Below are 54,221 nucleotides of genomic sequence, written 5' to 3'. Positions count from 1 at the left end.
GCTGCTCGCCTCGCCGACGGACACGGCCTTCGACCTCATCGCGAGCCGCATCTTCGAACTGCCCGGAGTCGACAAGGTCACGGTGCTGCTGACCGACGAGGACTCGGGCCGACTGCGCATCGTGGCGGCACGCGGCGACGACGAGGCGCAGCTTCGCGGGCTCGTCGTCGACGCCGAGGACGTGTGCGCGGGCACCGTGCTCGAAGACGCCGAGGCGCGCATCATCTCGCATCGGGCGGATGCCGAGCCAGATGTGCTCCTGATCGCCGACGAGACCGGCATCGGTCCCGCCCTCGTCGCTCCGATGCGCACGCACGCTCGGCTGTGGGGCATCGTGTGCATCGCGCGCGAGCCCTCCGGCCGTCGTCTGACGCAGTCCGAGATCGCGAGCGCCGCCGATTTCGTCTCACGCGCCGGCATCGCCCTCGAGCTGGCCGTCGCCCGCGAGGAGTCGCAGCGCGCGATGCTCGCCGACGACCGCAGCCGCATCGCGCGCGACCTGCACGACCACGTGATCCAGCAGCTGTTCGGCACGGGACTCTCGCTGCAGGCGGTCGCCGCGTCACTGCCGCCGGGCCCCGAGGCGCAGCGACTGAGTGAGTCCGTCGAGCAGCTCGACGACGCGATCGCGCAGATCCGCACCGTGGTCTTCGCACTCTCACGACGCGACGAGACCGCGATCCGCCACCGCATCCTCGACGTCGTCGCCGAGATGTCGGGATCGATGCGGCGACCCGCTGCGATCCGCTTCTCCGGTCCCGTCGACCACCTCGTCGTCGGCGACCTCTTCGACGACGTCGTGGGGGTCACACGCGAGCTGCTCAGCAACGCGATCCGCCATGCGCACGCCGACAGGATCTCGATCGAGGTCGCTGTCGATCAGGGCGATGTCGTCGTGACCGTGGACGACGACGGAGTCGGCATCGGCGACACGCATCGCCGCAGCGGGCTGGACAACCTCACCCATAAGGCGCAGCGGCGCGGCGGGACCTTCACGCTCGAATCCTCGGGCGAAGGAACCCGGGCGATCTGGCGCGTACCGCTGCCGAGCACCACCACCGCGCGAAAGGACCGCCCCGAGTGATCGACGTCTTCCTCGTAGACGACCACGAGATCGTGCGTCGCGGACTGGCCGACCTGATCGGCTCGCAAGCCGACCTCGAGGTCGTCGGCGAAGCCGGCACGGCACGACAGGCGATCGGGCGCATCGAGGCGACGCGGCCCGATGTCGCCGTGCTCGACGTGCGGCTGCCGGACGGCAGCGGCATCGACCTCTGCCGCGACATCCGCTCCCGCGTGCCCGACGTGAAGTGCCTCATGCTGACGGCGTACGACGACGACACCGCCGTGAGCGCGTCGGTCATGGCCGGCGCCGCGGGCTATGTGCTCAAGACGATCGGCGGAGACCGCCTGGTCGAATCGATCCGCGCGGTCGCCGCGGGCAGGTCGCTCATGGACGAGAGCGTCGTCCGGCGTGCGACGCAGCAGATCCGCGATCGCGCCGACGACGAAGACCCTCGCCTCGGATCGCTCGGGCTGCGCGAGCGGCAGATCCTGCACCTCATCGCGGAGGGGCTCACCAACCGCCAGATCGGCGAGCGGATCGGCATCGCCGAGAAGACGGTCAAGAACTACGTGTCGTCGCTGCTGACGAAGCTCGGCCTCGAGCGACGCACGCAGGCCGCGGTGTTCGAGCTCGAGCACCGCGACCCGTCGCGACCGTCCGGTTCGCGCGCGCCGTAGCGCGGCATCCGATTCAGACGATGTCTTCGTAGCGCTCCACGCCGGCTTCGTTCGGAACGACGACGACCGGGCACTCGGCGTGCCACAGGATCTCCTGCGCGACCGAGCCGAGGATGCTGCCCGCGAGCAGGCCGCGGTGGTGGGTGCCGATGACGACCATCGACGAACGCCCCGAGTAGCGCAACAGCGCAGCCGAGCGGCTGTCGCGGACGAGCTCGGTCTGGATCGACATCGTCGAGCTGCGCTCGAGCACCCACGTGAGCGCCTCGTCGAGCACGGCGCGGTGCGCCGCCATGACGGCCTCGGGCGTCTCGACCAGAGCCGTGCTGCCGTAGAACGCGGGCGTCGGCATGAGCCACGCGTGCACGAGGCGCAGCGGCACGCCGGTGCGGCGGGCCTCCCGCGTCGCGAACGCGAGCGCGGCGTCAGAGGAGTCGTCGTCGGCGATGCCGACCGTGATCGGCTCGTCCCCATCGACCCAGCCGGCGGGCACGAGCGCGACCGGAACGCGCGCGCGTGTGCTCAGACGCAACGGGATCGCCCCCGCGACCGCGGCGCGGATCGGACGACCCGGGGTCACTCCCACCACGAGCAGGTCCGCCTCGTCGGCGAACTCGGTCAGCTCGTCGGCAATGCCGCCCTCGAGCCGATGCAGCTCGACCTCGAGGCCGGGCACACGCTCGCGCAGGTACTCCTCGGCGTCGCCCAGCACGTCCAGGGCCGCCGCTCGATCCTTGTCCGATCGCGACACGACGTTGACGACATCGACGGCGGCGTTCTCCCGCGCCGCGCGCGCGGCGACCCACGCCAGAGCCGATACGGACGCCGGGCTGCCGTCGTAGCCGATGACGATGCGTTCCATCAGTGGCCTCCCTCGCTGCTTCCATCGCGAGGCTACGTCCGACGCACCCCCGTGAAGTGGGCCGTTGGTCCCGTCGCACCGCGATGCCGACGGGACCATCGGCCCGGCATCCGTCCCCTTCCGACGGTGGAATTGCCTCGAGACGAAGGAGTGACATGAACAACATCGCACCTCGCTTCACCGGCAAGACCGTCATCGTCACCGGCGCGGGCTCGGGAATCGGCCGGGCCACCGTGGAGCGGCTCGCGGCCGAGGAGTGCCGCGTCGTCGCGGTCGACGTATCGGAGGAGCGCCTCGCGAACCTCGCGGAGGAGGTCGACGGCGACATCGTCACCGTCACCGCCGACATCGCCGATCCCGCGGCGATCGCACCGATCGTGGAGGCCGCCGGCGACCGCATCGACGGGCTGGCCAATGTGGCCGGCATCATGGACGGCTTCGAACCGACGGCAGACATCTCGGATGCCACGTGGGACCGCGTCATGGCCGTCAACGTGACCGGCATGATGAGGCTCATCCGCGCCGTGCTCCCCGCGATGATCGCGCAGGGTCACGGAGGCATCGTCAACGTCGGGTCGGAGGCGGGCCAACGCGGATCCGCCGCCGGCACGCCGTACACCACCTCGAAGCACGCCGTGAACGGCCTCACGGTCAGCACGGCGTTCTACTACACCCCGAAGGGCGTGCGCTGCAACGCCGTCGCGCCCGGGCCGGTCGCCACGAACATCGAGGCGCCCTTCCACTCCGAGTGGGGAGCCACCCGCATCGGACCCTTCCTGCAGACGAACGTTCCCGCCGTCGCGCAGCCTGAGCAACTCGCCGCTGCGATCACGTGGCTGCTGAGCGACGAGGCGTCGAACGTGTCGGGCGCCATCATCCCCGTCGACGGCGGATGGGCGGCGATCTGACGACTGCCCGCCAAAGGAGCACACCATGAACAAGACACCCGCCGACACGGTCCTGATCGTGTACGAGTCGATGTTCGGCGGAACCCGGCGCATCGCCGAGGCGATCGCCGACGGCATCCGCGCGACGCATGACGTGACGGTCACACCGGTCACCGAAGCGGGGCCCGTCCCCGACGACGTCGCCCTGCTCATCGTCGGCGGCCCGACCCACGCGCACAGCCTCAGTCGCGCGGCGACGCGCGCCGAGGCGGTGCAGTGGGTGCTGCGGGATCAGCTCGAGCTCGAGCTCGAGACCCGGCTCGGGGATCCCGGCATCCGCGACTGGCTCAAGAAGCACGAGCCGCGTGTCGCGCGCCACGTCGCATTCGACACGCGCGCGGACATGCCGCGGATCTTCACCGGCTCCGCCGCCGCCGTGATCGACAAGCGCCTGACGAGGCTCGGGTCGGAGCGGTTCGCCGAGCCGATGAGCTTCCTCGTCGACCGCAAGAGCCACCTGCTGTCGGGTGAAGTCGAGCGTGCATGGGGGTGGGGCATCCAGCTCGCCGCTCTCCTCGAGCCCGCGGCAGCCCGATGACATATCGCTCGATACGTCGATGCCCGGCACCGTCAGGTGCCGGGCATCGTTGCGAGACCGCGTGACTCACGCGGCCGGAACGCGAGCGCCCAGCTCCGCGAGTCGCATCCACGTCTCGACGACCGTGTCGGGGTTCAACGAGATGGACCGGATGCCGCGCGCCACGAGCCACTCGGCGAAGTCGGGGTGGTCTGACGGACCCTGACCGCAGATGCCGATGTACTTGTCGCGGCGGTTGCACGCCTCGATCGCCAGCTCGAGAACCGCGATTACGGCGGGATCGCGCTCGTCGAACGATCCGGCGACGAGGTCCGAGTCACGGTCGACGCCGAGCACGAGCTGCGTCATGTCGTTCGACCCGATCGAGAAGCCGTCGAAGTGGTCGAGGAACCGGTCGGCGAGCAGCGCGTTCGACGGGATCTCGCACATCATGATGACCTTCAGCCCGTTCTCACCCCGCCGCAGGCCGTTGGCGGCGAGCACGCGCTCCACGGCCTCGGCTTCAGTCAGGGTCCGCACGAAGGGGATCATGATCTGCAGGTTGTCGAGCCCCATGTCGTCGCGCACATACTTGAGGGCTTCGCACTCCATCGCGAACGCGTCCGCGAAAGCATCGGTCACATAGCGCGATGCGCCGCGCCAGCCGAGCATCGGGTTCTCCTCGTTCGGCTCGTAGCGGTCTCCGCCCAGCAGGTGCGCGTACTCGTTCGTCTTGAAGTCGCTCGTGCGCACGATGACCGGCTTGGGCGCGAAGGCCGCCGCGATCGTCGAGACGCCCTCCGCGAGCCGCTTGACGAAGTACTCGCGCGGCGAGCCGTAGGCCTTCGTCCGCTTCGCGATCACCGCGAGCAACTGCTCGTCGAGGGCCCGCTCTCCCGCCGACTCGGCGTCGAGCAGCGCCTGCGGGTGGATGCCGACGTACTCGTTGATGATGAACTCGAGGCGCGCGAGCCCGACTCCCTCGTTGGGGAGCACGGAGAACGCGAATGCCTGATCGGGCGTGCCGACGTTCATCATGAGGTCGACGTCGATCGGGGGCATCCGGTCCACACGCGTCTTCTCGTGGGTGAACTCGGCGCGGCCCGCGTACACGTGCCCCACATCGCCTTCTGCGCAGCTCACGGTGACGAGGTCGCCGTCGACGAGGTCTGTCGTCGCGGTGGCCGTGCCCACGACGGCGGGGATCCCGAGCTCGCGCGCGACGATCGCCGCGTGGCACGTGCGCCCGCCGCGATCGGTCACGATGGCTGCCGCCTTCTTCATGACGGGCTCCCAGTCGGGGTCGGTCATGTCGGCGACGAGCACGTCACCTTTCTCGACGCGATCCATGTGCTCGATCGACGACAGCACGCGCACGCGGCCGACGCCGATGCGCTGCCCGATCGCGCGTCCGGAGGCGAGCACCTCACCGTGGTCGTGCATGACGAACCGGTCGAGCACGGCACCGTCCTCGCGCGAGACGACCGTCTCGGGCCGCGCCTGCAGGATGTACAGACGGCCGTCGATGCCGTCGCGCGCCCACTCGATGTCCATCGGACGCCCGTAGTGCTCCTCGATCACGAGCGCGTGCCGGGCGAGCTCGGTCACCTCGGCGTCGGTGATGCTGAAGCGCTCGCGGTCGGCATCCGGCACGTCCTCGAACACCGTGCTGTGCTCGACGGTGTGCTCGCCCGCGAACCGCAGGGCGGTGGCCTTCTGCCCGACGCGCCGGCGAAGGATCGCAGGGCGTCCCGCACGCAGTCCGGGCTTGTAGACGAGGAACTCATCGGGGTTGACCGCGCCCTGCACGACCGCTTCACCGAGGCCGTACGCGCTGGTCACGAGGACCGCGTCGCGGAAGCCCGACTCGGTGTCGACGGTGAAGATGACGCCGGATGCCCCGATGTCGGAGCGCACCATGCGCTGGACCGACGCCGAGAGGGCGACATCCGAATGCGCGAACCCCTGGTGCACGCGATATGCGATGGCACGGTCGTTGTAGAGCGACGCGAACACCTTCTTGATCGCCTCGAGGATGTTCTCGATGCCGGCGATGTGCAGGTACGTCTCCTGCTGGCCGGCGAACGAGGCATCCGGCAGATCCTCGGCCGTCGCCGACGAGCGGACCGCCCACGTCACCGCGTCGGCATCGCTCTCGCGTGCGATGAGATCGGCGTAGGCCGCGCGGATGTCGCGTTCGAGGTCTTCGGTGAGCGGCTGCTCCAGGATCCACCCGCGGATCGCCGCGCCGACCTCGGCGAGACGTGCGACGTCCGCGACGTCGAGGTCCGCGAGCGTCTGCTCGATCCGGTCGGCGAGCCCGTTCGCCGCGAGGAAGCCGCGGTAGGCCGACGCCGTCGTGGCGAAGCCTCCCGGAACGACCACACCGGTTCCCTCGAGCTGGGAGATCATCTCGCCCAGAGACGCGTTCTTCCCACCCACCTGCGGCAGATCGGCCATCGTGATGGCAGACAGCGAGAGCACGTTTCCCATGCGATCCTCCTCGGTCCGGTACACCTCCACGCTCGCGGAATCGCGCGAGCGAAGGTGGGCCGTTGGTCCCGGCGGATCCGGGGTCGAGGCGGGGGCCGTCTACTCGGCGTCGCCCGCGGCGGCCGCATCCGTCGACTGCTCGCCATGCGAGCGGGCGAACTCGGCCATCGCCTCGTGCGTCGGCACGTCGACGCGAAGGCGGATGCTTCCGCCGCCGGCGCCCGCGCCGTTCACAACGGCCGCTCCCCCGAGCAGATCGAGGAGCGGCGCCATCGCCTTCGCGATCCTCTCGGGGAGGTACCCGACCCGGCGCCCGTTCGAGAAAACCGCGATGGTCGACCTGCGCCGAGCCGCCTCGTGACGCAAGACGTAGAGCCGGCTCCGGAGGTGTCGGCGCTCCGGGTCGTTGACGACGAAGTGGGTCCGCTCGAGCGCGACGCGTCGCGACGGAAGGTGCCGCAGATCGGGCAGCGTCTCGTGCCGGCGAACGCGGCCGACGACGAGATGGAGGAAGTGCTCCCACGATTCGGGCATGTGTCGAACGCTACGCGGTCGACATGTGCGGGCCTCACAGGTTCGACCCGCGGGCGCCGGTAACAGATGCCCTGCCACGGTGCAAGGGCCACACGCATCCGCGAGATCGCCTGTTAGGCACGAAGCATGAAGCTCTTGATCTACGCGGGAGGCGAGTACCTCACCGGGGACGACATCGCTCTCGCGCTCGTCGATTACAGCCAAGCGCTGGCGTCGGTGGGAACGGCCGAGAGCGTCGAGATCCCGATCCGCGAGAGGGATGGATCTGCCGGAAGCGCCGTGTTCCTCGTCGGGCCGTCGAGTCAGATCGTCGCCAAGAGCACGCACGAGGACGGCCAGGAGGAGCTCGTCGACGATGCGGTGGTCGACCGCCTCCGCGCGCGCATGCGCCGCCTGCGCCCGCCGCCCGCCGAACCGGGACGCATGATCGACTGGGACATGGACGCGCTGTGATTGCGAGGGGGCGCCTCGCGGGCTGAGCCGCCCACCCCGGGCGGTATCCCTTCCCAGGGGACGTGTCAACGGTCTGCCCTCCGCCGGCGATCAGTCACAGGATCGAGACGGTCGCCCCGCAGCCGTGCGGGGCGCGCGTCGAAAGGCGGCATCATGGCCCACTTCACTCCGGAAGAAGAAGGAGCGCGGATCGGCGAGGCCGCCGTGTTCTGGTCGTGGATCGCGGTGCTCGCGGTCGGGTTGGCGTACATGATCATCGTTCCGCTCACGGGACGATGACGCGTGCGCCCGCTCAGAGACAACGGTCTCAGTCTGCTCTTCGGCGCGCTCTTCCTCGTGACTCTCGCGGGTCAGTCCATCGCGGGCTACTTCGAGTACAGCGAGCGGATGCAGGAGCACGGGCAGGCCGCCGAGACCTTCGGCGCGTTCGTGCTGTCGTCCGACTTCGTCGTGGACGTCGCCGAGAACTGGCAGTCCGAGTTCCTCCAGTTCTTCCTCTTCATCGCCGCCACGATCTGGCTCGTTCAGCGCGGCTCACCCGAATCGAAGAAGCCCGGCGACGAAGGCGCCGGCAGCGACGAGGAGCAGATGGTCGGCGAGCACGCACGCGAGGACTCGCCGTCGTGGGCCCGCGCCCGCGGATTCCGGCAGGTCGTGTTCTCGAACTCGCTCCTGCTGGTCATGGGGACGGTCTTCGTGCTGTCGTGGCTCGCGCAGTCGCTCGCGGGCACCGTCGTGATGAACTCCGAGAACGCGCAGCACGGGCAGCCGCAGATCACGTGGCCTGAGTATCTCGCCACGCCGGACTTCTGGTCTCGCACCCTCCAGAACTGGCAGTCCGAGTTCCTCGCGGTCGGTGCGATGATCGCGCTGTCGATCTACCTGCGACAGCGGGGGTCGAGCGAGTCGAAGCCGGTCGGCCTGCCGCACCACACGACTTCGGTCGAGTCCGACTGACGACACGAACGGGCCCGGTGCGGTCAGCACCGGGCCGGCCGCATCCGTCTCACTTCTCGGTGAGCTTGTCCTTGATCGCGCCCTCGGCCTTGTCGACGATGTTCGGCTTGCCGTCCGTGCCGTAGAAGCGCGGGTCGGGCGTCGTCGGCGGCGGCATGGGCACCGCCGTCTCGGGGCCGTCGAGATAGGTGAACTCGCCCTTGCCGTCGGGCGTCGACCCCGAGGCCCACGAACCCTCGGCCGCGGCGACGCCGTCCGAGAAGTTGATGTACTCGTATGCGACGTCGCGACGCTCGCGAGCGAGCGGGAAGTTGCTCGGCACCGGGAGGTCTTCGACGCCCTCTTCGCGCAGCTCCTGCGCCGCGCGGATCCACTGGTTCTGGTGCATCGTGTCCCTCGCGAGCAGGAACGACAGCAGGTCGCGCACACCGTCGTCGTCGGTCATGTTGTAGATGCGGGCGACCTGCACGCGGCCCTGCATCTCGGCGTTCGCATTCGCGGTGAAGTCGGCGAGCAGGTTGCCGCTCGCGGTGATGTACGAGCCCTGCCACGGGTTGCCGTTGCTGTCGACGGGCCGCACACCCGCGCCCAAGACGGGGTCGGCCGCCGCGGCCGCCTCGGACTGCTCGACCGGCGCCTTCTCGAGCAGCTGGGCGATCATGATCGCGAGCATCTCGACGTGCCCGAACTCCTCCGCCCCTATCCCGTACAGCAGATCGCGGTACTTGCCGGGGATGTGGCAACTCCACGCCTGGAACCCGTACTGCATCGCGACCGTGATCTCGCCGTACTGACCGCCGAGCACCTCCTGCAAGCGCCGCGCGAAGATCGCGTCGGGCTTGGCGGGGCTCGCCTTGTACTGGAGTTCCTGCTTGTGGAAGAACATGTGGTCTCCTTCGTCCCTGAAGGCACCACTGTGCGCGCGCGTCCACGCGTCGCGCGCCGGGGTTCCGCGCATCCGGCCTCTCGCGTACCCTGCGCCGCGTGCGGCGACCGCGGCGTGGGATCGTCGCTACGATCCGAAGAACGCCACGCCGAGGTCAGGGTGGTCGACGAACACGCCGTCGAGGGCCGCCTCGCGGATGACGCGCCACTCCCCCTCGTAGTCGCCGAACGCGGCCTTGCCGCCCGAGCCGCGGAACTGCGGGATGAGGAACGCGTTCTCGGGACGCGCCGTCCACGTGAAGACACGCAGCCCACGCTCACGAGCGTCGCGCACGAGTGGCGCCGGCCCCGACGTGCGCCCCCAGCGGTCGGGCGCGAGGATCAGCCGCTTGTCGACGCTGATCCCGTCCACGCGACCGACGAGCGCGTCGAGGCCCGCCGGGCTCACATCGCGCCGGTACGTCGGCGCGTGCCGGCCGAGTCGTGCGACGAGGTCGTAGGGCTTGCCGCTCGCCTCGATGAGGTAGATGTACGAACCGCGGATGCCGCGCTCCCGCAGCCGGTCGAGGATGGTCGCCTCGAACGCCTCGATCACGAGCGGATGCCGCCCGTCCGCCCACCCCGCGTCGCGCAGCTCCGTCTCGATGAGCTCCGCGAGGTCCCACCCGAGCGCCTCCATGTAGGTCGCGTGCTTGATCTCGAGCACGACCCCGATCTCGCGTCCCTGCTCGAGCGACGCGGCGCGGACGAGGTCGAGCACATCGCGCAGTCGCAGCACGGGCTGCCGGTCGTCGAACGACGCGCTCACCGTGCGCAGCACCGGCAGCCGCTCGCGGCAGCGCAGCGACGCGAGCTCATCCCACGTGAAGTCCTCGGCGAACCATCCCGTGAGCGAGACGCCGTCGACCGGCTTCGTGGTGCGCCGGTCCGCGAACTCGGGACGGGTCGCGACATCCGTCGTGCCGGAGATCTCGTTCTCGTGCCGCACGACGAGCACACCGTCCTTCGACACGACGATGTCGGGCTCCACGGCGTCCACGCCCATCGCGAGCGCGAGGTCGTACGACGAGCGTGAGTGCTCCGGACGATAACCGGGCGCGCCGCGATGTCCGATCACGAGCGGACGCCGACGTGGCACGGTCCCAGGCTACAAGCGGCCCGTCGCGGGGCGGCGGGCGCGGCATCCGGTCTTGGCCTTCTCACAGCCACGCCGGGACTCGGGCCGCCCCGCGTCCGATATCGTTGATCAACAGCGCTCAGCTGTCCTATCCCGACTTTGGAGTGTGAGAGCAGTGGCCCTCAACAACCCCGCATTCAACAACCCGGCGTTCCAGGACCAGCGCGCCGTGAAGTCCTACCCCGGCGGATCACAGGCGGCGACCATCGGCGGTCAGAGCCAGTTCGCCTCGGCGCAGCACGCAGCGACGGATGCCGCCGCCAACGCCCAGCTCGAAGGCGCATTCGCGGCTCCTCCCGCGGGCGCCATCGAGACGGGTCGCATGACGGTCGAAGACACCGTCTGGAAGACCCTCGGTCTGTTCGCGATCCTCCTCGTGACCGCGTTCGCGGGCTGGATCTGGACGATGGCCGGCGTCACCCCGGCGAACCCGAGCCCCAACATCGCGCCGTGGCTCATCGGCGCGTTCGGCGGGTTCATCCTCGCGATGGTCGTGATCTTCTCGTCGCGCAAGAAGGTGCGCCCCGCACTGATCTTCTCGTACGCGGCCTTCGAGGGACTCTTCGTCGGCGGCATCTCGGCGTTCTTCGAGATGATCTGGCCCGGCATCGTCTTCCAGGCGACGCTCGCGACCCTCACCGTCGTCGGCGTCACCCTCGCGCTGTTCGCGAGCGGCAAGATCCGCGCGTCGGCTCGGGCGACGAAGATCTTCATGATCGCGATGATCGGCTACCTCGTGTTCTCGCTGATCAACGTCGGCCTCATGATCTTCAACGTGCCGATCGCAGGCGGTGCCTTCGGCCTGCTGAGCGAGCGCATCATGGGCATCCCGCTCGGCCTCATCATCGGCGTGCTCGTCGTGATCATGGCGGCGTACTCGCTCGTGCTCGACTTCGACTCGATCCAGCAGGGCGTGCGCAACGGCGCCCCCCGTCAGTACGGCTGGCTGGGCGGCTTCGGCATCATGGTCACGGTCGTCTGGCTGTACATCGAGATCCTGCGCATCCTCGCCATCGCCCGCGGCGACGGCTGACGCACGGTTCGCACGGTTCTTCACGAGGGGTCGCCCGGTTCGGGCGGCCCCTCGTTCCGTTCTGCCCCGCCCCGCCCCCGCTCTTGCCCTCGCCCCTGCGCCGAGTGCACGACTTACCGTCGAGTGCACGGGTTGCGGGCGCAGCGAAGTCGTGCCCTCGGCGCGACGTCGTGCACTCGACGCCGGGGAGCGTGGGGTGGGTGGGGTGGGTGGGCTGGCGGGCCGCGCGCAACCCCTGGCCGCAGCATCCGGGCATCGCTAGCGTGACGAGGGTGGCAGGCAGAGCGGAGACCTTCGTCGAGGCGAACGGACACGAGGTGCGGGTATCGCACCCCGACAAGATCGTCTTCCCCGAGCCCGGACTCACGAAGCTCGACCTCGTCGAGTACTACCTCGCCGTCGCCGACGGCGCGCTTCGCGGCGCGGGCGGACGCCCCATGGTGCTCAAGCGCTTCGTGAAGGGCATCGACAAGGAGGCGTTCTTCCAGAAGCGCGTGCCCGAGAACCACCCCGACTTCATCGACACCGTCACGCTGCACTATCGGCGCGGCACGTCGGCCGAGGAGGCGGTCGTGCGCGACGCCGCGGGGCTCGCCTGGATCGTGAATCTCGGATGCCTCGACCTGAATCCGCACGCCGTGCGCGCGGAGGACCTCGACCATCCCGACGAGCTCCGTGTCGACCTCGACCCCATGCCGGGCGTCGGCTGGTCGCAGATCGTCGATGTCGCGTACGTCGCGCAGGAGGTGCTCCAGGAGCGCGGGCTCGCGGGCTGGCCGAAGACCAGCGGATCGCGCGGACTGCACATCCTCGTGCGCATCGAGCCGCGGTGGGAGTTCAAGGACGTGCGGCTCGCCGCCGAAGCGCTCGCGCGCGAGGTCGAGAACCGTGCACCGGGCCTCGCGACGGCGCGCTGGTGGAAGGAGGAGCGCGGAGAGAGCGTGTTCGTGGACTTCAACCAGAACGCGAAGGACCGGACCGTGGCATCCGCATATTCCGTTCGACCCCTGCCGGATGCGCGGGTCTCGACTCCGCTCACGTGGAGCGAGGTGCGCACCGCCCGCCCAGAGGAGTTCACGGTGGCGACGGTGCTCGAGAGGTACGCGGCGATCGGCGACCCGCACGAGGGGCTCGACGACGAGGTCGGCGTGCTCGACGGACTGCTCGACCTGGCGGCCGAGTTGGGCCCGGCGGAGCGGGCGCCGCGTGGATCCGGCTCTGGCTCCGGCGACGGGCGTCGCGTGTCGACCATGCCCCTCATCGAGATCGCGCGCACCGAGACGAAGCCTGAGGCGATGGCCGCGCTCGAGGAGTGGAAGGCGAAGCATCCGGATGCGGCCGACAAGCTGAGCCCCGCCGACGTGCTCGTCGACGGCATGCGCGGGTCGAGTTCGATCTGGTACCGCGTGCGCGTGAACCTGCAGCACGTGCCCGAGGATGAGCGTCCGCCGCAGGAGGAGCTCCTCGTCGACTACGACCCGTGGGCTGGCAAGACGTGGCCGGGGGCGCCCGCCTCCTGAAGGTCGAGGCTCGACACGATCCGCCCCAGGCCCCACTCGAACGCGTCGTCCACGCTGCCGCCGAGCCGGAAGGCGCCGAGCAGCTCCATCATGGCGAACCCCGTCACCCACGCCGTGAGCAGCCGCGCGGCATCGAGCGCGCACTCATCGCCGATCGCGGCCCCCGTGGCGCGCAGCACGGGGGCGCTGACACGGGCCAGCACCTCGGGGTCGCCGGGTCCGCCGAGGATGAGACGGAACCCCTCCGGCTGCTCGTGCGCGAATCGGCGGTACGCGCGTGCGAGCGATTCGAGTTCGTCGCCGGCCTCTGCGAGGCGGGCGCCCAGGTCGAGGGCGATCTGCGTCGACACGAGCGTGAGCAGCGCTTCGCGGTCGCGTACGCGCTTGTACAGCGACGGCGCGCGCACGCCTACCCGCTGGGCGACCGCCTGCATCGTGACGTTCGCGGGGCCGCCGTCGTCCAGCAGGTCCCGCGCGGCGGCGACGATCTCTTCGAGGGTGGTGCGTTCCGGAGTCGGCATTCGATCATCTCCCCATGGCTACGGTTATAAGCTATCATGGCTACATCGAATAGCCATCAGAACGATCGGAACACGCTCATGCGACTCGGCCCGCACCTCTCCCGCATCGGCAACGACATCGTGGCCGCGCACCTCATCGACACGCCCGACGGCATCACCCTCATCGACGCCGGCCTCCCCGGGCACTGGTCCGACCTGCGCGCCGAGCTGCGTGCGCTGGGCCGCGACATCCGCGACATCCGGGGCGTGATCCTCACCCATGGCGACAGCGACCACATCGGATTCGCCGAGAGACTCCGCCGCGAGACCGGCATTCCCGTATACGTGCACGCCGCCGACGCCGACCGCGCGCGCGGCGGCGACAAGCCCAAGCTCTCGATGGGCCCCGCCCGGCTCTGGCCGACGCTCGGCTTCTTCGCGTACGGCCTCCGCAAGGGCGGCGTGCGCACGACGTACCTGACGGAGGTCGTCGAGGTGGCCGACGGCGACATGCTCGACCTGCCCGGCGCCCCGCGGATCGTGAGCCTTCCGGGCCACTCGCCGGGCAGCATCGCCGTGCATTCCGAGCTCGCGGAGGCCGTCTTCGTGGGCGATGCGCTCACGACGCGGCACGTGCTCACGGGACGCGAGGGCCTGCAACCCGCACCGTTCACCGACGACCCTGATGAGGCCCTCGCCTCCCTCGACCGCCTCGCGGGCCTCGACGCCGCATGGGTCATCCCGGGGCACGGCGCGCCGTTCCGGGGATCCCCGGCGGATGCCGCGGCGGCCGTGCGCGCTGCCGCGCAGCCCGCGTGACACGGGTCTTGGGGCGGATCTCGTGAAATCCGCCCCAACCCGTCAGGACGGAGAGGACGGGGACGGCGGGGAGCCGGCCACTCGCCGCGACGGTCGCGCAAGAACATCGCGCACGGCCGAGGCGAGCGACTCGACGACGTGCTCGGAGTCGACCCGTCGCCCCGCGCACACCGCCTCGCGCGCGAGCTGCGCGTGCAGCTCTGGGTCGCTCAGCACGCGCACGATCGCGTCGGCGAGCGCCTCCTCGTCGGCATCCGGCACGAGCACTCCCCCGCCTTCGGCGAGCAGCTCGCGGGGGCCGTACCGCACGTCGTACGACACGACCGGACACCCCTCGACGAGCGCCTCGGCGAGCGAGAGGCCCTGCCCCTCGTAGGCCGACGTCGACACGAACACGAGCGCCTCGCGCAGCACGCGCGACGGGTCATCCGTCGTTCCGCGCAGCGCGACGTGCGCCCCCATCCCGAGCTCGTCGATGAGGTCCTGCAGCCTGTCGCGCTCGGGTCCGTCGCCGTAGATGTCGAGCGTCGCGCCGGGCACGCGCGCGACGACCTCGCGGAACGCCCGGATCGCGTGGTCGACGCGCTTCCCCGGCGCGAGGCGGTTGAGCATGACGACGCGGCCGGGCACACGCTCGGATGACGGAACGACGGATGCCGCGGCCGGCACGCCATGCGGAACCACGACGTGCACGTCCGACGCTCCGAAGCGCTCCTCGACGTCGGCCCGCTGCGCGGCCGTCGGCCACAGCACGGCATCGAACCGCTCCGCGAGCGAGAACCACCGTGACCACAGCTTGTTCATGGGACCTGACGGGTCGTACGGCGGCTCGAGGTGGACCGTGTGGATCGCGTGCATGAGGCGCACGTCGGGGTCGTCCCATCCCGCGAGCAGCTCGCCCAGCTGACGCGACTCGCAGATGACGACGACCGGCCGGTCGGGCCTCTCGCCGCGGACCTCGCGCACGACGTGGTCGAGCCACACGCGGTAGAGCTCGCCGAACCCGTCGAGCACGCCGGCTACGGCGCCGTCGGGGTCGTGCACGACCACCGGAGCGGCACTGATGTGCCAGTCCGGATCGCCGGCGATGACCGGCAGCGACACGGCAGGCGTTTCGGCCGGTACAGGTCGATACTCCAGGGCCGGATCCGGCGCTCCCGCGTGCGCGGCCGCGAGCAGCCAGGGCGCGGCGCCGCCATGGGCACCGGACGCCTCGTCGAAGAGGTTCCGCATGCGCGACGGGTCGATCACGAGGTCGCGCCCCGCGAACGTCGCCCGGTGCCGGGCGTGCTCGGCCGGCGTGCCCGGATCGACCGTCAGCAGGAGCGGTCCGAGCCCGTCGTGGACGCCCGCGGCCGCCATCTGGCGCGCCCGTGCGAGCGTGGCGAGCGTGTAGCCGCCGTCCATGTCGGGGATGAGGCGGCTCGAGAGCACGAGGTATTCGGCGTCGGGGAAGTCCGTCACGATCCCATCAAACACCGCGCGCGTCGCCCGCGCAGGCGGGTCAGGCCGACTCGACGCGGAACACCGGGACGCGCGTCACTCCCACTCGATCGTCCCCGGAGGCTTCGAGGTCACGTCGAGCACGACGCGGTTGACCTCGCGCACCTCGTTCGTGATGCGGTTCGAGATGCGCGCGAGCACGTCGTACGGCAGGCGCGTCCAGTCGGCGGTCATCGCGTCTTCGCTCGAGACCGGACGGAGGACGATCGGATGCCCGTATGTGCGCCCGTCGCCCTGAACGCCGACCGACCGCACGTCGGCGAGGAGCACGACCGGGCACTGCCAGATCTCGCCGTCGAGCCCCGCGCGCGTGAGCTCCTCGCGCGCGATCGCGTCGGCGTCGCGCAGGATCTCGAGGCGGTCGGCCGTGACCTCGCCCACGATGCGGATGCCCAGACCCGGACCCGGGAACGGCTGTCGCGACACGATGACCTCCGGAAGCCCGAGCTCACGGCCGATCGCGCGCACCTCGTCCTTGAAGAGCGTGCGCAGCGGCTCGACGAGCTCGAACTGCAGGTCTTCGGGCAGGCCGCCCACGTTGTGGTGCGACTTGATGTTCGCGGTGCCCGTGCCGCCGCCGGACTCGACGACGTCGGGGTACAGAGTTCCCTGCACGAGGAAGCGGATGGGCTCGCCCTCTTCAGCCGCCTCCGCGACGAGCTCGCGTTCGGCCTGCTCGAAGGTGCGGATGAACTCGCGTCCGATGATCTTGCGCTTCTCCTCGGGGTCGCTCACTCCCGCGAGCGCCGAGAGGAACCGCTCGCGCGCGTCGACCGTCACGAGCCGCACACCCGTCGCGGCGACGTAGTCCGTCTCGACCTGCTCGCGCTCGCCCTTGCGCAGCAGTCCGTGATCCACGAACACGCACACGAGCTGGTCGCCGACGGCCTTGTGCACGAGCGCCGCCGCGACGGCGGAGTCGACGCCGCCCGACAGCGCGCACAGCACGCGACCCGAGCCGACCTGCTCGCGGATGCGCTCGACCTGCTCGGCGATGACGTTGCCGCTGTTCCAGTCCGAGGGCAGGCCGGCCGCGCGGTGCAGGAAGTTCTCGATGACGCGCTGCCCGTAGTCGGTGTGCTTGACCTCGGGGTGCCACTGCACGCCGTAGAGCTTGCGATCGTCGTCGCCGAACGCCGCAACCGGCGTCGCCGCGGTCGAGGCGAGCACCTGGAAGCCCTCGGGCGCGCGCGCCACCTGGTCGCCGTGGCTCATCCACACGTTCTGCTGCGGCGGCTGGTCGGCCAGCAGCACTCCGCCGTCACCGGTCAGCGAGGCATCCGTCGCGCCGTACTCGCGCAGGCCGGTGTTGGCGACCTCGCCGCCGAGGGCCTGCGCCATGACCTGGAACCCGTAGCAGATGCCGAGCGTCGGCACGCCGAGCTGGAACACGCCGGCGTCGAGTTGCGGAGCACCCGGCTCGTACACCGACGAGGGGCCGCCCGACAGGATGATGCCCACGGGGTTCTTCGCCGCGATCGCCTCGGCGGATGCCGTGTGCGGCACGATCTCGCTGTAGACGCCCGCTTCGCGCACGCGACGCGCGATGAGCTGCGCGTACTGGGCGCCGAAGTCGACGACGAGGACGGGGCGCTGGGAGGTCTCGGTCTGCTCGGTCACTTGCCGCCTTCGGTGGGGATCTTCGCCGTGAGCGTGGAGTGCTCGGCGAGCTGATGGGTCTGATCGGCTCCGGATGCCGCGGCCGCCTCGCGCTCCGAGAGGTAGGCCTTCACGTCACGCGCGACGCGCACCTCGAGGAAGAACGACAGCAGCGGCACGACACCGCCGGACGCGAGGAGCAGGAAGCGCCAGAAGGGCCAGCGCATGAGGCTCCACACGCGGAAGCACGAGAAGAGGTAGACGACGTAGAACCAGCCGTGCGCGACGAGGATGCCGAGCGACAGGTTGAAGCCGTCGCCCGTCGACTCGAGGCCGTCGGGGCCCTCGACGACGGGAGCGAACCACAGGAACCCGCCCGACCCGCCGAGGAACAGCTCGTACCCGAACGCGGGCACGTACTTGAGGATCATCTCGGCGACCAGGAGCAGCAGCATCGTGCCCGTGATGACCGAGCAGATCTGGTAGAACTTCAGGGCTCCGCGGATCGCCGGAAATGAGGCGAGCTTGGGGGCGGCGGGCATGATCCAAGTCTAGTCTCGCGGGCTGGGAGCATCCGCCGGGCGGGGAGGGCCGTCAGCTCAGGCCGCTGTAGACGTGCAGGCCCTTGAAGAACATGTTCACGATCGTGAAGTTGAAGATCACCGCGACGAAGCCGATGATCGACAGCCACGCCGAGCGCGCCCCGCGCCAGCCGCGCGTCGCGCGTGCGTGGATGTAGCCCGCGTAGAGCACCCAGATCACGAAGGTCCACACTTCCTTCGTGTCGAAGCCCCAATAGCGGCCCCACGCGTCGTTGGCCCAGATGGAGCCGGCGATGAGCGTGAAGGTCCAGAAGATGAAGCCGATGATCGCGAAGCGGTACGCGAGCGACTCGAGCGCGTCGGCGCTCGGGAGGGTGCGGAGGAACCCCGGTCCGGTCTTCGCGGGGGCGTCGGCTGCCTCGGTCGCCGCGACCTTCGCCTCGCGGCGCGCCTGCATGAGCTGGAGCACCGAGAGGCCGAACGCGAGCGCGAACAGCGCCGTCGCGAGCGACGCGACGAAGACGTGGATGACGAGCCAGATGCTCTTGAGCGGGTCGGCGAGCGGCACGATCTCGACGTAGAACGCGAGCGTCGCACCGCCGAGCAGCAGCACCGTGAGGCCCGTGATGAGCACACCGAGGAAGCGCAGGTCGTACTTGAACAGCGTCACGAGGTACACCGCGACGATGAGCAGCGTGCCGGTCAGGGCGAACTCGTACATGTTCGACCACGGCACGCGGCCCGCCGCGATGCCGCGCGTGACATCGCCCGCGAGGTGGAAGAGGAACCCGAGCACCGTCAGCGACGTGCCGATGCGCGCCCAGACCATGCGACGGCGGTTCGTGATCGGCGCCTCGAGGTCGGCCTTCGCGGCGGCCTCCTGCGCCCGCACGGAGCCGATCGTCTCGCGGGTGGCCGATGGGACGGATGCCCCGGCCGACGCCGCGCCGACGCCGACGAGCTCGCGCTCGCGCGTCGCGGCGTCCTTCGCCTCGACCGCGAGCGCGGAGCGCCGGGCGAGGTCGATCGCGTACGCGATGAAGGCGAGCGAGTAGATCGCGATCGCCGTCCAGACCAGGAGCACCGACACCGAGTCGAGCGAGAGCGTTTCGGTTGCGGGCATGGCTGCCATTCTACGTGGCCCCTTCCGAGCGACGTGAGGCGGATGCCGGCCCCCGCAGGGCCGCCTCCAGGGCGTCGCCGTGCTTCTGGGCGACCTGGTCAACGGCATCCGCGAGTGTCGGGTCCTCGCCGCGCGCGAGGCCCGCGTACTCGATGCGGAGGGTGTGGCCCTCGGGCGTGACCTTCACCCACATGCGGCGGCGCGGCACGAACAGCGCGGCGAGCAGTCCGAGCACCGCGAGCGTCGCGAACGCGAGCACCCACGGCGCACCGACGTCGCGGTGGATCGACAGTGAGACGAAGCGCTTGACGGACTCCGAGAGGTCGGTCGAGCCTGCGGGCGACTCGTTCTCGAACGTGATCGTTCCGAGGTCGTCGGGCAGCTCGGCGGTCTGCCCCGGAAGGAGCACGATCGAGTCGACGCCCACGGCGCGTCCCGTGAGCTGCTCCATGCCGGTCGGGTCGAGTGTGTAGACCGAGCGCGGGGTGCCGTCGTCGATGCCGAGATCACCCGCGTAGACATCGAGCGTCAGCGTCGGGTACACGAGGTCGGGGTAGGTCGAGGTGAAGGCGCCGGTGCTGAGCTCCTGCCCCGTCGGGTAGAAGAAGCCGACCAGTCCGAGCTGCTCGGGCATCCCGTCGGGCACCTTGATCACGCCGAGAGAGGTCATGTTGGCGTCCTGCGGAAGGAACGGCACCGACTCCGAGTACACGACCTCGCCGGCCGCGTTGCGGATCGTGATCGTCGGGGCGTAGCCGTTGCCCATGAGGTAGACGCGGTCGCCCTCGATGTCGAGCGGATGGTTGACGCGCACCTCGCCGTCACGCGCCTGTCGGCCGGCGACCTGGGTGGTGAGATGGGCGACGAAATCGCCCGCCTGTCCGGAGCCCTTCAGGCCCGGTGCGACGTACTCGACGGAGAACTCGTCGAGCGTGAGCGCGTAGGGAGCGAGACGCTCCTCGTCGACGAACCGGCCGGGGTTGAACGACGAATAGTCGAGCATCGTGTTGACGAATGTGCGGCCCTCGATGATGACGCTCTGCCCCGTGTAGGTGAAGCCGCCGCCGACGGCCACCGAGATGAGCACGCCGACGAGCGCCGCATGGAACACGAGGTTGCCCGTCTCGCGCGCGTAGCCGCGTTCCGCCGACACCGAGAACGAGCCGCGCCCGTCATACCTCTCGACGCGGTATCCGGCCTTGCGCAGCTGCTCGCCGGCGATCCCGACGGCCGTCTCGGCGGATGCCGCGGGGTCGGCGCCCGGCGCGAGCTCGACGATCGTCGAGCGGTGGTCGTCGAGACGCTCGAGGCGCGCGGGCGTACGCGGCGGGCGCGAGCGCAGAGCCTTCCAGTGGTGCTTCGTGCGCGGGATGACGCATCCGATGAGCGAGATGAAGAGCAGGATGTAGATCGCCGAGAACCACGGCGATGTGTACACGTCGAACAGGCTCAGGCTGTCGAGGATCGGCGCGAGGTCGGGGTTGTCGGCGTAGTACTGCGTGACGCCGTTGGGGTCGGCGCCGCGCTGCGGCACGATCGAACCCGGGATCGCGGCGATCGCGAGCAGCAGCAGGAGCACGAGGGCCGTGCGCATCGACGTGAGCTGGCGCCAGCCCCAGCGCAGCCACCCGACGACGCCGAGCGCGGGCTGCGCGACCTCGGGCGCGGCATCCGCGTGATCGGAAGGACGCAGCGGATCGGCGCCGACGCGGCCCGTCGACGCCTCGCCGTCAGAGCGGGAGCGGGACATCGAGGAACACCCCCTGCAGAGCCGCCATGAGCATCGTCCAGACGCCCGTGAGCATGAGGACGCCGAGCAGCACGAGCAGCGCCCCTCCGATCAGGTTGACGGCGCGGATGTGTCGGCGCAGGAACGCGACCGACCGCGTCGCCCATCCGAATCCGAGCGCGAGGAGCACGAAGGGGATGCCGAGCCCGAGCGAGTACGCGAGGCCGAGGAGCGCGGCGCGCCACGGGTCGCCGAGGTTCCACGACACGGAGAAGATCGCGGTGAGGGTCGGGCCGATGCACGGGGTCCAGCCGATGCCCAGCGCCACGCCGAGCAGCGGTGCACCGATGAGGCCGAGGTTGCCGCGCAGCTGCGGGCGCGCCGTGCGCTGCGCGAGCCCGAACACGCCGATGAAGACGAGGCCCATCACGATCACGACCGCGCCCATCACGCGCGTGATGATGTCGGCGTACTCGATGAAGAAGCGTCCGGCCGCACCGCCCAGGATGTTGACGGCCATGAAGACGAGCGTGAAGCCGGCGATGAAGAGGACGACACCCAGGAGCAGGCGACCGCGGGTCGGCGCATCCGTGATCGTCGTGGTCTGCGTCTGCGCCTCGTCTTGCTGCGCTTCGCCTCGCTGCGCTCGCTCAGCGGCCGGTGTGGAACGCGACGACGCGGTGACCGCTCCCCCGATGAAGCCGAGGTAGCCCGGCACGAGCGGCAGCACGCACGGCGACAGGAACGACACGAGCCCGGCGAGCATCGCGACCGGCAGCGCGAGCCACAGCACGCCGTCCGAGACGAGGGCTCCGACGCTCACGACTCCTCCAATGCGGTGCGCACGAGCGCGGTGAGGATCGAGGCGTCGGGAAGCTGCCCGATCACGCGCGCGGCGACGCGCCCCTGCCTGTCGAGCACGAGGGTCGTCGGCGTCGCCTGGATCGGCGTCTTGTCGGCGAACGCGAGCTTGACGGCGCCGTCGTCCGCCGCGATGACGCTCGGATAGGTGACCCCCCACGTCTCGGCGAACGCCGCCGCCGCCTCGGGCGAGTCGCTCGTGTTGATGCCGAGGAACGCGACGTCGTCGCCCTCGAACGTCGTGTGCGCCTTCTCGAGGTCGCCCGCCTCGGCGCGGCACGGGCCGCACGCCGCGTACCAGAAGTTCACGACGAGCACCTTGCCCGCGAAGTCGTCGCTCGACACGCGGTCGCCGGTCTCGAGGGTGCCCTCGAACTCGACCGGGTCGGTGCGCTGGTCGGCGGGGATCTCCTGCACGCGGAAGTCGCCCGCGATGTAGCCCTTGTTGTCGCCCGCGCGGTACTGCTCGGCCAGCGGGTCGTTCGCACACGCCGCGAGCCCTCCCGCGAGCGCAAGAGAGAGGAATGCGGATGCGATCACCCGCGCGCGACGGCCCATCACACCGCTCCCACATCGACCGCACCGGCCGTCGCCGCCGGCTCGGCGTACGCGACCTCGGTCCACTTGTTCTCGACCATCTCGAAGCTCGTGATGCTCGACAGCGCGCAGCGCCGTCGCCGCGGATCGTGCTGCGTCGGAAGGCCTGCCACAGCGAGGTGCGTGACCCAGATCGGGAGCTGGTGCGACACCATGACGACATCGCCGGAATCCACGGATTCCCACCCCTCGGTCATCGCGGAGTTCATGCGCGCGACGACGTCTGCGTACGGCTCGCCCCAGGTCGGGATCGCGGGCTTGCGCAGGTGGCGCCAGTTCCACGGGTTGAGCAGCGCGCGCACCATGCGCCGGCCCTCGAAGACGTTTGTGGGCTCGATGATGCGGTCGTCGATGCGCGGCTCGAGGCCGAAGATCTCGGTGAACGGCTCCGCCGACTCGCGCGTGCGCTGCAGCGGCGACGCCCACAGCGCGCTCACCGGGCGGTCCATGGTGTGCACCCACTCGGCGGCCTGACGCGCCATGCTGCGACCCGCTTCGCTGAGCCCGTACCCCGGGAGTCGCCCGTAGAGCACACGGCGAGGATTGTGGACCTCCCCGTGGCGCACGAGATGGAGGCGGTCGGCGGGCACCCGTCAAGTCTACGTGCGCGCGTTCTGTGGACGCGCTGAGCGCCCATTGCCCGCGATCACCCCGTGGGAACGCCCGCGGACGCGATGAACGCCCCGGCGAACCACGAGCCGATCACGAGCGGGACCGCGACGATCGGGATCCAGAACGCGATGCGGCGCTTCAGCATCATCACGATCGCGACGGCCACGGCGGCGAGCAGCACGACCCACGGCAAGCCGACGGCCGTGAGCATGCCGAGCCCGATCAACTCGGTGCTGCAGTCGCGCACTCCGCACGGGTCGCTCGCCATCGCGAGGAAGAATCCGAAGAACGACACGATCAGGGCGAGCACGCCCAGCAGCACGAGCAGCACCGACGTGAGCACGACGTCCCATACGCGCACGGGCGGCTTGGCGGGCGGTGCCGGATACGCGGGGTAGGAGGGCGCGATCGGCGAACCGGCGGGCGGGCCGTACGGCGGCGGCTGCGTCATGCCCGCATCGTAGTGGCGATCCCCGTCGGCGCGCCGCATCCGCCCACGTAGACTTGTCGCTCGTGACTGAACGCGTCCTCGTCAACCAGCTGCAGGCCCGCGAAGACGGCCCGGTGTCCGTCTCCGGATGGGTCGAGACCGTCCGCGACCAGAAGAAGGTGCAGTTCGTCATCCTTCGCGACGAGACGGGCGCGGTGCAGCTCGTCAATCCGGCGACGCGCGACAGCGGCGAAGAGCTGGATCTGACGGATGCTGAGCGAGCGCAGCGAGACGAAGCCCTCGCGCTCACCACCGCGATCTCCGAGCTCACCCACGGCACGTTCCTCACGGTGCACGGCGAGCTCAAGCACGACGAGCGCGTCAAGCTCGGCGGTGTCGAGATCAAGATCGGCACCCTCGACATCGCCGCTGCGGCACTCCCCGAGACGCCCATCGCGGCCGACAGCGGTCTCGACAAGCGCATGGACTGGCGCTTCCTCGACCTGCGCCAGCGTCGCAACAACCTCATCTTCCGGGTGCAGACGACGCTCGAGCACGCGATGCGCACGTACTGGATCGAGCGCGACTACATCGAGATCCACTCTCCCAAGCTCATGGCGTCGGCATCCGAGTCGAACGCCGAGCTGTTCTCGCTCGAGTACTTCGGCGACCAGACCGCGTACCTCGCGCAGAGCCCCCAGTTCTACAAGCAGATGGCGCAGGTCGCCGGCTTCGGCAAGATCTTCGAGATCGCGCCCGCCTTCCGCGCCGACCCCTCGTTCACGAGCCGGCACGCGACCGAGTTCACATCGATAGACGCCGAGATCAGCTGGATCGAGTCGCACGAGGACGTCGCGCGGATGCAGGAGGAGCTCCTGCAGTTCGCGTTCCAGGCGGTCAAGGACAAGCACGGCGACGAGATCCAGGAGCTCTTCGGCATCGAGGTGCAGGTTCCGCAGATCCCGTTCCCACGCATCCCGCTCGCCGAGGCGCGCCGCATCGTCGCCGAGCGCGGCTACGAGATCCCCCGCACCGACGGCGACCTCGACCCCGAAGGCGAGCGCCAGATCTCGGCGTACGTCGAGGAGACGTACGGACACCAGTTCGTGTTCATCACCGACTACCACCCCGAGATCCGGGCGTTCTACCACATGCGCGACCCCGAGACCGGGCTCACGAAGTCGTACGACCTGCTCTTCAAGGGCGTGGAGATCACGACGGGGGCACAGCGCGAGCACCGCGTCGACATCCTCATCGAGCAGGCGAAGGAGAAAGGTCTCGACCCCGAGCACCTCGACTTCTACTTCGACTTCTTCCGCTACGGCGCCCCGCCGCACGGCGGCTTCGGCATGGGTCTCGCGCGCGTGCTGATGCTGCTGCTCGGCGAGTCGTCGATCCGCGAAGTCACCTATCTGTTCAGGGGCCCCACGCGCCTCGCCCCCTGACCCCTCTTCCGAGGGCCGGCGAGCCCTCGGACCCTCATGACACGGCATCCGTCCCTACCGCTGAGGGCCGCAACGCCGATAGGTTTCGAACGACGGCGCCGTCGTGCGGGCGGCGCGCATCCGACGATCGAAGGAGATCAACGATGGCGGGCAAGTTCGACCTGTGGATCGACAAGGGCGGTCAGTACCGGTTCAACCTCAAGGCGTCGAACGGGCAGGTGATCGCGACGAGCGAGGGCTACTCGTCGAAGGCGAGTGCGCTCAACGGCATCGAGTCGGTCAGGAAGAACGCGCCCGACGCACCGGTCGTCGAGAGGGAGAAGTAACGCTCAGCGACCGGTCAGCGCTGCGCGCAGCCGGTCGGGCGACACGCGCCAGTGCGCGTGCAGTTCACCGTCGACGAGCACGACCGGGATCTTCTCCCACCACTGCTCGTACAGCGCGGGGTCGTCGAGGATCGACCGCTCCTCGACGACGACCGAGTCGTCCGGAAGGTCGGCGACGACCGTCTCGACGACCTCGCGTGCGACGTCGCACAGATGGCAGTCGGGCTTGCTGATGAGCGTGAGCGTCGTCACGTCGGTCATCGCTCGATGGGATAGCCCTGGGCGATCCACTCGCCCGTGCCGCCCTCGACGTTCGTCGCGTCGTAGCCGCGCGCCTCGAGCGCCTGGACGACGCGAGCCGAACGGCCGCCCACCTGGCAGATGACGTCGAACGCGGCATCCGGCAGTTCATGAAGACGCTCGCCGAGCGTCGACATCGGCAGGTTGACGGCTCCGGGCACGTGGCCGGCGGCGAACTCGTCGGGCTCGCGCACGTCGATGAGCGGAACGCCCTGACGCTCGCGCAGCTGCTGGACGGTGATCGACTTCACGCTGGAACCTCCCGCGGCGTACACGAAGCGCCCGTCCTGCCGGACAGGCGCTTGTGTCTCTGCCGCCTACTTCTTGTTGCGGCGCTGGTGGCGAGTCTTGCGAAGCAGCTTGCGGTGCTTCTTCTTCGCCATGCGCTTGCGGCGCTTCTTGATGACAGAACCCACGAAAAACCTCACAATGTTGGGGTCTGGACGCGAACGGACCGCGCCCGGCAACGGGCAATGCGAAAAATGCCTCGGAACAGTCTAGCCGACGTCGGACACCGGCCGTTGCAGAGCTTCGCTCACGGCCGACTCGGGCACTCGATAGCTCCGCCCGAACCGCACCGCGGGCAGCTCGCCGGAGTGCACGAGCCGATAGACGGTCATCTTCGAGACACGCATGATCTCGGCCACCTCTGCGACCGTCAGGAATCGCACATCCGGCAACTCCGCCATCTCAGTTCCCCTCAGAAAGCCCCAGTTTTCTGCCGACCACTCTAGGGGTCCGCGAGACTCCTGTAAACCGGCGTGACGGCTGTGAACGCTGTGACGGATGCGGCGTCACTCCGCCTTGCGAGCGGCGGCAGCGGCGCGCTCGCGCGCTTCACGGGCCACCTGCCTCTCCTGGCGGCGCGCGGCGCGCAGCGCCTTCTCCGCCTCACGCACCGCTTTGCGCGCCTCACGATAGCGCTTGTCGTCGGCGATGTCGGCGTCGTCGAGGCCCATCCACGGCAGCCTCTCGGGCCGACGCCCTTCGGCGACGCGGTCCATGTAGGCCTGTACCCCGTCGAGGCTGCGCTCGAGTCCGAACGTGAACGGATCCGAATCGTCGAGGAACACACCCGCGTCGATCGCGGCGCGCAGGTGGGGGTACTCGTCCTCGGTGATGAGCGCGCGGTACAGCGAGTCCTCGCTCTGCGTGATCTCATCGGGCGCCTCGCCGCTCGACCGCTGCCGCCGCGCGTAACCGGCGAGGATGATCCCAGCCCATCGCGCAGCGCCCGTCACGAGAAGCAGCACCGACAGCCGTTCGTCGTGGGTCAGCGGCGTGCCGTCGAGGGCCGCGAGCCCCGCATCCATCCAGGCCGCGCTGTTCGGCGTCGCTGGTGAGCCGGTGATCGGGACCTCGAGGACCCACGGATGCTGCAGGTACAGCTGCAGCTGCTCGCGGTACAGCGCGGTGAGCGTCTCGCGCCAGCCGCCCGCGGTGCGCACGGCCTCCGACGGCAGCCCCGTCGCCTCCTCCTGCATGAGCAGGATCAGGTCGTCCTTCGCGGTGACGTAGCGGTAGAGCGACATCGGCGTGTAGCCGAGCCGTGCGGCGACCGCAGCCATCGAGACGGCGCCGAGGCCCTCGGCATCCGCGATCTCGACAGCCGCCTCGACGATCTGCTCGACGCTCATCTCGCGTTTGGGCCCGCGCTGCGGGTTCGCCGCAACTCCCCACGCGAGAGCGATGCCCCGCGGCAGCTCAAGGTCTTCGCGTTCGGCCATGCTCCAACCCTAGCCTTGTGTACCGCATAAACAGTATGTTAGCGTCATACACAGTTTCTGCCGTACACAGAAAGGACGCCGCACATGTCACCCACGACGGCAGCGATCGAGGTCCGCGGGCTCCACAAGTCCTTCGGTCGCCAGACAGTGCTCGACGGCATCGATCTCACCGTGGCCGCGGGCGAGGTGTTCGCCCTCCTCGGACCGAACGGAGCGGGCAAGACGACGGCGATCACGATCCTCACGACGCTCGTCCGACCCGACGCCGGAACCGCCGTCGTCGCGGGCTGCGACATCACGGCCGATCCGCTCGGCGTCAAGCAGCGCATCGCGCTCACGGGCCAGAGCGCGGCGGTCGACGACATGCTCTCGGGCTACGAGAACCTCGTCATGCTCGGTCGGTTGTCCGGCCTCGGCGCACGGGGATCGCGACGCCGGGCGAGCGAACTGCTCGAGCGCTTCGATCTGACGGATGCCGCGGCCAAACGCGTCAGCGCCTATTCCGGCGGCATGCGCCGTCGCCTCGACCTCGCGCTGAGCTTCGTCGTCACTCCCGAGATCCTCTTCCTCGACGAGCCGACGACCGGCCTCGACACCCGCAGTCGCCGCGAGCTGTGGGACGTCATCCGCTCGCTCGCCGACGCCGGCACGACGGTGTTCCTCACGACGCAGTACCTCGAAGAGGCCGACCAGCTCGCCGACCGCATCGCGGTGCTCGACGGCGGGCGCATCGTCGCGGTCGGCACGCCGGCCGAACTCAAGTCGCGCATCGGCGGCGACACCGTCGAGCTGCACGACGAGCACGGGGCGCTCGTGACGGAGATCCCCACCGACGGCTCGGTCGCCGGCCTCCGACGCGCCCTCGACGAGCTCGACGAGGCGGGCACCGAAGGCGTCGTGACCCTGCGTCGCCCGACGATGGACGACGTCTTCCTCTCGCTCACCTCCGCAAGCCGGTCGGCCGGCGCCCCGGACGACACCACGATCAAGGAGTACGCATGACCGCCCTCGCCCCCTCCGCCCCCTCGCTCCGCCCCCGCATCTCCGGGCTCACCGCCGAGGCGACCTTCGTCGGACGGAGCCTGCGCCACTCGCTGCGCGACGGGGAGTCGCTGCTCATGGCGATCCTCCTGCCGGTCATGCTCATGCTGCTGTTCACGTTCGTGTTCGGCGGCGCGATCGATCCGTCGGGCGGTTACGTCGACTACGTCGTGCCGGGCATCATCCTGCTGTGCGCGGGGTTCGGCGCGTCGTCCACCGCGGTGTATGTCGCGGGCGACATGAAGACGGGCATCATCGACCGGTTCCGCACGATGCCGCTGCGCGCGAGCGCCGTGCTGACGGGTCACGTCGTCGCGAGCCTGCTGCGCAATCTGCTGGCGACCGCCGTCGTGATCGTCGTCGCGGTGCTCGTCGGCTTCCGGCCGACGGCCGGCCCCCTCGAGTGGGTCGGCGCGATCGCGATGGTCGCGCTCTACATCCTCGCGATCACGTACCTGTTCGCCGCGATCGGCCTCGCCGCATCGAGCCCCGAAGGAGCGAACGGCTACGGATTCATCATCCTCTTCGTGCCCTACCTGTCGAGCGCCTTCGTGCCCGTCGCGTCCATGCCGACGTGGCTGCAGTGGATCGCCGAGAACCAGCCCGTCACACCCATCATCGAGACGATCCGCGGGCTCCTCATGGGCACTCCGCTCGGCGCCGAGCCGTGGTGGGCCGTCGGATGGTGCGCGCTCATCCTCGTGGTCGCATTCGTGTGGGGTTCGTGGCTCTTCCGCCGAAAGGCCGGGCGCCGCTGAGCCTCACAAGCCGACGCCTATCCTCACAGCCGACGCATAGAACGCTCACAGCACGCGCATCGACCGCGCAAAAGGTTCTGTCACGCGAGCGCGGGACTCTTGATGACGTGCGGTCGACGACCGCGAAGCCGGGCGGCGAAGACGCCGGGCAGCCGCGACCGGTCGCGACGCTGGGGGCGACCGGTCGCGGCTCAGCGTCCGGGAAGCTTCTTGAGCGCGTTCTCGAGGGCGTGCTTGGCGGATGCCGCGGCACGACCCACGACTTCGGCGGCGTGCGCCGCGGAGTCGGGCAGCGCCGGGGTGGTGCCGGCGGGCGCATCCGTCTGTCCTGCGTCGAGGAAGGGAACGAGCCAGTCGTCGACCTCGTCGAGCGGGGCGGGCGACAGGCTGTAGTACCGGTGCTGGCCCTCTTCGCGCACGGAGACCAGACGCGCCTCGCGCAGCACCTTGAGGTGCTTCGAGACGGTCGGCTGACTCACCCCGAGCGCGTGCACGATGTGCGACACGCTCGTCCCGTTCTCCCCGGCGGACGATCGGTCCAGCAGCAGCTTCAGGATGTCGCGTCGCGTTCCGTCCGCGATGACGTCGAAGATGTCCGCCATGTCCTCAGACTAGCCGCGCGCTCCGCGGAGTACCATGACATACCGTCCAAGCGAGGGCGGTGCCCTGAGCGAGCCGAGCGAGTCGAAGGGGGCATCGACGATGGCGACAGGCCCGGTGGCCTCGCGGGTCGGTCGAATCCTCGTCCGAAGCGCCGTCACGATCTACGACGAGCTCCGATCGCTCACGACCTCCTCCCCCGCCCGCTTCGCGGTGCTCGTCTTCGTGACGCTCATCGGCCTGTTCACCGTCCTGTACTCGCTGCCCATCGCGGCCGCCGACGGCAGGCGGACGCCCTTCGCCGACGCCCTGTTCACGGCCGTGTCGACGATCTGCGTCACGGGCCTGTCCACCGTCGACATGAACGCGCACTGGTCGCCGTTCGGCCACGTCGTCACCTACATCGGCGTCAACGTCGGCGCGCTCGGCGTGCTGACTCTCGCGTCGATCCTCGGCCTGGTCATCTCGAAGCGTCTCGGGCTGCGCGCGAAGCTCATCGCGGCGGGCGAGACGAACCCGCTGCGCGTGCACGGCGGACCGGTCAACGAAGGACAGACCGTGCGGCTCGGCGAGGTCGGCCAGCTGCTCGCGACCGTCGCACTGTCGACGCTCACGATCGAGGCGATCCTCACCGTCCTGCTCTACCCTTCCCTCATCTGGGCGGGCGTCGACCCGCTCGTCGCGCTGTGGGAGGCGCCGTACTACGCGGCGATGGCGTTCACGAACACGGGCTTCGTGCCGAACGACGGCGGCCTCGTCCCGTTCGCCGACGACTACTTCCTGCTGTCGGTGCTCATGGTCGGCGTGTTCCTCGGCTCGATCGGCTTCCCGGTGATCTTCACGCTGTGGCGCCAGCGCTGGCACGTGAAGCGGTGGTCGCTGCACGCGAAGCTCACGATCATCACCACCACCCTGCTGTTCGTCGCCGGTGCGGGCATCTTCGTGCTCCTCGAGTTCGACAACCCCGCAACCTTCGGGGGCATGGACGCGTGGGACACGACGTTCCAGTCGTTCTTCCTGTCGGCGATGACGCGTTCGGGCGGGTTCGCGGTCGTCGACATGGACGATTTCCACGGATCGTCGCTCGTCGTGGGCTCGATGCTCATGTTCGTCGGCGGCGGCTCCGCCTCGACCGCCGGCGGCATCAAGGTCACCACGCTCGCGGTGCTGGCGCTCGCGGTCTGGTCGGAGGCCAAGGGCAAGCAGTCGGTCGAGGCCTTCGGACGCCGCATCCCGAGCGACGTGCAGCGCGTGGCCCTCTCGGTCGTCGCGTGGGGGGCGACGATCGTCGCGATCTCGACGATCACGATCGCGCAGATCTCGCGGGCGCCGGTGGAGGACGTGCTGTTCGACGTGATCTCCGGGTTCGCGACGGTCGGCCTGTCGACGGGACTCACCGAGACCCTCCCCGACCCCGCGGTCTACGTCCTTGCCGCGACCATGTTCATGGGACGCGTTGGTACAGTGACACTCGCCGCGGCGGTGGCCGCGACATCCCGTTCGCAGCTGTACTCGCTGCCGGTGGAAAGGCCGATCGTTGGTTGAGCAGATCCGCGGCGACGCGCCCGTCCTCGTGATCGGACTCGGCCGGTTCGGCGCCGCATGCGCCGGCGAGCTCGATCGCCTCGACCGCGAGGTGCTCGCGATCGACGAGAATCTCGAGCTCGTGCAGAAGTGGTCGGAGCGCGTGACCCATGCGGTGCAGGCCGACGCCCGCAACATCGACGCGCTCAAGCAGATCGGGGCGCAGGACTTCCAGGTCGCCGTCGTCGCGGTGGGCTCGCTCATCGAGGCATCCGTGCTCATCACCGCCAACCTGGTCGACCTCAAGGTCCCGCAGATCTGGGCGAAGGCGGTGTCGCAGTCGCACGGCAAGATCCTCGCGCGCGTCGGCGCGAACCACGTCATCTACCCCGAACGCGAGGCCGGTGAGCGCGTCGCCCACCTCGTGAGCGGGCGGATGCTGGACTTCATCCGCTTCGACGACGACTTCGTGCTCGCGAAGATGTACCCGCCCAAGTTCATCCGCGGCGTCGGCCTCAACGAGTCGGGCGTGCGCACGAAGTACAACGTCACGGTCGTCGGCGTGAAGAGCCCCGGCAAGCCGTTCCGCTACGCCGAGGCGAACACGGTCGTCACCAACCACGACCTCATCATCGTGTCGGGCACCAACGTCGACGTGGAGCGCTTCGCAGCCCTCGACCGGTGACGGCGTCCGAGGCCGGGAGCAGACTGGCCGGATGGACGACAGAGAGAAGACGGATGCCGCTGCCCGCCGATGGGTCGAGCAGTACGTCACCGCGTGGCGCACCAACGATCCGGCCGACATCGGCGCGTTGTTCACGTCCGACGCCGAGTATCGCTTCGAGCCGTGGGAGGAACCGCTCCGCGGTTCCGAGGCGATCACTCAGGAGTGGATCAGACGCGCCGACGAGCCGGGCACGTACGAGTTCACGTGGGACGTCGCCGGCATCGACGGGTCGCGCGCGTTCATCGAGGCTGAGACGCGCTACAAGGACGGCGACCACTACCGCAACATGTGGGTCGTCGACCTCGCCGACGACGGCCGCGCGCGGCGGTTCACGGAGTGGTGGATGAAGCAGCGGGAGTGACGCCTCACGCGCCCTGCGCGAGCTCGCGCGCGCGGGCGAGCGCGGCATCCGTCGCCTCGGCGAACGCCTCGTCGAGGCGGGCCGCCTGGAGCACCGCGATCGCGCGCTCGGTCGTGCCCTTGGGGCTGGTCACCTGGCGCCGCAGTTCGGCCGGGTCCTCGCCGGATGCCTCGAGCAGCGCCGCCGCGCCGATGAACGTCTGCTCGGCGAGCAGCCGAGCCTCCGCGTCGGCGAAGCCCTTTCCCCTCGCCGCCTTCGTGAGCTCCTCGATGAGGAGGAACACGTACGCGGGGCCCGACCCCGAGATCGTCGACAGGGCGTCGATCTGCGACTCGGGAACCTCCACCACCGCGCCGCACGTCTCGAAGAGTCGGCGCACGACCGCGACGTCGTCGACGCCGGCGGTCGATCCGGCGGCGATGCCGGTCACCGCCTTTCCGACGACCGCCGGAGTGTTCGGCATCGACCGGACGACGGCGACCTCGGGCCCGAGGATCTGCTCGAACGTGGCGATCGTGACACCGGCGGCGAGGCTCACCACGATCGTCCCGGGTCGGAGCACGGGTGCGATCTTGCGCAGCAGGTCGGGGACCATCGCGGGCTTGACGCCGACCAGCACGACATCGGCGGCCGCTGCCGCGACGGTGTTGCCGTCGGGGCTCGACTCCAGAGCGATGCTCTCGACGCCCGGCAGCTCGGCGAGCGCGGACGCCTTGGCCACCGTGCGGTTGGTGACGGTCACTCCCCCGCCCGCGAGCCCGGATCGGACGAGGCCCCGCAGGATCGCGCCACCCATGGAGCCCGCTCCGAGGATCGCGACGGGCGGAAGCGCTTCGGACTCACGTGCCATCCCGCCATCCTACGGAGCGAGTCGCCGAGCCGCCCTCACGCCGGAAGCCTCGCGCCGGAAGCCTCACCCCGGGAACTCGTCGAGGAACGTCGGCGCAGACCGCTGCCGCACCTCTTCCGCCAGCGCGAACGCCTCATCCCACTCCCGCAGGAACCGATCGAGGCTGTAGTGCTCGAGAGCGTGCGCGCGTGCGCGAGCCCCCTTCTCCCGCGCGAGCATCGGGTCCTCGATGAGCTCGCGGATCCCGTCCGCGAGCACGTCGAAGTCGGTCGACACGACGCCGCCGTCGGGCGGAACCGCGCGCGCGGCATCCGTCGCCGCGATCGCCACCACCGGCATGCCCACGAGCATCGCCTCGATGAGCGACACGCCCAGAGACGTCCAGCGGGCGGTGTGCAGGTACAGGCGGCGACGCGCGATCTCGGCGCGCAGCTCGGCGGCCGCGAGCTCTCCGCCGTGGTGGATGCCCGTCGGCGGAAGGGTGCGCCGCAGCGCCTCGCCACCGGGACCGTACACGTCGATCGGAGCGGTCTTCGCGAACTCCGGCAGCAGATCGGTGCCCGCGAGGCGCCAGCGACGCATCGGCTCGGTGAGGACGGACGCGGCGCGCGGAAGCTCGCCCGTGTACAGCTCCCCCGGATCGGGCACGCCGTGCTCGATGACCGCAGTGGGAGCGCGGCCGTTGTCCCAGAAGAGTCGGTTGAAGTGGGTCAGGTGCACGAGCAGGATGTCGTCGCGGTCCGCGATCGGGTGCTCACTGGTCGTGGGTCCTTCGCGCGGCGGGTCGTGCTCGACATAGGCGGCTGCCACCTCCTGCCCGGGGCGCCGCCCGGTGAAGCGATGGACGACGTCGACCTCGTCGGGACGCTGGAGCACGACGACGTCGATCTCCTCGTCCATGAGCTCATCGGCGGTGACCTCCCGCGCTCGGGGCCAGTCGCGGCCGGCCTTCCCGCGGCCCCACTCGCTCCGGGCCTCGTCGACGGGCAGCAGGTATTCGTGCTCTCCCCGCACGAGCGCATCCGTGTAGCCCCCGTGCAGGTGCCACATCAGGATCTTCACGCCGCCTCCTCGAAGTCCGCCGCCTGCGCCTGCCGGATCATCCGGCGGGCGCAGACTGCGGCACGCCCGCCCACGCGATGACGAGGATGACGATCAGGAGCACAAGCGCCGAGGCCGCCATCGCGATCGTCAGCCACGCGAACGTGAAGCTGCGGTAGCGGCCGGGGCGGACGAACCCCGCCGTGATGCACATCGCAACGAACAGGCCGACCTGAAGCGCTATGCCTATCCAGGCGACCGCGGGCGCGATGGGGATAGAGAGCGCGAACAGCACGATCGCGACGACGCCCATGATCCCGGCGGGGATGAGCCATCGCGCCGCGCCGGCGTTCGGACCGAGCGCGGGCTGGTTGCGCACGCGCGTCGGGTCTTGCTTCTTCTCGTCGTCTGAATCCTGCGTCACTCGTCGTCACCGACCAATCTGCTCGAGTCGGCCGATCCCGGATCGACCCCCGGCTCGTAGGCGTCGACGGACAGGTCGTCGGAGGTCGCGGCATCCGCCACCCTCCCGTCGGCCGAAACCCCGCGGGCCGTGCCGTCGTCTGTGTCGTCGTCGCGGGGCTGTCGCTCCGGATCGGCGTCGTCGAGGTCGGTCTCCATCGAGCCGTCGGCCGCGCGCGTTCCCACGCCCGGGATGTCGTTCTGACTCGAGATGTTCTGGATGTCGGCGCGATCGGCCGGGTCGATCGACGCGCTGTCGACCGTGCCCGTGTCGGCACCGGCGCCCCCCGCGGGGACGTGGGGCTTGTCGTCGCTCATGCTCACTCCGAGATCTCTGCCACAGTCTCGCCCGTCTCCTGCGACGATAGCGCGAGCGCGACGTCCGCTTGGCTGATGATTCCCACGAGATCGTGTCCGTCGATGACGGGAAGGCGGCGGACTTGGTGCGTCTTCATCATCTCGAGGGCCTCCCGCACGTCGTCGTCGGCGCCGATCGTGATCGGCTTGCCCTCGCCGAGCGATCCCGCCGTCGTCGACGCCGGATCGCCTCCCTGCGCGATGACCTTCACGACGATGTCGCGATCTGTCACCATGCCCTTGAGCCGCTGGTCTTCGCCGCAGATCGGCAACGCACCGACGTCGAGCGACGCCATCAGGCGAGCGGCCTCGACGAGGGTCTCGTTCTCTCCGACGCACCGCGGATTGGGGGTCATGATCTCTCTGGCCACAGTCATGGTCCGCTCCTTTGTGAGTGTGCCTGTCACTCCGCGACGCTACGTACCCGTGCGGAAGGGAGGAGAGGGCCTTGACAGACGCAACTCGGAGTGTCAACCCCCTCGGTCGTGGATCGACCCCGCGCACATGCTCTGTCGAGGAGGTCGAGAGAGCATGAAAAGCCCGATCAAACCGATGTCCATCCACGTCACCGAGCACGCCGGCACAGCACCCCGTCCGGCCACGCCGGAGCAGGGGACGGGTCCCGCGACCGGTCCCATCCGCCGCACGAGGCCCGTGCGCGTGTGGGAGTTGCGCAACGGCCCCGCGCCTGCCGCGCGCCACGAATAGTCGCGCGCGCTGTCACATGGAAGGGGCGCCGCGACATCGCCGTCGTCGAGGTGCCGGGTCCGCGGATCGAGGACGCGCCGGCGCTGCACGAAAGTTCCAGACGAAGCGCGACGGATGCGTGAAGGCGGTGCTCGACCCCGACCGACAACCCACGCCCTCGGTGTGACCCGGATCGTTTCAGTCCTCGGGGCCCTTGCCCGCCTCGAACCGCTCCCGGTAGCGCTCGGCGGCCTCGTCGAGCAGCCGGTCGTCGAGCCGTGCGATCGGGACGACGCCGCGCACCAGCGGCTCGCAATCGGGGCCACGGCCAACCTCGATCCCCCGCAGCACCCACGCGAAGCGGTCGGGGTTCTTCTCCTGAAGCTCCTTGTACTGGCAGACCTGGCGCGCGAGCCAGTCCTGGATGGGACGCGTCCACCAGTCCTCGGGGTGCAGCGGGTTGACCGAGAGCCCGGGAAGCGTGAGCCCGCTCTCGGTGTCGACGCTCTCCTCGACGTCGCGGTCCGGTCCCTCGCTGTACCGGATGTACGCCTTGCCGAGCTCGCACACGCGCGCCGCGAGCTCCTCGAGGGTGCCGAGCGACTCGTCGAGCGAGGTCGTGCACATGAGCGGTTCGATGGTCATTCCTTCTCCCGGTTCGCGCCGATTCCGGCATCCGTCGAGAAGCTAGGCGGCGTGCCGGTGCGCGACGAGGGGCTTGAACTCGGATGCGCGGACCGCTACCCATGTGAGTGAGGGTCCGAGCTCCCGGTGTCAAGCCCCCTGCAATCACACGAAGGTTGGCCCACGCTCTAAAAGGAGCCTTTCCCCGCCGGCGACGACCGGCGCGACCCCTCGGAGGAGATGAGGATGTCCCTCGGTGAGTCGGAAGGCGCGCGCAGCGCCGGTGGTCTCGAACTGAAGTGGATCGGCGACGGCGCGTGGTGCGCGGTCGACGGCGCTTTCCCCGAAGGCGACGCGCGGCGCCTGATCGCATACGTCGAGTGCCGCCGCGCCGACGTCGAGGTCGTGTGGGTGCATCGCGCCGCTCCACCGGGTCACTTCACGACGCTGCGCGAGGCGTGGCTCGCGATCGAAGAGGATGTCGCACTGCGGCGGTCCATCGAGCCGGACATCGCGCCGCCCGAGCCTGCACCGGCCGACTTGCGAGGGGCCCAGCCGGCGGTGGCGTGAGGCGACGGAACATCTTTAAGCGTTGACTTAATTAAGCGCGGATGCAAACATGGGCGCATGCACGCCCTCGACGTCCTCGGGGATCCCGTCCGCCGGCGCCTTCTCGAACTCCTCGCCGACGGCGAGCGCCCCTCGGGCGAGCTCGCCGAGGTGGTGACGCGCGAATTCGGCATCTCGCATCCGGCGGTGTCGCAGCACCTCCGCGTGCTGCGCGAGGCCGGCTTCGCCGTCGTGCGACCCGAGGGCACCCGCCGGCTCTACGCGATCGACCCCGCCCCACTCCAGGCGGCGGCCGCGTGGTTCGACCCGTTCCGACGGTTCTGGCAGCCCAAGCTCGACGCGCTCGGAACCGAGCTCGCGCGCGGCCGGCGGCAGCGCCGAATCGCCGAGCAACAGACGCCGCAGCAGGCGTCGCACGACAACCCGGTCGACGAGGCATCCGATGATCCGATCCCCGACGAACACGAGGAGAACTGACATGGTGGACGTGAACGCACAGGTCGACGCGGTCGACCGCGCCGTGCGCGACGACGAGCTCGACGGGGCGCCGACGCGCGTGCAGTCGCTCGCGCAGACCTACCCTTCGCCGATCGACGACGTGTGGGACGCCGTCACATCGGCCGAGCGCATCCCGCGCTGGTTCCTGCCCGTGTCGGGTGACCTGCGACTCGGCGGACGCTACCAACTCCAAGGCAACGCCGGCGGTGAGGTGCTCGAGTGCCGACCCCCTGCCGACGGAGCGGCCGGCTATCGCGTCACGTGGGAGTACGGCGGAGGCGTCTCATGGCTCGAGGTCGCGCTGCAGAGCGTGGACGACGACTCGACGCGCGTCGAGCTGATCCACACGGCGCGCACCTCCGACGTGCCGCCCGGGTTCTGGGAGACGTATGGGCCGGGCGCGACCGGAGTCGGCTGGGACGGCGGCCTCCTCGGGCTCGCGCTGCACCTGGCCGGAAGCACCGACGTCACGCCCGAGACGGCCGAGGCGTGGGCGTTCACCGACGAGGGCAAGGCGTTCTACCGTGCGGCGGCGAGCGCGTGGGGCGAAGCGCACATCCGGGCCGGGGGCGCCCCGGAAGCCGCCCGCACCGCGGCCGATGCGACCTACCGCTTCTACACGGGCGAGCCCGAGCCGGCAGCGGGTCACTGACGTCGGGAGGCATCTGCTCGGCGGATGCCGCGGGGCGTGGCATCCGCCGAACCTGAAAGGCGATTCACATCCGTCGCGAACGCGGTCTATAGTCGGGATATGGGGGCGACGCCGCCTCCCCGTTTCAGCGAAGGACCCGGCCATGACCCTGTTCGACGGAATCACGAGAAGACTGGTCGAGACGCCCCGACTCACGGTCGGAATCCTCGAGCGCGCGGGCGACGATGCTGCGACGCCGCCCGAGCGCACGGTCGTGCTGATCCACGGCAACGGCTCGTCGTCGCTGTTCTGGCAGGAGACGATGCTCGATCTTCCGTCCGACCTCCGGGTGATCGCGATCGACCTGCGCGGGTACGGCTTCACCGAGCACGCGCCCATCGACGCCACCCGCGGCGTGCGCGACTTCAGCGACGACGTCAAGGCGACGCTCGACGCGCTCGAGATCCCCACGGCCCACCTCGTCGGCTGGTCGATGGGCGCCGGCGTCATCATGCAGTACGCGCTCGACCATCCCGTGCTGAGCCTCACGCTCGAATCACCCGTCTCTCCGTACGGCTTCGGCGGCACGCGGCGGGACGGCACGCGACTGACCGACGACGATGCCGGATGCGGCGGCGGCGCCGGCAATCCCGACTTCGTCGCGCGCCTCGAGGCCCACGACACGACCGACGAGGCGCCCACCTCGCCGCGCAGCGTGTTCCGCGCGCACTACGTCGCGGCGGACTACACGACCGAGCACGAGGACGTGTGGGTCGAGTCGATCCTGTCGACGTCGACCGCGACCGGGAACTACCCCGGCGACTCGGTGCCCTCCGAGAACTGGCCCGGCTTCGCCGCCGGCACGGTGGGAGTGCTCAACACGATGGCGCCGAAGTACTTCAACGTCTCCGGCATCGTCGACCTGCCCCGCAAGCCTCCCGTGGTCTGGATCCACGGCACGGCCGACGCGATCGTCTCGGACGCCTCGCTCTACGACATCAATCACCTCGGTGCGCTGGGCATCATCCCGGGCTGGCCGGGGCCCGAAACGGCGCCCGCGCAGGAGATGGTGTCGCAGATGCGCGACGTGCTCAGCCGGTACGCCGAGCGCGGCGGCACCGTGCGAGAACTCAGCCTCGAGGGCGTCGGGCACTCGCCGCATCTCGAACGGCCCATCCAATTCCGGCAGGCGCTGCTCGAGGTGATCGGCTACGTCGGCCGCCCGGCCGACCCCTCTCCCCCGACCGAGCAGATCGTCATCCGCTCCTCGGACTGACGGCGAGCGGCCGATCCGTAGACTCGGAGCATGAGTGCATCGGGCGGCGGCAAGGCGATCATCGCGGCGTTCCTGGCGAATATGGGAATCGCGATCGCGAAGTTCGTCGCCTGGTTCCTCTCGGGATCCGCGTCGATGCTCGCAGAGGCCATCCACTCGGTCGCCGACTCAGGCAACCAGCTGCTGCTCATGCTCGGCGGGCGCCAGGCGAAGAAGCGCGCCGACCGCGAGCATCCGTTCGGCTACGGCCGCGAGCGCTACGTGTACGCGTTCGTCGTCTCGATCATCCTGTTCTCCGTCGGCGGCCTCTTCGCGATCTACGAGGGCGTCGAGAAGCTCACGCATCCGCACGCCCTCGACCCGCAGTGGTGGTGGCTGCCGATCGTCGTGCTCGTCATCGCGATCGTGCTGGAGTCGTTCTCGCTGCGCACCGCCGTCGTCGAGAGCAACCACGTCCGCAAGAAGGGGCAGTCGTGGGTGCAGTTCGTGCGCCACGCGAAGGCCCCCGAGCTGCCGGTCGTGCTCCTCGAAGACATCGGCGCCCTCACGGGCCTCGCGTTCGCCCTCCTCGGTGTGGGGCTCACGGTCATCACGGGCAACCCGGTGTTCGACGCGATCGGCACGCTCATGATCGGCACGCTGCTCATCATCATCGCGATCGTGCTCGGCATCGAGACGAAGAGCCTGCTCGTCGGCGAGGGCGCGACCGATGCCGATCACCGGCTCATCGTCGAAGCGATCACCGAGGGCGGCGAGATCGAGCGGCTCATCCACATCAAGACGCTCTACCTCGGCCCCGACGAGCTGCTCGTCGCCGCGAAGCTCGGCTTCGCGACCGACCGCACCCTCGCCGACGTCGCGCACGACATCGACGCGATCGAGAAGCGCGTGCGCGCGGCGGTCGCGGCGGCCAGGGTCATCTACCTCGAGCCGGCCGTGTTCCGCGGCGACCACCCGCACCCCGCGACGGATCAGATCGTGCTGAAGTCGACCGACTGATTCCATCCACCGGATGCGTGTGCGATCCGGTGTCCGCGCGCTGGAAGACTGGCTCCATGGAGTACTGCGTCTTCACCGAACCCCAGCTCGGCGCGACCTACGGCGATCAGCTCGCGTTCGCCCAGGCCGTCGAACGCCACGGCTTCACGGGCTTCTTCCGCTCGGACCACTACCTCTCGATGGGCTCGCGCGACGGACTGCCCGGCCCGACCGACGCATGGACGACCCTCGCCGCGCTCGCGCGTGAGACAACGAGCATCCGCCTCGGCACGCTCGTCTCGCCCATCACGTTCCGCCACCCGGGCATCCTGGCGATCCAGGTCGCGCAGGTCGACGAGATGTCGGGCGGACGCGTCGAGCTGGGGCTCGGCGCCGGGTGGTTCGAGCGTGAGCACGAGGCGTACGGCATCCCGTTCCCGGCCAAGCGCTTCGGCCCGTTCGAGGAGCAGCTCGAGATCGTGACCGGCCTGTGGTCGACGCCGCTCGGCGAGACGTACTCGTTCTCGGGCCGCCACTACACGCTCGTCGACGCACCGGCACTGCCGAAGCCCGTGCAGCAGCCGATCCCGCTCATCGTGGGCGGCGGCGGAACCCGCCGCACGCCCGACCTCGTCGCCCGCTTCGCGACCGAGTACAACCTCGGCTTCCCGAAGGAGGACGCGATCCAGGAGCGCCTCGACCACGTGCGCGCCGCATGCGAGCGCATCGGCCGCGATCCGGGATCGCTCAAGATCTCGATCGCGATGTCGACGATCGCGGGGGCGTCGGATGCCGAGATCGCCCGTCGCGCCGAGCGCATCGGCCGCACGCTCGAAGAGGTGCGCGACGGCACGAACATCGTCGGCGGCCCAGACGAGATCGCCGAGCGCATGGACCGCTACCGCTCGTTCGGCATCGAGCGCGTGTACCTCCAGCTCCTCGACCTGCAGGACGTCGACCACGTCGAGTACCTGGGCGCCGAGGTGCTGCCGCGGTTGCCGTAGCACTCACCCTGTACAAGAGGTCTTGCGTCCGCTGCGCGGGGTGCCCCCGGCGAGACATTCCCCCGCCGGCCTTCGGTCGGCTCCCGCCGAACCCGATGCCGGCTCGCCGGGAGGGCACCCCGCGCAGCTCATCGGATGGCTCAGGCTCGCTGCGGTGAAATGAGTCAGCGCTTCGACTCGAAGAACTCGCGCAGCAGCGCGGTCGCGGCATCCGCTTCGACTCCCGCGATGACCTCGGCGCGATACGGCAGCCGACGATCGCGCACGACGTCGTATACGGAGCCGGCCGCCCCCGCCTTGTCGTCCCACGCGCCGAACACGAGCCGCGACACGTGGGCCTGCAGCAGCGCCCCCGCGCACATGACGCACGGCTCCAGCGTCACGACGAGCGTGCAGCCCTCGAGGTTCCACGAGCCGACGGATGCCGCCGCCTCACGCAGCGCGACGACCTCGGCGTGCGCCGTGGGGTCGTTCGTGACCTCGCGGAGGTTGCGTCCTTCGCCGATGATCGAGCCCGACGCATCCGTCACCACCGCACCGACCGGAACGTCGCCGCGCGACCCCGCCTCGGCCGCGAGCGAGAGAGCGCGGCGCATCGCGGTCAGGTCTGCGGGCGAGTTCACATCCCAGAGCGTACGCGGATGCCGCATCCGCCGCGCCCGCGGCCCCTCGCCGACGCGCCGCGCCCGATAACCTGAGTGCATGCGCCTGCACGTCGCCGACCACCCGCTCATCACGCACAAGCTCACGGTGCTGCGCGACGAGCGCACCCCCTCGCCGGTCTTCCGCCAGCTCACCGAGGAGCTCGTGACGCTCCTGGCATACGAGGCCACCCGCAACGTGCGCGTCGCGGCGATCGAGATCCAGACGCCCGTCTCGAAGACGAACGGCGTGAAGATCGACGAGCCCCGCCCGATCGTCGTCCCGATCCTGCGCGCGGGCCTGGGCATGCTCGACGGGATGGTCAAGCTGCTGCCGACGGCCGAGGTCGGCTTCCTCGGCATGGTGCGCAATGAAGAGACGCTCGAGCCCACGACGTACGCCGAGCGTCTGCCGCTCGACCTGAGCGACCGCCAGTGCTTCGTGCTCGACCCGATGCTCGCGACGGGCGGATCGCTGGGCATGGCGATCGACTTCCTGTTCCGCCGCGGCGCACAGGACGTCACGGCGATCTGCCTCCTCGGTGCGCCCGAGGGTGTCGCTGCGATCGAGCGTCAGGTCGGCGACCGCGACGTGACCCTCGTGCTGGGTGCGCTCGACGAGCGCCTCAACGACAAGGGCTACATCGTGCCCGGCCTCGGTGACGCCGGCGACCGCCTCTACGGCACGGTCTGAGGCTCGCGCGCGGGGCGCGCGCCGCGTGTGCGCCGCGCGCCGCGCGTGCCGCGGCTTCCGCGCATGTCGTGCGTGTTGTGCGACTTCGCGAGGGCGGCGTAGAAGACGACGTCGGCCGCGAGCTTGCCTGCGAGCAGACCCCAGATGGGGTCGGGCGCCATCCACACGCCGAGCAAGAGCGCGGCGGGGCGGATGACCAGCGTGTCCACGAACTCGACCGGCCCGAACTCCGCCACGAGCAGCGCGAACGCCCCGCGCCGGGCTCGGCCGTGCGCCGCGATCGAGTGCTCGGAGTAGATCGTGATCGCGAGCACCCCGTAGAACCCGAGGATCGCGCCGACCAGCCCCGCGAGGGCGATGGCGACGGGCGCGTCGGTCCAGACGGTGACGCCGAGTCCTGCGAGCACGAGTGCAGCCGTCCCGGCGATCTCACCGGGGAGGTACCGGCACAGCCAGAACACCGGACCGCGACGGGCGGTCCCGGTGTCGGTGATCTGGATCGTGGTCATCGCGCGCTCCTCTCTCGGGGAAAGGAGCGGATGCGGGTCGCGGTGATACGCAGTTGCGGCATCCACCCCTCGCCGAGCGGATGCCGCAACCTGCGCGTGAGCGCTCCGCAAGGTTACGGGGCGCGGCGGAACGACCCCAACCGGGTTGACATCGCGGCCCGGGCGTCATAGAGACCTGGGGGGACCGAGACTTCGACGCGTGGCGCCCCTAATCGATGAGCGGGGCATCCGGCGGCGGGCGGCGCCCCGTCTCCTGCTCCCAGAATTCGAGCTGCTGCGTGAGAGCCTTCGCGAGTTCGAACACCTGCTCGGGAGGAATCCGGATGCGACTGACGACGCGCGCCGGCACGACCGTGCGCCGGTCCCCCGTGTCGGGATCGATCTCTTCGCGCGGCGGCTGAGCGAGGGTCACGAAGTCCATGACGAACACCGTCTGCGTGTGCCAGACGTTCGCGAAGTCGGCGTACGAGCCGCCGATGAGCTCGGGCGGCAGGTCGATCTCGAACTGACGGGGGATGTCGGCCATGGGATGCCTCCTGCGTCCGTTCGCCGAGTCTACGCGGGTGCCGTGACGGCGACTCCCGGATGCCCGGAGGCGAACACCGCGCCCTCGAGCGGTTCGGCCACGCCGACGAGGCGCGCGAAACCGCTGAGGCGCGCGACCCCGTCGGGCGTGCGCGGCAGATCGTCGAGGAGCCCCGGCGAGTACACGAGGTACGCCGTGTGCATCGCCCTCGAGATCGCGACGTTGAGCCTGTTGCGCAGCAGCAGGAACTCGAGCCCGCGCGGCGCGTCGCGGCCCGACGACGCCGCGAGCGACACGATCGCGACGGCGGCCTCCTGGCCCTGGAAGCGATCGACCGTGCCCACCGGGATCTCACGGAAGCCGGCCGCCGCGAGCGCCTCTTCGACCGCGACCTGCTGCGCGTTGTACGGCGTCACGACGATGAGGTCGCTCTGCGCGAGCGGACGTTCGTCGCAACGGAGCGTCTCGCCGTTCTCGCCGAACCGCACGTCTCGCCATGGCCGGCCGATGAGGTCGCGCACGATCGACACGACGACCGCGGCCTCTTCGGGCGACTGCGTCGCGTTCGCCTTGTGCCGTACGGGCACCGGGTGCAGCCCCGGCTCGATGCCCGCGAGCTCGCGCAGCGCCGTCGACGGGTGCGACGCGAGCTCTCCGCGGTACGACAGCTGCGACACGGGAGCAGCGACCGCCGGGTGCATGCGCCACGTCCGCGCGAGGAAGTAGCCGTACTCGGGCTGGATGACGTCGGCGCCGTCCATGACCCAGCCGAGAGCCGAGGTGTCGACGGGCTCGGGGTGCGTGCCCTGACTGACTTGCGGCAGCTGCTGCGGGTCGCCCAGAAGAAGGAGCCGCGGCGACGCGAGCGACACGGCGATCGTCGACGCGAGCGAGAACTGACCCGCCTCGTCGATCACGAGCAGGTCGAGACTGCCGCGCGGAATGCGCCCCTCGTGGCTGAAATCCCACGCTGTGCCGCCGATGACGTACCCGCCGGTCTGCTCGGCCGCGAACGCGGCGACGCCGTTCTTCGGGATCGCCGTGTACAGGGGTTCGGATGCCGCGTCCTTCGGCGCCTTCGCGACCTGCTCGCGGGGCACACCCGCTCCGACGATCCGGTCGAGCATGTTCTCGACGACCTTGTGCGACTGGGCGACCACGCCCACCTTGTAGCCGTGGTCGCGCACGAGGCGTGCGATCACGTGCGAGCCGACGTAGGTCTTACCCGTGCCCGGAGGCCCTTGCACCGCGAGGTAGCTGCGATCGAGATCGAGGATCGCCCTCGAGATCGCCGCGACGTCGTCGGGGCCCGCCGCAGGCAGCGCGTTCGAGAACGTGCGCGGAGGCCGACGCAGCAGGATGTCGGTCGCCGGATCCTGCGGCAGGGCGGGAGCCTGGGCGATCACGGCATCCGCCCACGCGTCGATCGCGAGCTGCTGGTTGCCGGCGCGCGGCGGAGCCTCGGGCGTCAGTGCGATCGGAAGCTCGGCCCACGTGACGTCGCCGACCGCGTACTCCTCGACGATCGCGCCGTCGTCGAGCACGTCGATGACCGTCACGCGGTGGTCCGCGTGGATCCACCGCGGGCGAGCGTCGAACGGGAAGTCGACGGGCAGCTCGTAGAGCGCGAACGGGTTGCCGCCCTCGGTCAGCCGCGTGCCGGGCGCGAGCTCGCCCCGCAGCTCGAGGAGCCGCCGGTCGGAGCGCGCGCCCTCGGGACGGTGCCAGTCCTCGACCACGCGGCAGCGCGCACGGTCGAGAGCGACGACGTCGCGTGTCTCCTCCCACACCGACACCGGCTCGCGGAGCCGCAGGAAGTGCGTCGCCCAGAAGGACTTCGACTCGCGCGGGTAGTAGTCGATCGCGGCAGCGCCGAGGCGCAGCGCGACCGCCTCGGGCGAGTCCTCCGGAAGCGACTTCGCGAGCTCCCCCAGCGCCAGCGCGCGCGACGACGGCTCGTACACGCGCTCGTCGGGCTCGGGCTCGGGCGACGGCCGCAGATCCGCCTCTCGGGCGCGGTCGACGAGCCAGTCGCGCAGGCGCCTCGTCGAGACGCAGTCGTAGCGGTTGTAATCGGCGAGGTCGTCGAAGATCGCGGATGCCGCGGCCGCGTCACCGTCTTCGCGCAGGGCGCGCGCCTCGACGTATCGGACGATCGAGTCGTCGCCCTTCTGCACGTCGCTCGTGCGCACTTCGTCGCCCATGTAGAGCGGTTCGAGCTTCTTGATCGAGTACGACCGCGAGCCGACGCGCAGCGCGCGCCTCACGATCGGATACAGGTCGACGAAGACTCCGTCGCGCAGCAGCCGATCGACGTCGGCCTCACGCACGCCGTGGCGCGCCGCCATCGCAAGCAGGTGCGTCGGCTCGTACGGCGCGTAGTGGTAGATGTGCATGCCGGGGAACTGCTTGCGCCGCAGCGCGACGATGTCGAGGAACGTCTCGAGCGCGCGCCGCTCCTCTTCGAACGAATGCGCCCACAGGGCGGTGTACTGCTCGCGGTCGTCGACCCACCCGAAGAGATAGTCGATCCCCCACTCGACGGCTTCGCCCTCGGTGTACAGCGGGTCGCCCTCGAAGTCGAAGAAGAGATCGCCGTGATCGGGTCGCGGCAGCGCGCCCAGCGCCTTCGGCGCGACGACCTCGAACGTCGGCCCAGCCGGCTCGGGGGCCACCGCTTCTTCGGGCTCTGCCACCGGGGGAGCGACCTTCGTCACAACCCCCGCGGGGCTCGCGAGCTGCAGTCGAGCCTGCGTGCGCAGCGACGAGAACGTGTCGGGGCTCATGCGGGCGGGCGGGACGGATGCCTCGGCGAGCCGATCGATCGTGTCGATCCCGGCGGCGAGCAGCCGCTCGCGCTGCACCGGCCGCATCCCGGCGACGAGGAGCAGATCGCGTGATGCCTCGACCTCGAGTTCGCACGTCGCGCAACGCCCGCACGCCATGACCGCGAGCTCGCCCCGCGGGTCGCCCCATGCGATCGCGGGACCCTCCGCCCCGAGGTCGAGGCGGCGGTCATCGACGAGCGCGCGGAGCCGGCCGCGTCGCAGTGCGAACACCGGCAGCAGGTCGTCGACCTCGTGGACGCTCACGGTGCCGTCGCCCAGCAGCAGTTCGACGCGGTCGGACCGCGGGACCCCCAGACGATCGAGCTGCGCGACGTATGCCGCGAGCTGCATCAGCGCCGTGACACGCGCGTGGCGGGCGAGCTTCGTGTCTTGCACGACCCACGGGCCGACGCCGCGGGAGCCTTCGGGCGCGTCGCGCACGAGGAAGTCGGCGAACCCCACGAAATCGTCCGTCGCGAACGTGGCTTGGTAGATGACGTCGGCGTCGGACGCGAGCGCCTTCTCGGTCTCAGCGACGGCCGCGGCGAGCGCGTCGGCGTCGTACGTTTTGGCCTCGGGGATCTCGACGACCCCCGCACCGAACCGCTCGCGGTACGCGGCGAGCACGCGCTGCTCATGCTGATGCCCGAGCCGCCCCGCCCGCTCGAGCGTCAGATCCACCGGCTCTTCGACCGCGGGCACGCGCCCGAGCTTCGCGTCGATCGCGCGCAACCACGCGAACTCGCACTCTGCGGCAGCCTTGAGATCGCTTGCGCTCCAGACGAACCGGCCTTCGTTCTCGATGTAACGCATGCTCCCCTTCCCTGCTCTCGACGATAGCCGCGGCATCCGACACGACGTCGTTCGCACCTGCAAGACTGGGGACGTGATCACCGACCTGCCGTTCGAGAGCGCGTACCGCCACGGCTACGCGCGCATCGCCGCGTGCACGATCCCCGTGGCGCTCGCCGATCCCGTCGCGAACGCGCAGGCCGTCCTCGAGACGGCGCGCGAATGCCACGACGAGGCCGTCGCCGTCGCGATCTTCCCCGAGCTGTGTCTGTCCGGGTACTCGGTCGAAGACCTCATGATGCAGGACGCGCTGCTCGACGGCGTCGTCGCCGCGATCGAGCGGCTGGTCGAGGCATCCGTCGATCTCCTGCCGATGATCATCGTCGGCGCGCCGCTGCGCCACCGCAACCGCCTCTACAACTGCGCCGTCGTCATCCACCGCGGCGAGCTACTCGGCGTCGCGCCGAAGTCGTACCTGCCGACGTATCGCGAGTTCTACGAGCGGCGCTGGTTCGCGCCGGGCGACGACCAGATCGGCGAAGACATCCGGGTGGGCGAGCTCGAGGCGCCGTTCGGGCCCGACCTGCTGTTCGAGGCGCTCGATGTTCCGGGCCTGGTCGTCCACGCCGAGGTGTGCGAAGACATGTGGGTGCCGATCCCGCCGTCGTCGCGCGCGGCGCTCGCCGGCGCGACGGTGCTCGCCAACCTGTCGGGCAGCCCGATCACGATCGCGCGCGCCGACGACCGCAAGACACTGTGCCAGTCGCAGTCGTTCCGCTGTCTCGCCGCATACGCGTATTCCGCCGCGGGCATGGGCGAGTCGACGAACGACGTCTCGTGGGACGGCCAGACGATGATCTACGAGTCGGGCAACCTGCTCGCCGAGACCGAGCGGTTCCCCGATGGCCCTCGCCGCAGCGTCGCCGACGTCGATCTCGACCGGCTGCGTCAGGATCGCATCCGCCAGGGCACCTTCGACGACAACAGAAGGTCGGATGCGACGCTGTTCCGCACCGTGCATTTCGAGCTCGATCCTCCCGGCGCCGACATCGGGCTCATGCGCGTGCTCGACCGGTTCCCGTTCGTGCCCGACGACCCCGAGCGGCTCGCGCAGGACTGCTACGAGGCGTTCAACATCCAGGTGTCGGGGCTCGTGCGCCGCATGGAGGCCATCGGCGCGCCGAAGCCCGTCCTCGGCGTCAGCGGCGGACTCGACTCGACCCACGCCCTGCTCGTCGTGGCACGCGCGATGGACCGAATGGGCCGCCCGCGCAGCGACATCCTCGCGTACACGATGCCGGGCTTCGCGACGAGCGACCACACGAAGTCGAACGCGATCGCCCTCGCCGAGGCGGTCGGCGCGTCGATCGAGACGATCGACATCCGGCCGCTCGCAACCGAGATGCTCGAGCGCATCGGCCATCCGTTCGCAGAAGGCGAGCCGGTGCACGACATCACGTTCGAGAACGTGCAGGCCGGCATCCGCACCGACTATCTGTTCCGCCTCGCGAACCACCACGGCGGCATGGTCATCGGCACCTCCGACCTCTCCGAACTCGCGCTCGGGTGGGCGACGTACGGGGTCGGCGACCACATGAGCCACTACACCGTCAACGCGGGAGTGCCGAAGACCCTCATCCAGCACCTCATCCGCTGGGTCATCTCGCACGGCGAGGGCGTCGACGGCTCGACCAGGCTCTCGCCCGAGGCGGCGCGCGTCCTGCAGTCCGTGCTCGACACCGAGATCAGCCCCGAGCTCGTGCCGATGACGCAGGACGGCAGGCTGCAGTCCACCGAGGACCGCATCGGCCCCTACGCGCTCCACGACTTCGCGCTGTTCCACGTGCTGCGCTACGGATTCCGTCCGTCGAAGATCGCGTTCCTCGCGGCGCACGCGTGGGGCGATGCGGATGCCGGGGCCTGGCCTCCCGGATTCCCCGACGAGGACCGCTACGCGTACGACCTCGCGACCATCGTGAAGTGGCTGCGGGTGTTCCTGCAGCGGTACTTCGCGTTCGCGCAGTTCAAGCGATCGGCGGTGCCCAACGGGCCGAAGGTCTCGCCCGCCGGCTCGCTGTCGCCGCGCGGCGACTGGCGCGCGCCGTCCGACGGCACAGCCACGACGTGGCTCGCCGAGCTCGACGCCGCGCTGCCCGACGACCTGCGCGGCTGAACCTGCGCGGCTGGGCTCATTCCTCCTTCCGCGCCCACGCGAGCGTGATGATCCACCCGTCGCGCGACAGGTCGACGAGCTCGTACTGCGTCTTCCGGTCGGGCACCCAGCCCTTCGTCCGCGCGGAGTTCAGCCGCACGTTGTCGCCGCGGATGAGGTTCTTGCGCCCGTCTGCCTCGCGGATCGCGACGACGCGCGTCCAATGCTCGAGGAGCGACTGCACGTTGTCCTCGTCCAGGAGGTGGGAGTGGCGGCGCATCTCGCGGATCGTCGCTTCGTCCGGATGCGCGTCCCGCAGATCGAGCCCGATCGCGAGATCGGGGTCCGCCACCGCGACGACTGTCGCGCCGCGGAAGCTCACGTTGCGGATCGTCAGCGGGACGCTCCGGCCGTCGACCTCGGCGTAGAGCTCGGTGCGGTGGCCGAACTTCGTCGGCTGTTCGCGGATCACCGCGATGTCGCCTTCGCCGATGCCGAGACGGGCTGCGATGAGCTCCTTCGCGAGTATGCGCTTGCGGTCGTGCTCGCTCATCTTGGGGTCCCAGCCCAGACGCGCGCTGATGCCGGCCGGTGTGTCGAGCCGTACCGATTCCATTGCCGCCCCTTCCGTATCCCGATCCGTGTGCCTTCATCATGGCCAGCCGCGCGCCACGCGAAAAGGGCCCTTGGGCCCATGCGAGCCCGCGGCGCTCGGTGCGATGATGTCGTCACGGCCCGAGGCAGGTGCCGGCGGGCCGCATGAGCTATGAACGGGTTCGCAGCAGTCGACTTCGAGTTCGCGCGGCAGGTGCTGCAACGCGGCACCGCCGCGCTGTTCCTCATCGCCTTCATCTCGACGCTCAATCAGTTCCGACCGCTCCTCGGCGAGCACGGTCTGCAGCCCGCGCCGCGACTGCTGCAGTGGGCGGCCTCGTCGAAGTCTCGCGGCCGCCTGCTGCGACCGACGATCTTCCGCTACATCGACTACACCGACCGGCGACTGGTGATCCTCTGCTGGGCCGGGATCGCGATCGCGGCGGTCCTGCTGGTCGGACTCCCCCAGCTCGGTCCGCCGTGGGTCCCGATGCTGTGCTTCCTCGCACTCTGGATCGGCTACATGTCGATCACGAGCATCGGCCAGACCTTCTACTCGTTCGGGTGGGAGATGCTGCTGCTCGAGATGGGGTTCCTCGCGGCATTCCTCGGATCCGACGACCAGCCGCCGGCGACCGCGATCATCGTGCTGTTCTGGTGGCTGCTGTTCCGGCTCGAGTTCGGCGCGGGCATGATCAAGATCCGCGGCGGACGCGAGTGGCGCGACCTCACGGCCCTCACCTATCACCACGAGACGCAGCCGATGCCCGGCCCGCTCAGCAGGCAGGCGCATCTTCTGCCCCGGTGGTTCCACAAGCTCGAGGTGCTGGGCAATCACTTCGCACAGCTCGTGGTGCCGTGGTTCCTCTTCGCGCCCATCTTCGGCCTGTGGATCCCCGGTCCCGTGCCCGCGATCATCGGAGCCGTCGCCGCAGCCGTCGTGATCGGAACGCAGCTGTGGCTCGTCATCACGGGCAACTTCGCGTGGCTCAACTGGGCGACGATCGTGCTCGGCTTCTCGGCGGTCGGGCTGCCCGGCATCCGGTCCGAACCGATGCGGCCGCCCAGCGACCCGCCATGGCTGATCGACGGACTCCCGCTCTACTGGGTGATCGTGACCTCCGCGGTCACGCTGCTGTACATCGTGCTGAGCTGGTGGCCTGCGCGGAACCTCGTGGCGCGCAGGCAGCTCATGAACGCGAGCTTCAACCGCTGGCAGCTCGCGAACGCCTATGGCGCGTTCGGGACGGTCACGAAGGAGCGCATCGAGTACATCGTCGAAGGCACGATGGACGAGGATCCGGATGCCGCGACCTGGCACGCGTACGAGTTCAAGGGCAAGCCGGGCGACGTGTTCCGCATCCCGCGCCAGTTCGCCCCGTACCACCTGCGTCTGGACTGGCTCATGTGGTTCCTGCCGCTCGGGCGGCCGATCGAGGAGTGGTTCACAACCTTCCTCGTGCGCCTCCTCGAAGCGGATCCGCCGACTCTGCGTCTGCTCGCGCACGATCCGTTCGACGGCGAGCGCCCGAGGTGGGTGAGGGTCGTGACGTACCGCTATCGTTTCGCGACGCGGGAGGAGTTCAAGCGCAGGGGGCAGCGGTGGATGCGCGACCGGCGACGGCTGCTCGTGCGGCCGGTCGCCGGCAGGCGCGAGGGGCGCGACACGATAGCCTAGAGCGCTTGCGCCTTTGCACACCTCGATCACCCAAGGAACAGCATGTCCACACCCACCGAGCCGGCTGTCGACCAGCCGACCCAGCCCTACCCGCCGGCACAGCAGACGGCGGCCTACCCGGGGCTTGACCAGCCGACGGCGGTGTACGGCGCCGCGCCGTTCGCGCCCGCGCCGGACACCCGCCCGAAGCTCCTCGGCATCATCGCTCTGGTCGTCGCCGTGGTCGGCGTCGTGCTCGTCGCCTTCGGCTTCGTTCCGGTGGCCGGAGTTTCGTTCATCTTCGCTCTGCTCGGCGGACTCGTCCTGCTCGCGGCGCTCATCCTCGGTATCGTCGTGCTCGCCAACAAGAAGCACGGCGGCAAGGGGCTCGGCATCGCGGCGCTCGCGATCGCCGTTCTCGGCGGCTTCGCCGCCATCGCGGCGATGGTCTTCTCGTTCGTGCTCATCGGCCTGACCGCGGCGGCGGCCGTCGACGAATCCGTCACGTCTTCGGATGTCACGGCGGAAGACGAGGCGACCGACGACGGCACGTCGACCGATGACGGGGCCGTCGATGACGCTCCCGCAGCGGGTGCCTACGACGAGGAGGCGTACCTCGCCATCGTCCGCCCCGAGATCCTCGCGATCGTGCAGGACGCCGTCCCGGGGATCTCCGAGGCGGAGGTCGCGGCCGTCTACAGCGACGAGACGCTCGTGATGCTGGGCACGCCGTTCGTCGGGCTCGACGACGCCGCGATCGAGGCCAACCGCGAGCCTTTCGTCTCGTCGATGGTCGGCATGTCCGACGGAATCTTCACCGAAGACCACGCGAACCGCCTGTACGACGCGATCGTGACCGCGGCGCGTCAGCACCTCGCGGAGTAACGCCCCCGACGCAGAACGCCCGTCGGGCGTCGATCGCATCGCGATTCGGCACCCGGCGGGCGTTTCATCATTCGGTTTCCGCGGCGGTGTCGGTGTCGTTGTCGGCCGGGGCCTCGCCCACCGCGGATGCCTCGGTGGGGGCATCCGCGGTGGGACCGCTCTCCGCCGCCTCGCTCGCTTCAGCCGGCTCTGTCTCGACAGTCGCGCCGGGCTGGGGCTCCTCGACCTCTTCCTCGATCTCCTCGATGAAGATCGTCTCGCTGTCGGCGAGCCCGGATGCGTCGTCGATCGCCTCGGCGGCGACGACGGCGCGGCGCTGCCACTCCTCGGCCTCTTCGCTGCGGCCGAGCTCCTCGAGCACGGCGGCTCGCGCCGAGAACAGTGCGGGGCTCCACTCGTACGCGCGGTCGGGGTCGAGCTCCGGGATGTCCAGCTCGAGCAGCGCGCGCTCGGTCTGGCCGAGGTCGAGACGCGCGCCAGACATCGCGATGGCAAGTTCGACGCGCACCGCGGGAGGGAGCGTCGAACGGTCGACGCTCCGCCCGAGCTCGAGCGCCCGATCGGGACGGCCGACGCCGCGCTCGGAGTCGACCATGAGCGCGATCTGGTCGTCGCGCCCCGAGATCCGACGGAACGTGCGCAGCTCGCGCAGCGCGAGGGCGTAGTCGCCGATCGCGTAAGCGGTGATCGCAGCCGTTTCGCGCACCACGGCGATTCGGCCCGCGCTGCGGACGGCGGCCAGCGCATGCTCGTGGGCGAGCGCGGGATCATCGTCGATGAGCGCCGCCGCCATCGCGAGGTGGCGGGCGACCTTCTCCGCGTTCTCCTTGCTCAGCGTCTTGAGCTCGTTGCGGGCGGCCGGGTTGAGGTCGCGCGGCGTCACGTCGTCGGGGATGGGAGGTGCCGGATGCCGCGCCGCCCGTGCCTCGGACTCGCGCATCTGGTCGCGCGACCTGTCGTCGCGTGCGCCGGCGCGGGGCGGTCGTCCACCGGGCGCACCGAAGCGGTTGTCGCGACGCTGGTCCGTGCGCTGCGGGCGGCCGCCGGGACGACCGTCGCGATGGGCGCCTGACTCGCGACGATCACCGTACGTTTTGTCGCCGCGGTATTCGCCCTTCCGGCCACTGCCCGCGCCGCGCTTCTCACCGTACGGCGGGCGGCCGGCACCGCGCTTGTCGCCGTAGGAGCGGTCGCTGCTGCGGTCGGCGCCGTAAGGCTTGCCGGATGCCGCGCGCCGGTCGCTTCCGGGACGATCGTCGGAGCGCCTGCCCGCGTACGGCTTCTGCTCCCCTGAGCGGCGGCCGCTGCTCGAGCGCTTGTCGCCGTAGGGCTTGTCGCCGTAGCGCTTTCCCCCGGGGGCCCGGCTGGAGCGCTCACGGTCGGCTCGGGGCGAGTCGGATCGATCGGAGCCGCGCTCAGGACCGGTGCCGCTGCGGTCGCGACTCGAGGGGCGATCGGAGCTCCGTCGGTTTCCGTCGTCTGCCGCGGCGTACCGCGGACGCGGTCGCTTGTCGCGGGACTCTCGCTCGTCCGACATGGCTCTCCTTATCGCCTTGGGGGCTGCGCTGTTCGTTTGTGTGTTAACGCCGAATGGCCACCGGTGTGGTGGCCATTCGGGGATGTGGGTGTCCGGCGGTGTCCTACTCTCCCACAGGGTCCCCCCTGCAGTACCATCGGCGCTGAAAGGCTTAGCTTCCGGGTTCGGAATGGGACCGGGCGT

At 70.0% G+C, this 54,221-nt stretch carries 60 protein-coding genes and 1 rRNA gene (1 of these 61 running past the window's edge); 27 read left to right on the top strand and 34 right to left on the bottom strand.

Going from position 1 to position 54,221, the window contains the following annotated elements:
* Both VNR19_RS04280 and VNR19_RS04275 read left to right on the top strand, forming a co-directional pair.
* Window positions 1-1,084, top strand: partial view of a sensor histidine kinase gene (locus VNR19_RS04280; protein ID WP_325724234.1) — the 3' portion only. It extends 647 nt beyond the left edge of the window; 1,084 of the gene's 1,731 nt are visible here — the last part of the coding sequence; its start codon lies beyond the left edge, outside the window; it ends in the stop codon at window positions 1,082-1,084.
* On the top strand, window positions 1,081-1,743 hold the full coding sequence (locus VNR19_RS04275) for a response regulator transcription factor (RefSeq protein WP_325724232.1): 663 nt from the start codon (window positions 1,081-1,083) through the stop codon (window positions 1,741-1,743). Before VNR19_RS04280 ends, VNR19_RS04275 begins: the two co-directional genes overlap by 4 nt.
* 13 nt (window positions 1,744-1,756) lie before the next feature.
* On the opposite strand, the gene VNR19_RS04270 is transcribed toward VNR19_RS04275, so the two are convergent.
* Window positions 1,757-2,605, bottom strand: coding sequence for a universal stress protein (locus VNR19_RS04270; protein ID WP_325724230.1), 849 nt, complete (start codon window positions 2,603-2,605; stop codon window positions 1,757-1,759).
* A gap of 155 nt (window positions 2,606-2,760) precedes the next feature.
* Here VNR19_RS04270 and VNR19_RS04265 point away from each other — a divergent pair, with 155 nt between their 5' ends.
* Both VNR19_RS04265 and VNR19_RS04260 read left to right on the top strand, forming a co-directional pair.
* Window positions 2,761-3,513 (top strand): SDR family NAD(P)-dependent oxidoreductase, encoded by a 753-nt coding sequence (locus VNR19_RS04265; RefSeq protein ID WP_325724228.1) that lies wholly within the window; start codon window positions 2,761-2,763, stop codon window positions 3,511-3,513.
* 25 nt (window positions 3,514-3,538) lie between these two features.
* Window positions 3,539-4,090, top strand: coding sequence for a hypothetical protein (locus VNR19_RS04260; RefSeq protein WP_325724226.1), 552 nt, complete (start codon window positions 3,539-3,541; stop codon window positions 4,088-4,090).
* 66 nt (window positions 4,091-4,156) lie between these two features.
* Here the strand turns inward: VNR19_RS04260 and ppsA are convergent, their stop codons facing one another.
* A complete protein-coding gene (gene ppsA / locus VNR19_RS04255; protein WP_325724224.1) occupies window positions 4,157-6,562 on the bottom strand; it encodes a phosphoenolpyruvate synthase in 2,406 nt (801 codons plus the stop codon).
* A gap of 99 nt (window positions 6,563-6,661) precedes the next feature.
* Window positions 6,662-7,096 carry a hypothetical protein gene (locus VNR19_RS04250; protein ID WP_325724222.1) on the bottom strand — a complete coding sequence of 145 codons (435 nt, stop codon included), beginning with the start codon at window positions 7,094-7,096 and terminating at the stop codon, window positions 6,662-6,664.
* A gap of 126 nt (window positions 7,097-7,222) precedes the next feature.
* Here VNR19_RS04250 and VNR19_RS04245 point away from each other — a divergent pair, with 126 nt between their 5' ends.
* The 3 genes from VNR19_RS04245 (at window position 7,223) to VNR19_RS04235 (ending at window position 8,506) form a co-directional block, all read left to right on the top strand.
* Window positions 7,223-7,549, top strand: coding sequence for a hypothetical protein (locus VNR19_RS04245; RefSeq protein WP_325724220.1), 327 nt, complete (start codon window positions 7,223-7,225; stop codon window positions 7,547-7,549).
* Window positions 7,550-7,702: 153 nt separating this feature from the next.
* Window positions 7,703-7,828: a hypothetical protein gene (locus tag VNR19_RS04240; RefSeq protein ID WP_325724218.1), complete on the top strand. Its 126-nt coding sequence runs from the start codon at window positions 7,703-7,705 to the stop codon at window positions 7,826-7,828.
* 3 nt (window positions 7,829-7,831) lie between these two features.
* Window positions 7,832-8,506: a DUF6766 family protein gene (locus tag VNR19_RS04235; RefSeq protein ID WP_325724216.1), complete on the top strand. Its 675-nt coding sequence runs from the start codon at window positions 7,832-7,834 to the stop codon at window positions 8,504-8,506.
* 49 nt (window positions 8,507-8,555) lie between these two features.
* On the opposite strand, the gene VNR19_RS04230 is transcribed toward VNR19_RS04235, so the two are convergent.
* On the bottom strand, window positions 8,556-9,392 hold the full coding sequence (locus VNR19_RS04230) for a manganese catalase family protein (RefSeq protein ID WP_325724214.1): 837 nt from the start codon (window positions 9,390-9,392) through the stop codon (window positions 8,556-8,558).
* Between the two features lie 126 nt (window positions 9,393-9,518).
* Window positions 9,519-10,529 (bottom strand): glycerophosphodiester phosphodiesterase family protein, encoded by a 1,011-nt coding sequence (locus VNR19_RS04225; RefSeq protein WP_325724212.1) that lies wholly within the window; start codon window positions 10,527-10,529, stop codon window positions 9,519-9,521.
* 154 nt (window positions 10,530-10,683) lie between these two features.
* Here VNR19_RS04225 and VNR19_RS04220 point away from each other — a divergent pair, with 154 nt between their 5' ends.
* Both VNR19_RS04220 and ligD read left to right on the top strand, forming a co-directional pair.
* A complete protein-coding gene (locus VNR19_RS04220) occupies window positions 10,684-11,601 on the top strand; it encodes a Bax inhibitor-1/YccA family protein (protein ID WP_325724210.1) in 918 nt (305 codons plus the stop codon).
* 272 nt (window positions 11,602-11,873) lie between these two features.
* Complete coding sequence (gene ligD, locus VNR19_RS04215) at window positions 11,874-13,121, top strand: non-homologous end-joining DNA ligase (protein WP_325724208.1); 1,248 nt, start codon at window positions 11,874-11,876, stop codon at window positions 13,119-13,121.
* On the opposite strand, the gene VNR19_RS04210 is transcribed toward ligD, so the two are convergent.
* Window positions 13,073-13,642, bottom strand: a complete 570-nt coding sequence (locus VNR19_RS04210) for a TetR/AcrR family transcriptional regulator (protein WP_325724206.1) — start codon at window positions 13,640-13,642, stop codon at window positions 13,073-13,075. The two genes, ligD and VNR19_RS04210, sit on opposite strands and share 49 nt — an antisense overlap.
* Before the next feature lie 36 nt (window positions 13,643-13,678).
* On the opposite strand from VNR19_RS04210, the gene VNR19_RS04205 reads away from it, so the two are divergent.
* The gene (locus tag VNR19_RS04205; RefSeq protein WP_325724203.1) at window positions 13,679-14,440 is read left to right on the top strand and encodes an MBL fold metallo-hydrolase; all 762 of its coding nucleotides are present in this window, start codon (window positions 13,679-13,681) and stop codon (window positions 14,438-14,440) included.
* 42 nt (window positions 14,441-14,482) lie between these two features.
* Here the strand turns inward: VNR19_RS04205 and VNR19_RS04200 are convergent, their stop codons facing one another.
* The 9 genes from VNR19_RS04200 to VNR19_RS04160 form a co-directional block, all read right to left on the bottom strand.
* Window positions 14,483-15,904: a glycosyltransferase gene (locus VNR19_RS04200; RefSeq protein WP_325724201.1), complete on the bottom strand. Its 1,422-nt coding sequence runs from the start codon at window positions 15,902-15,904 to the stop codon at window positions 14,483-14,485.
* 75 nt (window positions 15,905-15,979) lie between these two features.
* Complete coding sequence (gene guaA, locus VNR19_RS04195) at window positions 15,980-17,563, bottom strand: glutamine-hydrolyzing GMP synthase (RefSeq protein ID WP_325724199.1); 1,584 nt, start codon at window positions 17,561-17,563, stop codon at window positions 15,980-15,982.
* Window positions 17,560-18,084, bottom strand: coding sequence for a DUF3817 domain-containing protein (locus VNR19_RS04190; protein ID WP_325724198.1), 525 nt, complete (start codon window positions 18,082-18,084; stop codon window positions 17,560-17,562). Before VNR19_RS04190 ends, guaA begins: the two co-directional genes overlap by 4 nt.
* Before the next feature lie 52 nt (window positions 18,085-18,136).
* On the bottom strand, window positions 18,137-19,207 hold the full coding sequence (ccsB, locus tag VNR19_RS04185; RefSeq protein ID WP_325724196.1) for a c-type cytochrome biogenesis protein CcsB: 1,071 nt from the start codon (window positions 19,205-19,207) through the stop codon (window positions 18,137-18,139).
* Window positions 19,208-19,217: 10 nt separating this feature from the next.
* Entirely contained in the window at window positions 19,218-20,957 is a 1,740-nt protein-coding gene (gene resB / locus VNR19_RS04180; protein ID WP_325724193.1) for a cytochrome c biogenesis protein ResB, read from the bottom strand.
* Entirely contained in the window at window positions 20,938-21,759 is an 822-nt protein-coding gene (locus VNR19_RS04175) for a cytochrome c biogenesis CcdA family protein (protein ID WP_325724191.1), read from the bottom strand. Before VNR19_RS04175 ends, resB begins: the two co-directional genes overlap by 20 nt.
* Window positions 21,756-22,355 carry a TlpA family protein disulfide reductase gene (locus tag VNR19_RS04170; RefSeq protein WP_325724188.1) on the bottom strand — a complete coding sequence of 200 codons (600 nt, stop codon included), beginning with the start codon at window positions 22,353-22,355 and terminating at the stop codon, window positions 21,756-21,758. The genes VNR19_RS04175 and VNR19_RS04170 overlap by 4 nt, the downstream gene beginning before the upstream one ends.
* Entirely contained in the window at window positions 22,355-22,984 is a 630-nt protein-coding gene (locus VNR19_RS04165) for a histidine phosphatase family protein (RefSeq protein ID WP_325724186.1), read from the bottom strand. Before VNR19_RS04165 ends, VNR19_RS04170 begins: the two co-directional genes overlap by 1 nt.
* A 56-nt stretch (window positions 22,985-23,040) precedes the next feature.
* Entirely contained in the window at window positions 23,041-23,457 is a 417-nt protein-coding gene (locus tag VNR19_RS04160; RefSeq protein ID WP_325724184.1) for a DUF6264 family protein, read from the bottom strand.
* 62 nt (window positions 23,458-23,519) lie between these two features.
* Here VNR19_RS04160 and aspS point away from each other — a divergent pair, with 62 nt between their 5' ends.
* Window positions 23,520-24,881 (top strand): aspartate--tRNA(Asn) ligase, encoded by a 1,362-nt coding sequence (aspS, locus tag VNR19_RS04155; protein ID WP_325724182.1) that lies wholly within the window; start codon window positions 23,520-23,522, stop codon window positions 24,879-24,881.
* 143 nt (window positions 24,882-25,024) lie between these two features.
* Window positions 25,025-25,207, top strand: a complete 183-nt coding sequence (locus VNR19_RS04150) for a YegP family protein (RefSeq protein ID WP_325724180.1) — start codon at window positions 25,025-25,027, stop codon at window positions 25,205-25,207.
* A 3-nt stretch (window positions 25,208-25,210) separates the two neighbouring features.
* Here VNR19_RS04150 and VNR19_RS04145 read toward each other — a convergent pair whose 3' ends face one another.
* From VNR19_RS04145 to VNR19_RS04125, 5 genes are all read right to left on the bottom strand, one after another.
* Window positions 25,211-25,459, bottom strand: coding sequence for a glutaredoxin family protein (locus VNR19_RS04145; protein ID WP_325724250.1), 249 nt, complete (start codon window positions 25,457-25,459; stop codon window positions 25,211-25,213).
* A gap of 5 nt (window positions 25,460-25,464) precedes the next feature.
* The gene (locus VNR19_RS04140) at window positions 25,465-25,758 is read right to left on the bottom strand and encodes a rhodanese-like domain-containing protein (protein ID WP_325724178.1); all 294 of its coding nucleotides are present in this window, start codon (window positions 25,756-25,758) and stop codon (window positions 25,465-25,467) included.
* Between the two features lie 66 nt (window positions 25,759-25,824).
* On the bottom strand, window positions 25,825-25,923 hold the full coding sequence (locus VNR19_RS04135; protein WP_003792170.1) for a 30S ribosomal protein bS22: 99 nt from the start codon (window positions 25,921-25,923) through the stop codon (window positions 25,825-25,827).
* 81 nt (window positions 25,924-26,004) lie between these two features.
* Window positions 26,005-26,196, bottom strand: coding sequence for a helix-turn-helix domain-containing protein (locus VNR19_RS04130; RefSeq protein ID WP_179488284.1), 192 nt, complete (start codon window positions 26,194-26,196; stop codon window positions 26,005-26,007).
* 105 nt (window positions 26,197-26,301) lie between these two features.
* On the bottom strand, window positions 26,302-27,234 hold the full coding sequence (locus VNR19_RS04125; RefSeq protein ID WP_325724173.1) for a TetR/AcrR family transcriptional regulator: 933 nt from the start codon (window positions 27,232-27,234) through the stop codon (window positions 26,302-26,304).
* A gap of 84 nt (window positions 27,235-27,318) precedes the next feature.
* Between VNR19_RS04125 and VNR19_RS04120 the strand changes: the two genes are divergently transcribed.
* On the top strand, window positions 27,319-28,236 hold the full coding sequence (locus VNR19_RS04120; protein ID WP_325724171.1) for an ATP-binding cassette domain-containing protein: 918 nt from the start codon (window positions 27,319-27,321) through the stop codon (window positions 28,234-28,236).
* The gene (locus tag VNR19_RS04115) at window positions 28,233-29,033 is read left to right on the top strand and encodes an ABC transporter permease (protein WP_325724168.1); all 801 of its coding nucleotides are present in this window, start codon (window positions 28,233-28,235) and stop codon (window positions 29,031-29,033) included. The genes VNR19_RS04120 and VNR19_RS04115 overlap by 4 nt, the downstream gene beginning before the upstream one ends.
* A 191-nt stretch (window positions 29,034-29,224) precedes the next feature.
* Here VNR19_RS04115 and VNR19_RS04110 read toward each other — a convergent pair whose 3' ends face one another.
* On the bottom strand, window positions 29,225-29,635 hold the full coding sequence (locus tag VNR19_RS04110; RefSeq protein ID WP_325724166.1) for an ArsR/SmtB family transcription factor: 411 nt from the start codon (window positions 29,633-29,635) through the stop codon (window positions 29,225-29,227).
* 100 nt (window positions 29,636-29,735) lie between these two features.
* On the opposite strand from VNR19_RS04110, the gene VNR19_RS04105 reads away from it, so the two are divergent.
* The 3 genes from VNR19_RS04105 to VNR19_RS04095 are packed head-to-tail and all read left to right on the top strand — an operon-like array spanning window position 29,736 to window position 32,245.
* Window positions 29,736-31,178, top strand: a complete 1,443-nt coding sequence (locus VNR19_RS04105) for a TrkH family potassium uptake protein (protein WP_325724248.1) — start codon at window positions 29,736-29,738, stop codon at window positions 31,176-31,178.
* On the top strand, window positions 31,171-31,842 hold the full coding sequence (locus tag VNR19_RS04100) for a potassium channel family protein (RefSeq protein WP_325724165.1): 672 nt from the start codon (window positions 31,171-31,173) through the stop codon (window positions 31,840-31,842). The genes VNR19_RS04105 and VNR19_RS04100 overlap by 8 nt, the downstream gene beginning before the upstream one ends.
* Before the next feature lie 31 nt (window positions 31,843-31,873).
* On the top strand, window positions 31,874-32,245 hold the full coding sequence (locus VNR19_RS04095; RefSeq protein WP_325724163.1) for a nuclear transport factor 2 family protein: 372 nt from the start codon (window positions 31,874-31,876) through the stop codon (window positions 32,243-32,245).
* Between the two features lie 4 nt (window positions 32,246-32,249).
* On the opposite strand, the gene proC is transcribed toward VNR19_RS04095, so the two are convergent.
* The 6 genes from proC to VNR19_RS04065 all read right to left on the bottom strand — a co-directional run bounded on the left by proC (window position 32,250) and on the right by VNR19_RS04065 (window position 36,287).
* Window positions 32,250-33,095, bottom strand: coding sequence for a pyrroline-5-carboxylate reductase (proC, locus tag VNR19_RS04090; RefSeq protein WP_325724161.1), 846 nt, complete (start codon window positions 33,093-33,095; stop codon window positions 32,250-32,252).
* A gap of 63 nt (window positions 33,096-33,158) precedes the next feature.
* Window positions 33,159-34,157 carry a glycosyltransferase gene (locus VNR19_RS04085; RefSeq protein ID WP_325724159.1) on the bottom strand — a complete coding sequence of 333 codons (999 nt, stop codon included), beginning with the start codon at window positions 34,155-34,157 and terminating at the stop codon, window positions 33,159-33,161.
* 37 nt (window positions 34,158-34,194) lie between these two features.
* Window positions 34,195-34,560 (bottom strand): hypothetical protein, encoded by a 366-nt coding sequence (locus VNR19_RS04080; RefSeq protein WP_325724157.1) that lies wholly within the window; start codon window positions 34,558-34,560, stop codon window positions 34,195-34,197.
* Entirely contained in the window at window positions 34,557-34,916 is a 360-nt protein-coding gene (locus tag VNR19_RS04075; RefSeq protein ID WP_325724155.1) for a hypothetical protein, read from the bottom strand. Before VNR19_RS04075 ends, VNR19_RS04080 begins: the two co-directional genes overlap by 4 nt.
* 2 nt (window positions 34,917-34,918) lie before the next feature.
* On the bottom strand, window positions 34,919-35,332 hold the full coding sequence (locus VNR19_RS04070; protein WP_325724153.1) for a CBS domain-containing protein: 414 nt from the start codon (window positions 35,330-35,332) through the stop codon (window positions 34,919-34,921).
* Between the two features lie 508 nt (window positions 35,333-35,840).
* Window positions 35,841-36,287: a DUF6098 family protein gene (locus VNR19_RS04065; RefSeq protein ID WP_325724152.1), complete on the bottom strand. Its 447-nt coding sequence runs from the start codon at window positions 36,285-36,287 to the stop codon at window positions 35,841-35,843.
* A 225-nt stretch (window positions 36,288-36,512) separates the two neighbouring features.
* Here VNR19_RS04065 and VNR19_RS04060 point away from each other — a divergent pair, with 225 nt between their 5' ends.
* The 6 genes from VNR19_RS04060 to VNR19_RS04035 all read left to right on the top strand — a co-directional run bounded on the left by VNR19_RS04060 (window position 36,513) and on the right by VNR19_RS04035 (window position 41,223).
* Window positions 36,513-36,836, top strand: coding sequence for a hypothetical protein (locus VNR19_RS04060; RefSeq protein WP_325724151.1), 324 nt, complete (start codon window positions 36,513-36,515; stop codon window positions 36,834-36,836).
* Window positions 36,837-36,893: 57 nt separating this feature from the next.
* Window positions 36,894-37,313: an ArsR/SmtB family transcription factor gene (locus VNR19_RS04055; protein ID WP_325724149.1), complete on the top strand. Its 420-nt coding sequence runs from the start codon at window positions 36,894-36,896 to the stop codon at window positions 37,311-37,313.
* A 1-nt stretch (window position 37,314) separates the two neighbouring features.
* Window positions 37,315-37,986, top strand: coding sequence for an SRPBCC domain-containing protein (locus tag VNR19_RS04050; RefSeq protein WP_325724146.1), 672 nt, complete (start codon window positions 37,315-37,317; stop codon window positions 37,984-37,986).
* Between the two features lie 142 nt (window positions 37,987-38,128).
* Window positions 38,129-39,241 (top strand): alpha/beta fold hydrolase, encoded by a 1,113-nt coding sequence (locus VNR19_RS04045; protein ID WP_325724144.1) that lies wholly within the window; start codon window positions 38,129-38,131, stop codon window positions 39,239-39,241.
* Window positions 39,242-39,271: 30 nt separating this feature from the next.
* Window positions 39,272-40,240 (top strand): cation diffusion facilitator family transporter, encoded by a 969-nt coding sequence (locus VNR19_RS04040; RefSeq protein ID WP_325724142.1) that lies wholly within the window; start codon window positions 39,272-39,274, stop codon window positions 40,238-40,240.
* 56 nt (window positions 40,241-40,296) lie between these two features.
* Window positions 40,297-41,223 (top strand): LLM class F420-dependent oxidoreductase, encoded by a 927-nt coding sequence (locus VNR19_RS04035; protein ID WP_325724141.1) that lies wholly within the window; start codon window positions 40,297-40,299, stop codon window positions 41,221-41,223.
* Window positions 41,224-41,387: 164 nt separating this feature from the next.
* Here the strand turns inward: VNR19_RS04035 and VNR19_RS04030 are convergent, their stop codons facing one another.
* Window positions 41,388-41,819: a nucleoside deaminase gene (locus VNR19_RS04030; protein ID WP_325724246.1), complete on the bottom strand. Its 432-nt coding sequence runs from the start codon at window positions 41,817-41,819 to the stop codon at window positions 41,388-41,390.
* Between the two features lie 106 nt (window positions 41,820-41,925).
* On the opposite strand from VNR19_RS04030, the gene upp reads away from it, so the two are divergent.
* Window positions 41,926-42,558 carry a uracil phosphoribosyltransferase gene (gene upp, locus VNR19_RS04025; protein ID WP_325724138.1) on the top strand — a complete coding sequence of 211 codons (633 nt, stop codon included), beginning with the start codon at window positions 41,926-41,928 and terminating at the stop codon, window positions 42,556-42,558.
* On the opposite strand, the gene VNR19_RS04020 is transcribed toward upp, so the two are convergent.
* The 3 genes from VNR19_RS04020 to VNR19_RS04010 form a co-directional block, all read right to left on the bottom strand.
* On the bottom strand, window positions 42,543-43,067 hold the full coding sequence (locus VNR19_RS04020) for a hypothetical protein (protein WP_325724136.1): 525 nt from the start codon (window positions 43,065-43,067) through the stop codon (window positions 42,543-42,545). The two genes, upp and VNR19_RS04020, sit on opposite strands and share 16 nt — an antisense overlap.
* Before the next feature lie 208 nt (window positions 43,068-43,275).
* A complete protein-coding gene (locus VNR19_RS04015) occupies window positions 43,276-43,593 on the bottom strand; it encodes a DUF3467 domain-containing protein (RefSeq protein ID WP_325724134.1) in 318 nt (105 codons plus the stop codon).
* A gap of 29 nt (window positions 43,594-43,622) precedes the next feature.
* Window positions 43,623-47,234, bottom strand: a complete 3,612-nt coding sequence (locus tag VNR19_RS04010; protein WP_325724132.1) for a TM0106 family RecB-like putative nuclease — start codon at window positions 47,232-47,234, stop codon at window positions 43,623-43,625.
* 73 nt (window positions 47,235-47,307) lie between these two features.
* Here VNR19_RS04010 and VNR19_RS04005 point away from each other — a divergent pair, with 73 nt between their 5' ends.
* Window positions 47,308-49,386 carry an NAD(+) synthase gene (locus tag VNR19_RS04005; protein ID WP_325724130.1) on the top strand — a complete coding sequence of 693 codons (2,079 nt, stop codon included), beginning with the start codon at window positions 47,308-47,310 and terminating at the stop codon, window positions 49,384-49,386.
* A 16-nt stretch (window positions 49,387-49,402) separates the two neighbouring features.
* Here VNR19_RS04005 and VNR19_RS04000 read toward each other — a convergent pair whose 3' ends face one another.
* Window positions 49,403-49,981 carry a hypothetical protein gene (locus VNR19_RS04000; protein WP_325724128.1) on the bottom strand — a complete coding sequence of 193 codons (579 nt, stop codon included), beginning with the start codon at window positions 49,979-49,981 and terminating at the stop codon, window positions 49,403-49,405.
* A 150-nt stretch (window positions 49,982-50,131) separates the two neighbouring features.
* Here VNR19_RS04000 and VNR19_RS03995 point away from each other — a divergent pair, with 150 nt between their 5' ends.
* Both VNR19_RS03995 and VNR19_RS03990 read left to right on the top strand, forming a co-directional pair.
* Window positions 50,132-51,637 (top strand): lipase maturation factor family protein, encoded by a 1,506-nt coding sequence (locus VNR19_RS03995; protein WP_325724127.1) that lies wholly within the window; start codon window positions 50,132-50,134, stop codon window positions 51,635-51,637.
* A gap of 42 nt (window positions 51,638-51,679) precedes the next feature.
* Window positions 51,680-52,501 (top strand): hypothetical protein, encoded by an 822-nt coding sequence (locus tag VNR19_RS03990; protein ID WP_325724125.1) that lies wholly within the window; start codon window positions 51,680-51,682, stop codon window positions 52,499-52,501.
* 67 nt (window positions 52,502-52,568) lie between these two features.
* On the opposite strand, the gene VNR19_RS03985 is transcribed toward VNR19_RS03990, so the two are convergent.
* Together VNR19_RS03985 and rrf are read right to left on the bottom strand one after the other, a co-directional pair.
* The gene (locus VNR19_RS03985; RefSeq protein WP_325724124.1) at window positions 52,569-54,038 is read right to left on the bottom strand and encodes a primosomal protein; all 1,470 of its coding nucleotides are present in this window, start codon (window positions 54,036-54,038) and stop codon (window positions 52,569-52,571) included.
* A gap of 90 nt (window positions 54,039-54,128) precedes the next feature.
* Window positions 54,129-54,221: ribosomal RNA gene (gene rrf / locus VNR19_RS03980) — 5S ribosomal RNA — on the bottom strand; the annotation flags it as partial.

The sequence above is a fragment of the Microbacterium sp. genome (assembly GCF_035556355.1).
GTDB lineage: Bacteria > Actinomycetota > Actinomycetes > Actinomycetales > Microbacteriaceae > Microbacterium.
The sequence above is the reverse complement of the archived record's forward strand: the minus strand, read 5'-3'. Positions and strand labels throughout refer to the sequence as shown.

What these genes read in the sequence shown, in the direction of transcription:
- VNR19_RS03995 (WP_325724127.1), top strand. Translation starts at nt 50,132, where the DNA reads ATGAACGGGTTCGCAGCAGTCGACTTCGAGTTCGCGCGGCAGGTGCTG.
- VNR19_RS04015 (WP_325724134.1), bottom strand. Translation starts at nt 43,593, where the DNA reads ATGGCCGACATCCCCCGTCAGTTCGAGATCGACCTGCCGCCCGAGCTC.
- VNR19_RS04205 (WP_325724203.1), top strand. Translation starts at nt 13,679, where the DNA reads ATGGCTACATCGAATAGCCATCAGAACGATCGGAACACGCTCATGCGA.
- VNR19_RS03990 (WP_325724125.1), top strand. Translation starts at nt 51,680, where the DNA reads ATGTCCACACCCACCGAGCCGGCTGTCGACCAGCCGACCCAGCCCTAC.
- VNR19_RS04035 (WP_325724141.1), top strand. Translation starts at nt 40,297, where the DNA reads ATGGAGTACTGCGTCTTCACCGAACCCCAGCTCGGCGCGACCTACGGC.
- VNR19_RS04115 (WP_325724168.1), top strand. Translation starts at nt 28,233, where the DNA reads ATGACCGCCCTCGCCCCCTCCGCCCCCTCGCTCCGCCCCCGCATCTCC.
- VNR19_RS04120 (WP_325724171.1), top strand. Translation starts at nt 27,319, where the DNA reads ATGTCACCCACGACGGCAGCGATCGAGGTCCGCGGGCTCCACAAGTCC.
- VNR19_RS04105 (WP_325724248.1), top strand. Translation starts at nt 29,736, where the DNA reads ATGGCGACAGGCCCGGTGGCCTCGCGGGTCGGTCGAATCCTCGTCCGA.
- upp (WP_325724138.1), top strand. Translation starts at nt 41,926, where the DNA reads ATGCGCCTGCACGTCGCCGACCACCCGCTCATCACGCACAAGCTCACG.
- VNR19_RS04070 (WP_325724153.1), bottom strand. Translation starts at nt 35,332, where the DNA reads ATGACTGTGGCCAGAGAGATCATGACCCCCAATCCGCGGTGCGTCGGA.
- proC (WP_325724161.1), bottom strand. Translation starts at nt 33,095, where the DNA reads ATGGCACGTGAGTCCGAAGCGCTTCCGCCCGTCGCGATCCTCGGAGCG.
- VNR19_RS04050 (WP_325724146.1), top strand. Translation starts at nt 37,315, where the DNA reads ATGGTGGACGTGAACGCACAGGTCGACGCGGTCGACCGCGCCGTGCGC.
- VNR19_RS04045 (WP_325724144.1), top strand. Translation starts at nt 38,129, where the DNA reads ATGACCCTGTTCGACGGAATCACGAGAAGACTGGTCGAGACGCCCCGA.
- VNR19_RS04245 (WP_325724220.1), top strand. Translation starts at nt 7,223, where the DNA reads ATGAAGCTCTTGATCTACGCGGGAGGCGAGTACCTCACCGGGGACGAC.
- VNR19_RS04000 (WP_325724128.1), bottom strand. Translation starts at nt 49,981, where the DNA reads ATGGAATCGGTACGGCTCGACACACCGGCCGGCATCAGCGCGCGTCTG.
- VNR19_RS04270 (WP_325724230.1), bottom strand. Translation starts at nt 2,605, where the DNA reads ATGGAACGCATCGTCATCGGCTACGACGGCAGCCCGGCGTCCGTATCG.
- VNR19_RS03985 (WP_325724124.1), bottom strand. Translation starts at nt 54,038, where the DNA reads ATGTCGGACGAGCGAGAGTCCCGCGACAAGCGACCGCGTCCGCGGTAC.
- VNR19_RS04110 (WP_325724166.1), bottom strand. Translation starts at nt 29,635, where the DNA reads ATGGCGGACATCTTCGACGTCATCGCGGACGGAACGCGACGCGACATC.
- VNR19_RS04030 (WP_325724246.1), bottom strand. Translation starts at nt 41,819, where the DNA reads ATGCGCCGCGCTCTCTCGCTCGCGGCCGAGGCGGGGTCGCGCGGCGAC.
- VNR19_RS04190 (WP_325724198.1), bottom strand. Translation starts at nt 18,084, where the DNA reads ATGCCCGCCGCCCCCAAGCTCGCCTCATTTCCGGCGATCCGCGGAGCC.
- VNR19_RS04260 (WP_325724226.1), top strand. Translation starts at nt 3,539, where the DNA reads ATGAACAAGACACCCGCCGACACGGTCCTGATCGTGTACGAGTCGATG.
- VNR19_RS04150 (WP_325724180.1), top strand. Translation starts at nt 25,025, where the DNA reads ATGGCGGGCAAGTTCGACCTGTGGATCGACAAGGGCGGTCAGTACCGG.
- VNR19_RS04210 (WP_325724206.1), bottom strand. Translation starts at nt 13,642, where the DNA reads ATGCCGACTCCGGAACGCACCACCCTCGAAGAGATCGTCGCCGCCGCG.
- VNR19_RS04170 (WP_325724188.1), bottom strand. Translation starts at nt 22,355, where the DNA reads ATGGGCCGTCGCGCGCGGGTGATCGCATCCGCATTCCTCTCTCTTGCG.
- VNR19_RS04250 (WP_325724222.1), bottom strand. Translation starts at nt 7,096, where the DNA reads ATGCCCGAATCGTGGGAGCACTTCCTCCATCTCGTCGTCGGCCGCGTT.
- VNR19_RS04160 (WP_325724184.1), bottom strand. Translation starts at nt 23,457, where the DNA reads ATGACGCAGCCGCCGCCGTACGGCCCGCCCGCCGGTTCGCCGATCGCG.
- VNR19_RS04130 (WP_179488284.1), bottom strand. Translation starts at nt 26,196, where the DNA reads ATGGCGGAGTTGCCGGATGTGCGATTCCTGACGGTCGCAGAGGTGGCC.
- resB (WP_325724193.1), bottom strand. Translation starts at nt 20,957, where the DNA reads ATGTCCCGCTCCCGCTCTGACGGCGAGGCGTCGACGGGCCGCGTCGGC.
- VNR19_RS04040 (WP_325724142.1), top strand. Translation starts at nt 39,272, where the DNA reads ATGAGTGCATCGGGCGGCGGCAAGGCGATCATCGCGGCGTTCCTGGCG.
- VNR19_RS04125 (WP_325724173.1), bottom strand. Translation starts at nt 27,234, where the DNA reads ATGGCCGAACGCGAAGACCTTGAGCTGCCGCGGGGCATCGCTCTCGCG.
- VNR19_RS04075 (WP_325724155.1), bottom strand. Translation starts at nt 34,916, where the DNA reads ATGAGCGACGACAAGCCCCACGTCCCCGCGGGGGGCGCCGGTGCCGAC.
- ccsB (WP_325724196.1), bottom strand. Translation starts at nt 19,207, where the DNA reads ATGCCCGCAACCGAAACGCTCTCGCTCGACTCGGTGTCGGTGCTCCTG.
- VNR19_RS04240 (WP_325724218.1), top strand. Translation starts at nt 7,703, where the DNA reads ATGGCCCACTTCACTCCGGAAGAAGAAGGAGCGCGGATCGGCGAGGCC.
- VNR19_RS04010 (WP_325724132.1), bottom strand. Translation starts at nt 47,234, where the DNA reads ATGCGTTACATCGAGAACGAAGGCCGGTTCGTCTGGAGCGCAAGCGAT.
- VNR19_RS04060 (WP_325724151.1), top strand. Translation starts at nt 36,513, where the DNA reads ATGTCCCTCGGTGAGTCGGAAGGCGCGCGCAGCGCCGGTGGTCTCGAA.
- VNR19_RS04020 (WP_325724136.1), bottom strand. Translation starts at nt 43,067, where the DNA reads ATGACCACGATCCAGATCACCGACACCGGGACCGCCCGTCGCGGTCCG.
- ppsA (WP_325724224.1), bottom strand. Translation starts at nt 6,562, where the DNA reads ATGGGAAACGTGCTCTCGCTGTCTGCCATCACGATGGCCGATCTGCCG.
- VNR19_RS04265 (WP_325724228.1), top strand. Translation starts at nt 2,761, where the DNA reads ATGAACAACATCGCACCTCGCTTCACCGGCAAGACCGTCATCGTCACC.
- VNR19_RS04095 (WP_325724163.1), top strand. Translation starts at nt 31,874, where the DNA reads ATGGACGACAGAGAGAAGACGGATGCCGCTGCCCGCCGATGGGTCGAG.
- VNR19_RS04065 (WP_325724152.1), bottom strand. Translation starts at nt 36,287, where the DNA reads ATGACCATCGAACCGCTCATGTGCACGACCTCGCTCGACGAGTCGCTC.
- VNR19_RS04230 (WP_325724214.1), bottom strand. Translation starts at nt 9,392, where the DNA reads ATGTTCTTCCACAAGCAGGAACTCCAGTACAAGGCGAGCCCCGCCAAG.
- VNR19_RS04055 (WP_325724149.1), top strand. Translation starts at nt 36,894, where the DNA reads ATGCACGCCCTCGACGTCCTCGGGGATCCCGTCCGCCGGCGCCTTCTC.